General features: G+C 63.0%; 54 protein-coding genes and 1 riboswitch (2 of these 55 running past the window's edge). Of the genes, 25 read left to right on the forward strand and 29 right to left on the reverse strand.

What is annotated here, in order from left to right:
• The 7 genes in view from cobU to cobO are tightly spaced (each overlapping or abutting the next) and all read right to left on the reverse strand, a layout consistent with a single transcriptional unit that may run on beyond the window.
• Positions 1-205, reverse strand: partial view of a bifunctional adenosylcobinamide kinase/adenosylcobinamide-phosphate guanylyltransferase gene (gene cobU / locus CXQ80_RS17900; protein ID WP_101321729.1) — the 5' portion only. Its footprint begins 317 nt before the window's first position; only the first 205 of its 522 coding nucleotides appear in the window; its start codon is at positions 203-205; its stop codon lies beyond the left edge, outside the window.
• Positions 198-1,661: a cobyric acid synthase gene (locus CXQ80_RS17905; RefSeq protein ID WP_101321730.1), complete on the reverse strand. Its 1,464-nt coding sequence runs from the start codon at positions 1,659-1,661 to the stop codon at positions 198-200. The genes cobU and CXQ80_RS17905 overlap by 8 nt, the downstream gene beginning before the upstream one ends.
• Positions 1,658-2,650, reverse strand: coding sequence for a threonine-phosphate decarboxylase CobD (cobD, locus tag CXQ80_RS17910; protein ID WP_101321731.1), 993 nt, complete (start codon positions 2,648-2,650; stop codon positions 1,658-1,660). Before cobD ends, CXQ80_RS17905 begins: the two co-directional genes overlap by 4 nt.
• Positions 2,643-3,551, reverse strand: coding sequence for an adenosylcobinamide-phosphate synthase CbiB (gene cbiB / locus CXQ80_RS17915; protein WP_101321732.1), 909 nt, complete (start codon positions 3,549-3,551; stop codon positions 2,643-2,645). Before cbiB ends, cobD begins: the two co-directional genes overlap by 8 nt.
• Positions 3,548-4,198 (reverse strand): 5,6-dimethylbenzimidazole synthase, encoded by a 651-nt coding sequence (bluB, locus tag CXQ80_RS17920; RefSeq protein ID WP_101321733.1) that lies wholly within the window; start codon positions 4,196-4,198, stop codon positions 3,548-3,550. Before bluB ends, cbiB begins: the two co-directional genes overlap by 4 nt.
• Entirely contained in the window at positions 4,195-5,490 is a 1,296-nt protein-coding gene (locus CXQ80_RS17925) for a cobyrinate a,c-diamide synthase (RefSeq protein ID WP_101321734.1), read from the reverse strand. The genes bluB and CXQ80_RS17925 overlap by 4 nt, the downstream gene beginning before the upstream one ends.
• Positions 5,487-6,098: a cob(I)yrinic acid a,c-diamide adenosyltransferase gene (gene cobO / locus CXQ80_RS17930; protein WP_101321735.1), complete on the reverse strand. Its 612-nt coding sequence runs from the start codon at positions 6,096-6,098 to the stop codon at positions 5,487-5,489. The genes CXQ80_RS17925 and cobO overlap by 4 nt, the downstream gene beginning before the upstream one ends.
• Before the next feature lie 118 nt (positions 6,099-6,216).
• A riboswitch (cobalamin riboswitch) is annotated at positions 6,217-6,370 on the reverse strand.
• Positions 6,371-6,520: 150 nt separating this feature from the next.
• Here cobO and CXQ80_RS17935 point away from each other — a divergent pair.
• Positions 6,521-7,099, forward strand: coding sequence for a hypothetical protein (locus CXQ80_RS17935; RefSeq protein WP_101321736.1), 579 nt, complete (start codon positions 6,521-6,523; stop codon positions 7,097-7,099).
• A gap of 81 nt (positions 7,100-7,180) precedes the next feature.
• Positions 7,181-8,500: a sorbosone dehydrogenase family protein gene (locus CXQ80_RS17940; RefSeq protein ID WP_101321737.1), complete on the forward strand. Its 1,320-nt coding sequence runs from the start codon at positions 7,181-7,183 to the stop codon at positions 8,498-8,500.
• A 235-nt stretch (positions 8,501-8,735) separates the two neighbouring features.
• Here the strand turns inward: CXQ80_RS17940 and CXQ80_RS17945 are convergent, their stop codons facing one another.
• The 5 genes from CXQ80_RS17945 to CXQ80_RS17965 form a co-directional block, all read right to left on the reverse strand.
• The gene (locus tag CXQ80_RS17945; RefSeq protein ID WP_101321738.1) at positions 8,736-9,272 is read right to left on the reverse strand and encodes a C40 family peptidase; all 537 of its coding nucleotides are present in this window, start codon (positions 9,270-9,272) and stop codon (positions 8,736-8,738) included.
• A 134-nt stretch (positions 9,273-9,406) separates the two neighbouring features.
• On the reverse strand, positions 9,407-10,042 hold the full coding sequence (locus CXQ80_RS17950) for a C40 family peptidase (protein ID WP_101321739.1): 636 nt from the start codon (positions 10,040-10,042) through the stop codon (positions 9,407-9,409).
• Between the two features lie 127 nt (positions 10,043-10,169).
• Positions 10,170-10,874, reverse strand: a complete 705-nt coding sequence (gene hda, locus CXQ80_RS17955) for a DnaA regulatory inactivator Hda (protein WP_101321740.1) — start codon at positions 10,872-10,874, stop codon at positions 10,170-10,172.
• A gap of 156 nt (positions 10,875-11,030) precedes the next feature.
• Complete coding sequence (locus tag CXQ80_RS17960; RefSeq protein WP_101323092.1) at positions 11,031-12,104, reverse strand: AI-2E family transporter; 1,074 nt, start codon at positions 12,102-12,104, stop codon at positions 11,031-11,033.
• Positions 12,105-12,121: 17 nt separating this feature from the next.
• Positions 12,122-13,177 carry a DUF2066 domain-containing protein gene (locus CXQ80_RS17965; protein ID WP_101321741.1) on the reverse strand — a complete coding sequence of 352 codons (1,056 nt, stop codon included), beginning with the start codon at positions 13,175-13,177 and terminating at the stop codon, positions 12,122-12,124.
• Between the two features lie 336 nt (positions 13,178-13,513).
• Here CXQ80_RS17965 and purM point away from each other — a divergent pair, with 336 nt between their 5' ends.
• Genes purM through CXQ80_RS17980 form a run of 3 tightly spaced genes read left to right on the forward strand, consistent with a single transcriptional unit; the run spans position 13,514 to position 15,941 of the window.
• Complete coding sequence (gene purM, locus CXQ80_RS17970; protein WP_101321742.1) at positions 13,514-14,572, forward strand: phosphoribosylformylglycinamidine cyclo-ligase; 1,059 nt, start codon at positions 13,514-13,516, stop codon at positions 14,570-14,572.
• Positions 14,572-15,222: a phosphoribosylglycinamide formyltransferase gene (gene purN, locus CXQ80_RS17975; protein WP_101321743.1), complete on the forward strand. Its 651-nt coding sequence runs from the start codon at positions 14,572-14,574 to the stop codon at positions 15,220-15,222. Before purM ends, purN begins: the two co-directional genes overlap by 1 nt.
• 8 nt (positions 15,223-15,230) lie before the next feature.
• Positions 15,231-15,941 carry a DUF3108 domain-containing protein gene (locus CXQ80_RS17980; protein ID WP_101321744.1) on the forward strand — a complete coding sequence of 237 codons (711 nt, stop codon included), beginning with the start codon at positions 15,231-15,233 and terminating at the stop codon, positions 15,939-15,941.
• A gap of 428 nt (positions 15,942-16,369) precedes the next feature.
• Here CXQ80_RS17980 and CXQ80_RS17985 read toward each other — a convergent pair whose 3' ends face one another.
• Entirely contained in the window at positions 16,370-16,570 is a 201-nt protein-coding gene (locus CXQ80_RS17985; protein WP_101321745.1) for a hypothetical protein, read from the reverse strand.
• A gap of 450 nt (positions 16,571-17,020) precedes the next feature.
• Between CXQ80_RS17985 and CXQ80_RS17990 the strand changes: the two genes are divergently transcribed.
• Positions 17,021-17,200, forward strand: coding sequence for a hypothetical protein (locus tag CXQ80_RS17990; RefSeq protein ID WP_101321746.1), 180 nt, complete (start codon positions 17,021-17,023; stop codon positions 17,198-17,200).
• Positions 17,201-17,304: 104 nt separating this feature from the next.
• Here CXQ80_RS17990 and CXQ80_RS17995 read toward each other — a convergent pair whose 3' ends face one another.
• From CXQ80_RS17995 to CXQ80_RS18025, 7 genes are all read right to left on the reverse strand, one after another.
• Positions 17,305-17,844 carry a DUF2058 domain-containing protein gene (locus tag CXQ80_RS17995; RefSeq protein WP_101321747.1) on the reverse strand — a complete coding sequence of 180 codons (540 nt, stop codon included), beginning with the start codon at positions 17,842-17,844 and terminating at the stop codon, positions 17,305-17,307.
• 26 nt (positions 17,845-17,870) lie between these two features.
• Positions 17,871-18,704, reverse strand: coding sequence for a nucleoside triphosphate pyrophosphohydrolase (mazG, locus tag CXQ80_RS18000; RefSeq protein WP_101321748.1), 834 nt, complete (start codon positions 18,702-18,704; stop codon positions 17,871-17,873).
• Between the two features lie 131 nt (positions 18,705-18,835).
• Complete coding sequence (gene relA / locus CXQ80_RS18005; RefSeq protein ID WP_101321749.1) at positions 18,836-21,076, reverse strand: GTP diphosphokinase; 2,241 nt, start codon at positions 21,074-21,076, stop codon at positions 18,836-18,838.
• Between the two features lie 99 nt (positions 21,077-21,175).
• Positions 21,176-22,531, reverse strand: coding sequence for a 23S rRNA (uracil(1939)-C(5))-methyltransferase RlmD (gene rlmD / locus CXQ80_RS18010; RefSeq protein ID WP_101321750.1), 1,356 nt, complete (start codon positions 22,529-22,531; stop codon positions 21,176-21,178).
• Complete coding sequence (cysM, locus tag CXQ80_RS18015; RefSeq protein WP_101323093.1) at positions 22,531-23,430, reverse strand: cysteine synthase CysM; 900 nt, start codon at positions 23,428-23,430, stop codon at positions 22,531-22,533. The genes rlmD and cysM overlap by 1 nt, the downstream gene beginning before the upstream one ends.
• Positions 23,431-23,520: 90 nt before the next feature.
• A complete protein-coding gene (locus CXQ80_RS18020) occupies positions 23,521-24,903 on the reverse strand; it encodes a sensor histidine kinase (RefSeq protein ID WP_101321751.1) in 1,383 nt (460 codons plus the stop codon).
• Between the two features lie 3 nt (positions 24,904-24,906).
• On the reverse strand, positions 24,907-25,620 hold the full coding sequence (locus CXQ80_RS18025) for a response regulator transcription factor (RefSeq protein WP_101321752.1): 714 nt from the start codon (positions 25,618-25,620) through the stop codon (positions 24,907-24,909).
• A gap of 221 nt (positions 25,621-25,841) precedes the next feature.
• On the opposite strand from CXQ80_RS18025, the gene CXQ80_RS18030 reads away from it, so the two are divergent.
• The 4 genes from CXQ80_RS18030 to CXQ80_RS18045 all read left to right on the forward strand — a co-directional run bounded on the left by CXQ80_RS18030 (position 25,842) and on the right by CXQ80_RS18045 (position 30,543).
• Entirely contained in the window at positions 25,842-28,598 is a 2,757-nt protein-coding gene (locus CXQ80_RS18030) for a response regulator (RefSeq protein ID WP_101321753.1), read from the forward strand.
• Positions 28,599-28,683: 85 nt separating this feature from the next.
• Complete coding sequence (locus CXQ80_RS18035) at positions 28,684-29,673, forward strand: 2-hydroxyacid dehydrogenase (protein WP_101321754.1); 990 nt, start codon at positions 28,684-28,686, stop codon at positions 29,671-29,673.
• Between the two features lie 31 nt (positions 29,674-29,704).
• Complete coding sequence (locus CXQ80_RS18040) at positions 29,705-30,142, forward strand: hypothetical protein (RefSeq protein ID WP_101321755.1); 438 nt, start codon at positions 29,705-29,707, stop codon at positions 30,140-30,142.
• Positions 30,139-30,543 (forward strand): META domain-containing protein, encoded by a 405-nt coding sequence (locus CXQ80_RS18045; protein WP_101321756.1) that lies wholly within the window; start codon positions 30,139-30,141, stop codon positions 30,541-30,543. The genes CXQ80_RS18040 and CXQ80_RS18045 overlap by 4 nt, the downstream gene beginning before the upstream one ends.
• 45 nt (positions 30,544-30,588) lie before the next feature.
• On the opposite strand, the gene CXQ80_RS18050 is transcribed toward CXQ80_RS18045, so the two are convergent.
• Positions 30,589-31,056, reverse strand: a complete 468-nt coding sequence (locus CXQ80_RS18050) for a TlpA disulfide reductase family protein (protein ID WP_101321757.1) — start codon at positions 31,054-31,056, stop codon at positions 30,589-30,591.
• Positions 31,057-31,143: 87 nt separating this feature from the next.
• On the opposite strand from CXQ80_RS18050, the gene arsC reads away from it, so the two are divergent.
• The 3 genes from arsC to CXQ80_RS18065 are packed head-to-tail and all read left to right on the forward strand — an operon-like array spanning position 31,144 to position 32,502.
• The gene (gene arsC / locus CXQ80_RS18055) at positions 31,144-31,497 is read left to right on the forward strand and encodes an arsenate reductase (glutaredoxin) (protein ID WP_101321758.1); all 354 of its coding nucleotides are present in this window, start codon (positions 31,144-31,146) and stop codon (positions 31,495-31,497) included.
• Positions 31,494-32,099, forward strand: coding sequence for an NAD(P)H:quinone oxidoreductase (gene wrbA / locus CXQ80_RS18060; protein WP_101321759.1), 606 nt, complete (start codon positions 31,494-31,496; stop codon positions 32,097-32,099). Before arsC ends, wrbA begins: the two co-directional genes overlap by 4 nt.
• On the forward strand, positions 32,092-32,502 hold the full coding sequence (locus CXQ80_RS18065; protein WP_101323094.1) for a DUF2069 domain-containing protein: 411 nt from the start codon (positions 32,092-32,094) through the stop codon (positions 32,500-32,502). Before wrbA ends, CXQ80_RS18065 begins: the two co-directional genes overlap by 8 nt.
• Before the next feature lie 175 nt (positions 32,503-32,677).
• Here CXQ80_RS18065 and CXQ80_RS18070 read toward each other — a convergent pair whose 3' ends face one another.
• Both CXQ80_RS18070 and ttcA read right to left on the reverse strand, forming a co-directional pair.
• The gene (locus CXQ80_RS18070; RefSeq protein ID WP_101321760.1) at positions 32,678-33,349 is read right to left on the reverse strand and encodes a DNA-3-methyladenine glycosylase I; all 672 of its coding nucleotides are present in this window, start codon (positions 33,347-33,349) and stop codon (positions 32,678-32,680) included.
• A 3-nt stretch (positions 33,350-33,352) separates the two neighbouring features.
• Complete coding sequence (gene ttcA, locus CXQ80_RS18075) at positions 33,353-34,177, reverse strand: tRNA 2-thiocytidine(32) synthetase TtcA (protein WP_101321761.1); 825 nt, start codon at positions 34,175-34,177, stop codon at positions 33,353-33,355.
• Positions 34,178-34,462: 285 nt separating this feature from the next.
• Between ttcA and CXQ80_RS18080 the strand changes: the two genes are divergently transcribed.
• A complete protein-coding gene (locus CXQ80_RS18080; RefSeq protein WP_101321762.1) occupies positions 34,463-35,062 on the forward strand; it encodes a Yip1 family protein in 600 nt (199 codons plus the stop codon).
• Positions 35,063-35,192: 130 nt separating this feature from the next.
• Positions 35,193-35,687 carry a SprT family zinc-dependent metalloprotease gene (locus CXQ80_RS18085; RefSeq protein WP_101321763.1) on the forward strand — a complete coding sequence of 165 codons (495 nt, stop codon included), beginning with the start codon at positions 35,193-35,195 and terminating at the stop codon, positions 35,685-35,687.
• A gap of 173 nt (positions 35,688-35,860) precedes the next feature.
• Here CXQ80_RS18085 and CXQ80_RS18090 read toward each other — a convergent pair whose 3' ends face one another.
• The 4 genes from CXQ80_RS18090 to CXQ80_RS18105 form a co-directional block, all read right to left on the reverse strand.
• On the reverse strand, positions 35,861-37,186 hold the full coding sequence (locus tag CXQ80_RS18090; RefSeq protein WP_101321764.1) for a dicarboxylate/amino acid:cation symporter: 1,326 nt from the start codon (positions 37,184-37,186) through the stop codon (positions 35,861-35,863).
• 291 nt (positions 37,187-37,477) lie between these two features.
• Positions 37,478-38,824: an ATP-binding protein gene (locus CXQ80_RS18095; RefSeq protein WP_101321765.1), complete on the reverse strand. Its 1,347-nt coding sequence runs from the start codon at positions 38,822-38,824 to the stop codon at positions 37,478-37,480.
• Positions 38,821-39,498: a response regulator gene (locus tag CXQ80_RS18100; RefSeq protein WP_101321766.1), complete on the reverse strand. Its 678-nt coding sequence runs from the start codon at positions 39,496-39,498 to the stop codon at positions 38,821-38,823. The genes CXQ80_RS18095 and CXQ80_RS18100 overlap by 4 nt, the downstream gene beginning before the upstream one ends.
• Before the next feature lie 121 nt (positions 39,499-39,619).
• On the reverse strand, positions 39,620-40,225 hold the full coding sequence (locus tag CXQ80_RS18105; RefSeq protein ID WP_101321767.1) for an outer membrane protein: 606 nt from the start codon (positions 40,223-40,225) through the stop codon (positions 39,620-39,622).
• Between the two features lie 134 nt (positions 40,226-40,359).
• Between CXQ80_RS18105 and CXQ80_RS18110 the strand changes: the two genes are divergently transcribed.
• Positions 40,360-41,151 carry a dienelactone hydrolase family protein gene (locus CXQ80_RS18110; protein WP_101321768.1) on the forward strand — a complete coding sequence of 264 codons (792 nt, stop codon included), beginning with the start codon at positions 40,360-40,362 and terminating at the stop codon, positions 41,149-41,151.
• A gap of 40 nt (positions 41,152-41,191) precedes the next feature.
• Complete coding sequence (locus tag CXQ80_RS18115) at positions 41,192-41,893, forward strand: 4'-phosphopantetheinyl transferase (RefSeq protein ID WP_101321769.1); 702 nt, start codon at positions 41,192-41,194, stop codon at positions 41,891-41,893.
• Here CXQ80_RS18115 and CXQ80_RS18120 read toward each other — a convergent pair.
• Together CXQ80_RS18120 and CXQ80_RS18125 are read right to left on the reverse strand one after the other, a co-directional pair.
• Positions 41,890-43,500, reverse strand: coding sequence for an ATP-binding protein (locus CXQ80_RS18120; RefSeq protein WP_101321770.1), 1,611 nt, complete (start codon positions 43,498-43,500; stop codon positions 41,890-41,892). The two genes, CXQ80_RS18115 and CXQ80_RS18120, sit on opposite strands and share 4 nt — an antisense overlap.
• Positions 43,497-44,201, reverse strand: coding sequence for a response regulator transcription factor (locus CXQ80_RS18125; protein ID WP_101321771.1), 705 nt, complete (start codon positions 44,199-44,201; stop codon positions 43,497-43,499). Before CXQ80_RS18125 ends, CXQ80_RS18120 begins: the two co-directional genes overlap by 4 nt.
• A 731-nt stretch (positions 44,202-44,932) precedes the next feature.
• Between CXQ80_RS18125 and CXQ80_RS18135 the strand changes: the two genes are divergently transcribed.
• The 8 genes from CXQ80_RS18135 to CXQ80_RS18170 form a co-directional block, all read left to right on the forward strand.
• Positions 44,933-47,812, forward strand: a complete 2,880-nt coding sequence (locus CXQ80_RS18135; protein ID WP_101321772.1) for a ribonucleoside-diphosphate reductase subunit alpha — start codon at positions 44,933-44,935, stop codon at positions 47,810-47,812.
• A 577-nt stretch (positions 47,813-48,389) separates the two neighbouring features.
• On the forward strand, positions 48,390-49,640 hold the full coding sequence (locus tag CXQ80_RS18140) for a ribonucleotide-diphosphate reductase subunit beta (RefSeq protein WP_101321773.1): 1,251 nt from the start codon (positions 48,390-48,392) through the stop codon (positions 49,638-49,640).
• Positions 49,641-50,087: 447 nt separating this feature from the next.
• Positions 50,088-51,326, forward strand: coding sequence for an OprD family porin (locus tag CXQ80_RS18145; RefSeq protein ID WP_101321774.1), 1,239 nt, complete (start codon positions 50,088-50,090; stop codon positions 51,324-51,326).
• A 183-nt stretch (positions 51,327-51,509) separates the two neighbouring features.
• The gene (locus CXQ80_RS18150) at positions 51,510-52,316 is read left to right on the forward strand and encodes an NAD(P)-dependent oxidoreductase (protein WP_101321775.1); all 807 of its coding nucleotides are present in this window, start codon (positions 51,510-51,512) and stop codon (positions 52,314-52,316) included.
• Positions 52,317-52,344: 28 nt separating this feature from the next.
• Complete coding sequence (locus CXQ80_RS18155; protein WP_101321776.1) at positions 52,345-53,229, forward strand: SMP-30/gluconolactonase/LRE family protein; 885 nt, start codon at positions 52,345-52,347, stop codon at positions 53,227-53,229.
• Between the two features lie 57 nt (positions 53,230-53,286).
• Positions 53,287-54,258, forward strand: a complete 972-nt coding sequence (locus tag CXQ80_RS18160; protein ID WP_101321777.1) for a TRAP transporter substrate-binding protein — start codon at positions 53,287-53,289, stop codon at positions 54,256-54,258.
• A gap of 62 nt (positions 54,259-54,320) precedes the next feature.
• On the forward strand, positions 54,321-54,848 hold the full coding sequence (locus tag CXQ80_RS18165) for a TRAP transporter small permease (protein ID WP_101321778.1): 528 nt from the start codon (positions 54,321-54,323) through the stop codon (positions 54,846-54,848).
• On the forward strand, positions 54,849-55,903 hold the 5' portion of the coding sequence (locus CXQ80_RS18170; RefSeq protein WP_101321779.1) for a TRAP transporter large permease. It continues 226 nt past the right edge of the window; 1,055 of the gene's 1,281 nt are visible here — the first part of the coding sequence; it begins with the start codon at positions 54,849-54,851; its stop codon lies off the right edge, out of view. It abuts the gene before it with no gap.

A 55,903-nucleotide genomic window follows, 5' to 3' on the forward strand; every position in this document is an offset into this window, starting at 1 on the left:
GCACAGCGGCGAGCTGCACGGGCTCTTCGATCAGGCCCCAATGTGCTGGACGGCGCTGGCGATGCAACTGCACGCGCTCGTTCATTTCGCCATCGAGAGGCTGGCTGGTGGCGATGTAAGTCACCGGCAGTCCGCAGCTGCCTGCCAGTTGCTCGGCCAGGCGGCTCTTGCCCGAGCGGGCACCACCCAGAATCAGACTATGCATGGCCGGCGACTCCACACAGTAGGCGCAATTGGTCAGTGTCCAGGTGCTTTTCGATCAGGTCAGCCAGGCGCTCGATATCGCGCTCGCGCAGTGCTTCATAGTCGATGCTCTGCACGGCTTCCAGGCCCGCCCAGCGCAGCAGCGCCGCGCAGGACTGGCTGCCTTCGAACAGGCCGTGCAGATAGGTCGCGAGGATCTGCCCATCAGCGCTGATCGCGCCGTCGCAGCGGCCGTCGGCCAAGACCACCGCAGGCCGCTCCAGCGCCGCGCCCTGGGTGACGCCAGCGTGGATCTCGTAGCCGGCCACCGGTGACTGCTCCAGCAGCAGGCTGCCGGCAACATTGCGCAGTTGTTTGTCGGCTGCAAGTTCGGTGACGTAGTCGAGCAGGCCCAGACCCGGGCTGGTGCCTGCGGGGCCCTCCAGCCCAAGCGGATCGCGCACTTCATGGCCGAGCATCTGCAAACCGCCACAAATGCCGATCAGCTTGCCGCCGTAGCGCAGGTGACGCTCGATGGCCGTGGCCCAGCCACGCTCGCGCAATTGCGCGAGGTCGGCGCGCACGCTCTTGGAGCCGGGCAGGATGATCAGGTCGGCCGGCGGGATCGGCTGGCCGGGCCCGATGAACTGCAGATCGACCTGCGGATGCAGGCGCAGCGGGTCGAAATCGGTGTGGTTGCTGATCCGCGGCAGCACCGGCACGATCACCTTGAGCACCCGCTCGGCCTTGGCCGGCTGGCGCGCATCGATGGCGTCCTCGGCCTCCAGGTGCAGATCGGTAACGTACGGCAGCACGCCCAGCACCGGTTTGCCGGTGCGCTGCTCGAGCCAGTCGAGGCCCGGCTGGAGCAAAGCGATGTCGCCACGAAAACGATTGATGACAAAACCCTTGACCCGCGCCTGCTCGCTGGCCGAGAGCAGCTCGAGGGTGCCGACCAGATGGGCGAACACGCCACCACGATTGATATCAGCCACCAGAATCACCGGGCAGTCGACCGCCTCGGCAAAGCCCATGTTGGCAATGTCGCCAGCACGCAGGTTGATCTCGGCCGGCGAGCCGGCGCCTTCGACCATCACCACCGGATATGCCGCTTGCAGGCGTTGGTGCGAGGCCAGCACGGCCTGCATGGCGATGGCCTTATAGTCGTGATAGGCGACCGCATTCATGCTGGTCACGGCGCGGCCATGGATGATCACCTGGGCACCGGTGTCACTGTTGGGCTTGAGCAGCACCGGGTTCATGTCGGTATGCGGTGCCAGCCGGCATGCTTGCGCCTGCACAGCCTGGGCGCGACCGATTTCGCCGCCGTCGGCGGTGACGGCACTGTTGAGCGCCATGTTCTGCGGTTTGAACGGCACCACGGCAACGCCCTGGCGCAGCAGCCAACGGCACAAGGCAGTCACCAGGGTGCTCTTGCCGGCGTCGGAGGTGGTGCCTTGCACCATGAGCGTGGTCATGCCGATTCCTTTTGATAGTCAGCCAGCGCCTGGGCCAGGCGCTGCTCTTCTGCCGCGCAGGCGGGCAGGCCGAAGCGCAGCGCTGCGGGGTGCTCGAACAGGCGCACGAGGATGCCGCGGCGGGCGAGAAATGCATGCAGATGACGGGCTTGTTCAAAACGCAGGTACTGGAACAGCTCGCAGCCGCCGGTCGGCGCCAGGCCTGCGTCGTCCAGCAAAGCCGCCAGGCGCTGGCTGGCCTGCGCGCAGCGGACGGTCTGGGCCAATTGCGCAGCGCTGTCGTTGAGGCAGGCCTGACCCAGCACGCGCGTCGGCCCCGGCACGGTCCACGGCCCGAGCAGTTCGGCCAGGCGGGCCAACAGGCTTGGTTCGGCCATGGCAAACCCCAGCCGCACACCGGCCAGGCCAAAGAATTTGCCGAACGAACGCAGCACGATCAGCCCCGCTCGCTCGGCGCAGTCGACCACGCTTTGGGCTGGGCTGGTATCGATGAACGCCTCATCGATCACCAGCCAAGCACCACGCCGAGCCAGCCGTGCATGCCAGGCAAGCAACTGCTCGCGCGTGAACAGCCGGCCGCTGGGGTTGTTAGGGTTGACCACAACAAGCACGTCGAGGCTATCCAGCACCTGCTCGACATCATCCTCGGCCAGCTCGATCAGTTGATGCCCGGCACGCTGCCAGGCGTAGGGATGTTCGGCATAGCACGGCGTCAGCACCCCTACCCGGCCCGCCGCGCGCAGGTGTGGCAAGGCTTGAATGGCGGCCTGCGAGCCTGCCACAGGCAGCAGCTGCGTGGCGCCGTAGTAGTGACGCGCAGCTTGCTCCAGACCATCTTCGCTCTCCGGCAAGCGCGCCCAGGCAGCCTGCGCAATCGCCGGGATTGCAAAGGGCCATGGGGCAATACCGCTGGACAGGTCCAGCCACTGCTCGCGGGCAATCCCGTATTCACGCACTGCGCGTTGCAGGCGGCCGCCATGTTCAAGCATTCAGATACGCTCCCAGACAGATCAGCAGCAGCCACAACCAGACGCCGCGTTGCACCAGGCTCCAGCCGCGCTCGATGGCGTCGGCATCGGCCGGTGGCCCCTCGCCCAACTGCGGCCGCTCGTGCAGCTCGCCGTGATAAACCGCAGGCCCACCCAGCTCGACGCCGAGCGCACCGGCACCGCTGGCCATCACCGGGCCTGCGTTGGGGCTGTCCCACAGTGGCGCCTGACGCCGCCAGCAGGTCAGCGCCAGGCGGGTCTTGCCGAGCAGCGCGTAAGTCAGGGCGACCAGCCTTGCAGGAATGTAGTTGAGGACGTCGTCGATGCGCGCCGCCGCCCAGCCGAAGCGCTCGAAGCGTTCGTTGCGATAGCCCCACATGGCATCGAGCGTATTGCTCAGCCGGTACAGCACCACCCCGGGCGCACCGGCGATGATGAACCAGAACAAAGCAGCAAACACTGCATCGCTGCCGTTCTCCAGGACTGATTCGCTGGCAGCGCGGGCGACGGCCGTTTCGTCCAGTTCAGCGGTCTCGCGGCTGACCAGGTAGCCGACCCGACGCCGGGCTTCGGCCAGATCACCGCGGCGCAGTGCGTCAGCCACCGGCATTACATGCTCACCGAGGCTACGCAGCCCCAACGCACAGTACAGCGCCAGCACATCGACCAGCCAGCCGATCAGCGGCAGCCAGGACAGCAACAGTGCCAGCAAGGTCAACGGCACCACGGCCAGAAACCAGGCGCTGACGCCATGGCTGCGCCAGCCGCGACCACCCGCATTCAGGCGCTGCTCCAGGCGTGCGGCAAAATTGCCGAAAGCAACCAGCGGGTGGCGCCGTTTCGGCTCACCCAGCAGCGCGTCGAGGGCAACACCGGCGACGGTCAGCAAGGCCACGCTCATGCGCGTTCTCCCCATTGGTTTTCGTAGAGCATGGCGCTCAGTGGCTGTTGTTCGGCCCAGTTTTCCAGGGCCAGCATCGGTGCTGGGTAAAACGCCTCGACCGGGCCCAGGCAGAGCACCGCCACCGGCTTGGCATCGGCTGGCATGGCCAGCAGCTCGGCCAGTGCCTGCGGGTCGAACAACGATACCCAGCCCATGCCCAGGCCTTCGGCGCGCGCGGCCAGCCAGAGGTTCTGGATTGCGCAGGCGAGCGAGGCCAGGTCCATTTCCGGCAAGGTGCGGCGGCCGAAAATGTGCGCTTCGCGCTTGTCCATCAGCGCTGCCACCCAGAGCTCGGCGCAGTCGTTGATGCCTTCGACCTTGAGCTGCATGAATTCGTCGGAGCGTTCGCCAAGGGCTTCGGCGGTGCGCACCCGCTCCTGCTCGACCAGTGTCTGGATGCGTCCGCGCAAGTCGCGCTGGCTGATGCGGATAAACCGCCACGGTTGCATCAGGCCAACACTGGGGGCCTGATGCGCGGCCGTCAGCAGGCGTGTAAGCACCTGCGGCGCTACTTCGCCACCGGCAAAGTGGCGCATGTCGCGGCGCTCGCCGATCGCTCGGTACACCGCAGCGCGTTCGGCATCGGAGAAGGCATGCTCGCTCATGGTCGCAACAGCGCCGCCGCCGCGTGGGGGTCAGAGGGGAAATAGAAGTGCACGTATGAGGCCGTCAGCCGGCCCAGGCGGTACACCGCCTCGTTGCCGCGGCCGCCGTTGGGGCTGAGGCCACGGGCGATTGGCTCCAGCTCGCTGGTGGTCAACGAGTGGTGATAGGTGTGCCCGCGCAGAGTGCCTTCGGGCAGTTCCACCGCTTGCAGGGCCAGTGCTGCCAGGCGCTTCTGCATCACCGCCTCGCCAGTCAACAAACCAACCAGCGCGGCGCGCTCACCGGTAACATCGGTCAGGTTTTCAAGCAGGTAGAGCATGCCGCCGCACTCGGCCAAAAGCGGCTTGCCTGCACTGTGATGAGCGCGAATCGCGTCCAGCATCGGCGTATTGGCGGCCAGCGCATGGTGGTGCAATTCGGGGTAGCCGCCTGGCAGATAGAGGCTGTCGACCTGCGGCAGCTCGCTGTCGTGCAGCGGCGAGAAAAATGCCAGCTGAGCGCCCATGGCCCGCAGCAGGTCAAGGTTGGCGCCATAGATGAAGGCAAACGCTTCGTCCTGCGCTACGCCAATGCGCACCCCGGCCAGCGAGGGCAACGATGCTGGCAATGCTGGGCCATCGAAGCTCACCGCTGGCGGCAGCGCGGCATCGCAGCTGCCAGCCAGGGCCTCGGCGGCGGCGTCGAGGCGCTGGTCAAGGTCGTTCAGTTCGCTGGCTTGCACCAGGCCCAGGTGGCGACTGGGCAGCTCGATGCCGCGCTCGCGCGACAGCCCGCCGTACCAGCGCAGGCCTTCGGTCAGGCTGCCTTCAAGTAGTTGCGCGTGGCGCAGGCTGCCAACCCGGTTGGCCAGCACCCCGGCGAACGGCAGATCGGCCTGGTAGCGTGCCAGGCCTAGGGCCAGCGCACCAAAGGTCTGGGCCATGGCGGTGCCGTCGATCACCGCCAGCACCGGCACGCCGAAATGGCGCGCCAGATCAGCGCTGGACGGAGTGCCATCGAACAAGCCCATAACCCCTTCGATGAGGATCAGGTCGGCCTCGGCGGCAGCTTCCCAGAGCAGTCGCCGGCTCTCTTGCGCGCCGATCATCCACAGATCGAGCTGGTACACCGGCGCGCCGCTGGCCCGCTCCAGAATCATTGGGTCGAGAAAGTCCGGACCGCACTTGAACACCCGCACCTTGCGCCCGAGGTTGCGGTGCAGGCGTGCCAGGGCTGCGGTCACGGTGGTCTTGCCCTGCCCGGAAGCGGGCGCTGCGATCAGCACCGCCGGGCACTGGCGCGGGTCACTCATAGTTCCACGCCCTTCTGCGCGCGGATACCGGCCTGGAAGGCATGCTTGAGCATGCCCATCTCGGTGACGGTGTCGGCCAGTTCGACCATTTCCGGTTTGGCGCCGCGGCCGGTGACGATCACGTGCTGCATTGGCGGACGAGCCTGAATGTCACTGAGCACCTGGTCCAGGTCGAGATAACCATGCTTGAGGGCGATGTTCAGCTCATCCAGCACAACGAAATGAATCGACGGGTCCTGCAGCATTTGCCGCGATACCGCCCAGGCGGCTTCTGCCGCGGCGATGTCGCGCTGGCGGTCCTGGGTTTCCCAGGTAAAGCCCTCGCCCATCACGTGGTAGCGCACCTGCTCGGGGAAACGGCGGAAGAACAGCTCCTCGCCGGTGCTGTTGCGACCCTTGATGAACTGCACCACACCGCACTGCATGTCATGGCCCAGCGCGCGGGCGAGCATGCCGAAAGCCGAGCTGCTTTTGCCCTTGCCATTACCGGTCAGCACCAGCAGCAGGCCGCATTGATTGGGAGAGTTGGCGATGCGCTCGTCGATGATCGCCTTTTTGCGCTGCATGCGCGCCAGGTGGCGTTCGTCGCGTTCGGGGTTGTCGCTCATAAGGTTCTCCGCAAGTGCCTGCGCGCGCACCGGGCGGCGACAGATCGAAAGGCAGGCAAACGGAGAACGCGCAGGCGCCGTGGCGCAAACCACAGTGAACTGTGCATCACCCTCCGTGATGCCGTTGGCAGTAACAGGCCGGTCTCCGGGCTCGTGAGCGCTACGTACGCGGCTCACCTACCGTTGCGGGGGCAGCGCCGGACTGGTACCGGCTTCCCAGTTTCACCCCGCCAGACCGCAGTCCGCAGGGCACCTGAAACACGCCGCGAAGGTTAGAGGGTTGCACCGGGAGCGTCAATGAAACAAGGCCGGTTTGGCCTGGATCAATGGCCGATTCGACAGTACAGCGCAGACTGCTAGCATTGATATCATATCGCCATCACTGTAGCTGACCGCGATAATCACAATAAGGAGTGCGCAGCATGCAAGGTCTGATCATCAACAACCCGCGCCTGGAGTTTTTGCGTCCTGCCCTGGAGCGCTGGGTCGACTGCATCGATCGCTTCGCCGAACTCAACCATGCCAGCGACGCACCTTACTGGCATGGCTCAGCGGCCAACGTCGGCCTGCTGGCTGCGGCTGCCTGGCAAGCCGAGCTGGTCGCCCTGACCCAGTTTGCCAGCAGCAAGCAACGCGAAGAAAGCGAGCGCGAAGGCCGTTGTGACCTGGCCATCAGCACCGCCGAGGAGTCGATCCATCTGCACGCCAGCCAGCGCTGGCCGCGCATCGCCCGGCTCGACCTGACCGCCGCCCTGCAAGAAACCACCAGCGCCGCCAAGCCGATTGCCTATGCCAGCCAGCTCAAAGCCGGGGCGCTGTTCGTCAGCCCGTGGAAAGCCGGCCAGCACGCCAGCCCGGAAGAACTCCAGGACCTGGTCGATGACCTGCAAAAGCACACCACCTGCGCCGTGGCCTGGTACTTCCCGTACGCCTATCGCAAGCTGCACAACGAGCACGGCCAGTATTTCCCAGGTGTTGCATTGCTGTTCAAGCAAGCGTGAAGCAGCCCTGCGCCGCGCCGGGTTGAACCTCGCCCGGCGCCTATGGTTCTGTATGCCATAGCCCTTGTCGAGAGCCCGCCCATGGACAGAATGCGCAGTGCCGTTGTGCTCGCCTTGCTCGCAGGCCTCGGCGGCTGCGGCGAGACCGCCAGCCTCAGAGTCAACGATGGCATCGGCCCCACACCGCAGTTACCGGCGCCAAACAAAACCCTGTTGCCAACCGTCAACGTCGCGCCGGCGGTCGGCTGGCCGCAGGGTGGCAAACCGGTTGCAGCGGCCGGCACTCAGGTTGCGCTATTTGCCGACCATCTCGACCATCCGCGCTGGCTGTATGTGCTGCCCAATGGCGACGTGCTGGTCGCCGAAACCAACGCACCGGCCAAGCCGGACGACGGCAAAGGCCTGCGCGGCTGGTTCATGAAACGAGCCATGTCCAAGGCCGGTGCCGGCGTCCCCACCGCCAACCGCATCACCCTGCTGCGCGACCGCGACCATGACGGCGTCGCCGAAACCCGCAGCCGCTTTATCGAAGGGCTCAACTCGCCCTTCGGCATGGTGCTGGTAGGCAAGGACCTGTACATCGCCGACACCGACAAGCTGCTGCGCTTCGATTACGTGACCGATGCGTTGCAGATCGACGGCCGCGGGCAGAAGGTCACCGACCTGCCGGGTGGCACCCTCAATCACCACTGGACCAAGAACGTGATCGCCAGCCCCGACGGGCGCAAGCTGTACGTCACGGTAGGCTCCAACAGCAACGTGGCAGAGAACGGCATGCAGCAAGAGCAAGGCCGCGCGGCGATCTGGGAAGTGGACCGCGCAACCGGCAGCCACCGCATCTTCGCCTCCGGGCTGCGCAACCCGAATGGATTGGCCTGGCAGCCGCAATCGGGGGCGCTATGGACGGCGGTCAATGAGCGCGACGAGATCGGCAGCGACCTGGTCCCGGACTACATCACCTCGGTCAAGGATGGCGGTTTCTACGGCTGGCCGTACAGCTACTACGGGCAGCACGTGGACGTGCGGGTGCAACCACAAGACCCGGCCAAAGTCGCCCAGGCGCTGGTACCGGATTACGCCGTGGGGCCACATACCGCTTCGCTTGGCCTGGCGTTTATCGAGCCAGGTTTGTTGCCCGCACCGTTTGGCCGTGGCGCGCTGATTGGTCAACACGGCTCGTGGAACCGCAAGCCACACAGTGGTTACAAAGTGATCTTTGTGCCGTTCGATGCGGACGGCAAGCCAGCAGGCCAGGCGCTGGACCTACTGAGCGGTTTCTTGAGTGAACAAGGTGAGGCAATGGGCCGACCGGTTGGCGTGGTCAGCGATCAGCGCGAGGGCGTGCTGGTAGCGGATGATGTGGGCAATGTGATTTGGCGTGTGAGCGCAGCAAAGCAATGAGAGCGCTGAGCAGCCCCGGCTTTTGACTTTCGCTCTTGATCTGCGCCAGCGAAGCGAGGCGTGCTCTTGATCTGCTTTTGATCTTGATCCACCGGCGACTCAGGAGGCCGAGCGCAGGTCTTGCGAAGGGAGGTGCCGGCCATGGATGGCCGGCAAGCGCTGTGAAGCGCAGGGGCCGCTACGCAGCCCTTCGCGGCTAACGGCCGCTCCCACAGGGACCGCGTAGGTCGCTAATTCAGGGATTCTGCGCCAAATGCCCAGCCGGCAATACTCGCTTGGCCTGCAAATACGCCTTGGCCCAATAGCTATTACTCAGATAATCCAACCGCACAGTCCCGCCAGTCCGCGGCGCATGCACAAAGCGCCCTTCCCCGACATAGATCCCGGCATGGCTAACCTGCGAGCCGCCCCCGGTAGCAAAGAACACCAAATCCCCCGACTGCAGCGAATTGACATCAATGCTAGGCGCCCGCATCACAATCATCTCGCGAGTCGACCGCGGCAAGCTGATACCAGCAGCATCCCGGTACACATAGCCAATCAGCCCACTGCAATCAAACCCCGAATCCGGCGTATTGCCGCCCCAGCGATAAGGCGTGCCAACCAACCCGATAGCCCGGAACAACACATCCGCCGCAACCGGCGAAGAGCTGGGTTGTTGATTGAAGATGATTTGTGGCTGAACCACAGGTGCCGGTGCCGGAGCACGGCTGGAGCAGGCAGCGAGCATCGCCACCAGCGAAAGAAATGCGAAGCGCGCCACTGTCACCATGGCTGAAACTTCCTGTAAGAGGCCGATCGACCGCAGTCGAAAAGAGTTGAGAAATTAGATTAGACGCTTTCTGTAAATGCGCACGGCGGCGAGCTTTTTAAGCATCGCCGCCGTGCGAATATAGCAACTGGCTATCAGTTACGCGAGATCATCGTTGGCGCCATGGCCAGGGCGCGCTTGGCCTCGATAAAGGTCTTGCTCCAGTAACGATCCTGGAGATTATCGATACGCACACCACCGCTGCGACGGCTGCTCGAGTGGATGAACTGATTGTCACCCAGGTAGATGCCGGCATGGCTTACGCGACCGCGACCGTTAGTGCTGAAGAACAGCAGGTCGCCTGGCTTGAGCTTGTTGCGGGCTACTTTGGGTGCATCGACGTTGATCATCTCGCGGGTCGAGCGTGGCAGGTTCATGCCAGCCTCTTCGCGGAACAGATAACCGATGAAACCGCTGCAATCGAAACCGGACTTCTCCGAAGTGCCGCCAAAGCGATAGCGGGTGCCGATCAAGGCCATGCCGCGCTCCAGGATGCTGTCGGCAAGGACTGGCAACTGGTAAGGTTTGCTGCTGGAGAACGCCTCGAGGTCTTCGTCGGTAGCCATTGGCTCTTCGCCGAAGACCGAAGAAGCGGAAGGTTTGATCAGGTCAGCAGAATGTGCAGCAACCTGTGGGTGATCCTGGGGCTGGGAAACCGGGCTATGCGCCGCGCAGCCAAAAAGCAGGGTCACAAGTGCGAGTGGCACGAGGGGTGCGAAGTGCTTGAGCATGTGCACGACCGTGTCTTTAGTTCTAAAGGAGGCTGCGACTATGCCTTCTATCAGGGTCATTTGCAAATTTTATCGAAAAAAATGTGACTTTTCCGTTTTTACGCTGTAGCCCGCTGGTTTCAGGGCTTTACCAGCCCAGCGTTTCTTTCAGAAAAGGGATGGTCAGCTTGCGCTGAGCCTGCAGCGAGGCCTGATCAAGCCGCTCGAGCAGATCGAACAACGCACTCATGCTGCGCGCGCCGCGGGTGAGGATGAAATGGCCGACTTCGTCGGTCAGGTGCAAACCGCGGCGCGAGGCACGCAGTTGCAGGGCGCGCAGCTTGTCTTCATCGGACAGCCCGCGCATCTGGAAGATCAGCGCCAGGGTCAGGCGCGACTTGAGGTCGGCAAGCTTGATCGGCAATTCGCGCGGCGAACTGGATGCGGCCAGCAGCAAGCGTCGGCCGCTGTCGCGCAGGCGGTTGAACAGATGGAACATGGCCTCTTCCCAGTCGGCTTTACCAGCGATCACATGCAGATCGTCGATGCACACCAGCTCGTACTGTTCGAGGTGATCGAGCAGCTCGATACCGCGATCGAGCAACTGCGCCAGGGGCAGGTAAACCGCCAGCTCTCCGCGCTGCTGGAAACGCTGGGTGGCAGCCTGCAACAGGTGGGTGCGACCCACACCCTGCTTGCCCCATAGGTAGATGAGGCTCTCGGTCCAGCCGGCGTCGGCTTCGCACAAGCGCTCGACATAGCCCAGTGCTGCGGCATTGGCGCCCGGATAGTAGTTGATGAAGGTGGCGTCATCTCGCAGACGCACACCCAGGGGCAACTGGATCGGTTTCATGCTGGGCTGACGGTCACGAGGACCACGGGGCCTTGGAGGAAAGTCTGCAAAGTCTATACCTGCAGCGCGGGCGGCACAATCAGGCCCGGCGAGAGGGCAAGTAAAATCAAGGGCTTGCACCGAAGCGGGGCTGTACTCGCAGCCCCCTCCCCCGCGTTAAAGCTGAGGGTCTTCTTCGCCGCCGTACAGGTCCGACTCCTTGTACATCTCGTGGGCATGGCGCAGCAGCACCATGATCACCGCGGCTACCGGCAAGGCCAGCAGGACACCGGTGAAGCCAAACAGCTCACCGCCGGCGAGGATGGCAAAGATAACCGCCACCGGGTGCAGGCCAATCCGGTCGCCTACCAGCAGCGGAGTCAGGACCATGCCCTCAAGCGCTTGGCCGATCATGAACACAGCAACGATACCCAGCATCGGATAGAGATCACCGCCGAACTGGAACAGCCCGGCAATCAACGCCGCGCCAATGCCGATGATAAAGCCCATATAAGGCACGATCGCAGCAAGGCCGGCCAGCAGGCCGATCAACAAGCCAAGCTCGAGGCCGACCAGCATCAGGCCACTGGCATAGATCACCCCCAGCGCCAGCATCACCAGCAACTGCCCACGAACAAATGCACCAAGCACTTCGTGGCATTCACCTGCCAGCTCGACGATCTGTTCCTCGCGCTGACGCGGCAGCAGGCTGCGCACTTTGGCCATCATCAGGTCCCAGTCACGCAGCAGGTAAAAGCCCACTACCGGGATCAGCACCAGGTTCGCCAGCCATGCAAGAAGGGCCAGGCTCGACGCCGTGGCCTGACTCAGTACCGCACTGACAATGTCGGTGGTCTGGCCCATATGCTCGCTGATGGCGGCCTTGATCTTGTCGAACTTCCAGAAACCATCGGCCAGGCCCAGGCGGGTTTGCACCCACGGCAGTGCCACATGCTGCAGCCAGTCGAGCATCTGCGGCGTCAGCTCGTACAGGCGTACCAGCTGCTTGGCCAGCATCGGGATCAGCACTAGCAGCAAAGCCATGAAGATCAGCGTGAACAAGGCGAAAACCACCACTACGCCCCAGGTGCGAGACAGACCCGCCCGCTCCAGGCGGTCGACCAACGGGTCAGCCAGATACGCCAGAAGGATGCCGACCAGAAACGGCGACAAGATGTTGTGCAGGCTATACAGCAGTACCGCCACTACCAGGGCCACGCCCAGCCATACCCAGCGACGCTGATCAGTCATCATGTTCATGTTTTCTCTTACCAGGCAAAGCGCAAGCCATCGAAAGGTTTCGCTGCCGGAGCTTGCGCAGCCCCGGCTGGTTCATTTGTAACAGGGGCTGCAGGTGCGGCGGCGGCCGGTTCGGCTGGCAGTTCATGTAGTTTGGCCAGGCCCAGCTGGGCGCGCAGTTGCTCGCGGTTGCCGCTGACCTGATAGGTCAGCTTGTCGCCATCGGCCAGTTGCAGGCGCGGACCGTAGGGTTCGAGCACGCGGCTGAGCTCTGCATAACGTTTGAGGTTCATGCCTTGTACCTGCACCAGCAGCTCGCTGCTGGCACCCGGTCGAGTGACATAGCGCGGCGCCAGACGAGTACTCACCGCCAGCATCACCGCGTCGGCCAAGGCAGCCTGATCAGCGCCTTCGGCATCGCCTTGCTCACGTTGGTCACCCAGCCACAGCTGCCATTTGCCCTGCCACTTGCCGTCGGCTTCACGAGCGTGCACGGCCAACAGCGCATCGGCAGCGTAACGCTCGGAAGCTTCGCGCAGCGCGCTCGGATCCTTGCCTTCCAGCTGCTTGGCATTGGCGACCAGTTGCTCCTGCAGGTCGGCCAACGGCAAGCGCAGCGGCAGGCCGCGATGTTGCGCAGCGCGGCGTAGCGGCTCAGCGGCGCTCTGGCCATCGCCGACTAGGCTGCTGCCGTCGACGCTGTCGTTCAACCACCAGCTGAGGATCGACGGCCGATTGCTGCCCCACAAGGCCAGGCCAGCCTGACGCAAGGCACGCTCGGTACTGCCTGCGTCAAACTCGACCAGCACGCTCTCGGGCGGGCCGGCCTCGTTGCCAACTTGATTGATGATCTGTTGCGGGTCCTTGCGCAGCGCGGCCAGGGCTGGCGACTGCGGCGCCTTCGGATCGCCGGTCAGACGCAGGATCAACGTGTCGAGCGCACGTGCTGTGGCCTGGGAGCGGGCCTCGCTGCCCTGGCCGTCGACCGTTTCACGTACTTGATAAAGCCCGGCAACACTTTCGGCCTGGGCCGCACTGGCCAGCAAGGCGAGGCAACCGGCAGCCAGGTAATTGAGAAGACGCATGGAGGATTCCTGTCCAGATGAACGAGGGCGCGGAGCCTGTACCTGCTGGCTGTGACCGCAGCGCCTGTTGATCGCTCCGTCCGCCGGCAATTTTGTTCCCGCGCCATACCTATACCTTATACAGCGACCGGTCAGGCAACCAGTCGCGGCCCATGAAAGGATGTTTTTAAACATTTACCGCCCTGCCCGTCGGCCTGAGGATGGCCGCTGCCCGGCAACCCTGATAAAATCGCGCGCCTTCGCAGACCAGTGGCGAACAGGCAGCCGCCGCTGCAACAGCCGGCCTTGGCCGTCGCGGTCGTTTTTCCGTATCCCTACCTCTAAAGGCCTGGATCAATGAGCAAGCAACCCTCCCTGAGCTACAAAGACGCCGGTGTAGACATCGACGCCGGCGAAGCACTGGTCGAACGCATCAAGGGCGTGGCCAAGCGCACCGCACGCCCTGAGGTCATGGGTGGCCTGGGCGGCTTTGGCGCCCTCTGCGAGATCCCGGCCGGCTACAAACAGCCGGTGCTGGTCTCCGGCACCGACGGCGTCGGCACCAAGCTGCGCCTGGCACTGAACCTGAACCGCCACGACAGCATCGGCCAGGACCTGGTCGCCATGTGCGTCAACGACCTGATCGTCTGCGGCGCCGAGCCGCTGTTCTTCCTCGACTACTACGCCACCGGCAAGCTCAACGTTGACGTTGCAGCGACCGTGGTAACCGGTATTGGTGCAGGTTGCGAGCTGGCTGGCTGCTCGCTGGTCGGTGGTGAAACCGCCGAGATGCCTGGCATGTACGAAGGTGAAGACTACGATCTGGCCGGCTTCTGCGTCGGTGTGGTCGAAAAAGCCGAGATCATCGATGGCTCGAAAGTCGCCAGCGGTGACGCCTTGATCGCCCTGCCTTCGTCCGGCCCGCACTCCAACGGCTACTCGCTGATCCGCAAGATCCTCGAAGTCTCCGCGACCGACATCGAGAGCACCCAGCTCGACGGCAAGCCGCTGGCCGACCTGCTGATGGCGCCAACGCGCATCTACGTCAAGCCGCTGCTCAAGCTGATCAAGGACACTGGCGCCGTCAAGGCCATGGCCCACATCACCGGTGGTGGCCTGCTCGACAACATCCCGCGCGTCCTGCCGAAAAACGCCCAGGCGATCATCGACGTGGCCAGCTGGCAGCGTCCGGTAGTGTTCGATTTCCTCCAGGAAAAAGGCAACGTCGACGAGCACGAAATGCACCGCGTCCTGAACTGCGGCGTGGGCATGGTCATCTGCGTTGGCCAGGACCAGGTCGAAAACGCCCTCAACGTGTTGCGTGCAGCCGGTGAGCAGCCATGGGTGATCGGTCAGATCGCCGATGCCGCCGAAGGCGCACCTCAGGTCGACCTGCAGAACCTCAAGGCGCACTGATGCCGGGCAAGACCTGTAATGTTGTGGTGTTGCTGTCGGGTTCCGGCAGCAACCTGCAGGCGCTGCTCGACAGCTGTAAGCCAGACGGTCCGGTGCGCATCTGCGCAGTGATCTCCAACCGCGCCGATGCCTATGGCCTGGAACGGGCCAAAGCGGCCGGCATCGCGACTGCGGTGCTGGAGCATCAGGGTTTCACCGGTCGTGAGGCATTCGATACAGCGCTGATGGCGCTGATCGACGGCTTCACCCCGGACCTGGTGGTGCTCGCCGGTTTCATGCGCATCCTCAGCGGCGGTTTCGTGCGTCACTATCAAGGCCGCCTGCTGAATATCCACCCTTCGTTGCTGCCCAAGTACAAAGGCCTGCATACCCACCAGCGCGCCCTGGAAGCGGGTGATGGCGAGCACGGTTGCAGCGTGCACTTTGTCACCGAGGAACTCGATGGCGGGCCTCTGGTCGTACAGGCAGTGGTTGCGGTGGCAGCAGATGACACCGTGCAAAGCCTGGCAGCCCGGGTTCACCACCAGGAACACCAGATCTACCCGCTGGCGGTGCGCTGGTTCGCCGAAGGACGCTTGCGTCTGGGCGAGCACGGTGCGTTACTGGATGGCCAGCCGCTGGCGGCCAGCGGTCACTTGATTCGTCCCTAGGAGATTTTATGCGTCGCGCCCTGCTGATGGCTCTCGCCGTGCTTGCCCTGCCTCTTCAGGCAGCTGATCTGAAGCCCTTCTCGGCCAGCTACACCGCCGACTGGAAGCAGCTGCCCATGAGCGGCACCGCCGAGCGTAGCCTGGTGAAGAATGCCAACGGGACCTGGAGCCTGAACTTCAAGGCTTCGATGATGATTGCCAGCTTGACCGAGCAAAGCACCGTACGGGTGGACAAGGATGCGTTGTTGCCGCAGACCTACCACTTCGAACGCGGTGGCCTGGGTAAGGCGAAGAAAGTCGACCTCGACTTTGACTGGGCGAGCAAGAAGGTCACCGGTAGCGACCGTGGTGATGCGGTGAGTCTGCCGTTGAATCGTGGCGTGCTGGACAAGTCTTCGTATCAGCTGGCGCTGCAGCACGACGTAGCGGCGGGCAAGAAGAGCGTGTCGTATCAGGTGGTCGATGGCGATGAGATCGATACCTATGACTTCCGGGTTTTGGGCACTGAGAAGGTGACTACCAAGACTGGGCAGGTCGATGCGATCAAGGTCGAGCGCGTGCGTGATCCTAGCCAGAGCAAGCGGATTACCGAGCTTTGGTTCGCCAAGGATTGGGATTATCTGCTGGTGCAGTTGCGTCAGGTTGAGACTGATGGCAAGGAATACGTGATCGTGCTGCAGGATGGTACGGTTGATGGGCGGTCGGTGAAAGGCAATTGATTTTGTCTTGAGCTGAATCCGCTGTGAAAGGACCCCACTTTGATGTGGGGTTTTTTATGGGTTGAATATGAGTGCGTTTGCGCTGGACCTGGGGGCTTACCGAGAGTGTCCATCAGAACGATGGAGCTCATCGGTGAAAGACTCCTCAGCTGTAGTGCATCGGTTGTCGGCTTTCGCTGGCCTACGGGCAACGCGTGGTTTTTTCGCCGGCCGCTGGCCCGGGCGGATGGCCCAAAGATGGGCGTTCTCACGCAGGCGTTCCTGGATATGAGGCGGTCTGTCGGCCAAAGTGGTCAGCGGCGGGATGGGTTTTCCGGGTAGCCCTGCTTCGCGGATGATTTTTGGCCAGCGCGGTTTCCAGGACAACAGCAGGCTTAGCCAGTGGCTTAGGCCGAGGATGAGGATGGCGGGCGAGATAAGAACAAGGCCTAACTTGATGATCCGCGAAGAATGACGAAAGATTGCGGCAGGCGCTCGCGCAAGCCGGAGTTGCCGCCGACGGCGGCGTAGCGCAGTGGCAGAATGGTGAAGCTGCGGGTGCAGCTGACTGCAGGGCCTGCGGCTAACGGTAGGCTGAGGGCCTCGCAGGCAGCCTGATTAATAGCGAAGAGCTTGTCTATGCTGATCATGGTGGCGTCCTTTTCAGCGTCTGCAAGCGTCGCCGATAGGGTCGATGAGTTGCCGAAGGGGCGGGGGGCGGGCCGCGTTTTTTCACGGCTTTTGTTGCCTGCCAACCATACCGAGCTGACGCTTTTCAGGGACCTGGACGGTTTCTGATAAGGGTGTAGGAAAGTTCGCTACCCAAGGCAAAGGGCTGCCCAGCCGGACGCCTGATCCCGCCGCACAGGAACCAAAGCCAGCGCTGCCCACAGCAACAGTGAGCAGTTCAGAGATAGCCAAGGGCGCTGCGTAGCCGCTTCCGTCCGGCCCTGCGTCCGACAAGGCTGCTCAGAAAGCGCACGATCCTAGGTCGATGAAAAATCCTTCATGCCGAGTTTATTTACTTAGCCTGCTAATAAACCCTATAACTAAGTCCTGCGACACTCTGCCGCAGCCAACTCAAAGTGGAGTTTTCAACGATGACAGTCCAAGTAACCGAACGCGACGAATCGAAAATGTCCCATGAAGGCCTGGCCGCCGGTGTGCGGATCTGGGACGTCCACCAGCAAGGCGAACTGGTGGGCATGTTCCACCAGGAACACGAAGCCCAGCAATACCGCGCCGAACTCGAAACCCTTGAGAACCAGCGCCAGCAATAACCCCTGTATCGATCAACGCGCCTGGCAGTTTCCCCACCAGGCGCCGCATGAAAAAGGGCTGCCAAGCAGCCCTTTGTAACTAAATACACCACCCGTGACGGGCGTTACCACATCAAATCATCAGGAATCTTGTAAGCCGCATACGGATCATCCTCATCGGCCTCCTCGACATGCGTGTTGAGCAACAGAATCCGCCCAGGATCACGCTCCTGAATCTTCACCGCCGCCTCCCGCGGGATCACCTCGTAACCCCCACCCAACGCCACTACAGCCAACGAGCCATTGCTCAGTTTGCTGCGCATCAGCGCGTTCACCGCAATCCGCTTGACCTTCTTGTCGTCAACGAAGTTGTAGTAATCCTCGGTGGTCAACTTGGGCAGGCGGGTCGCCTCGATCAACTGTTTGACCTGCGCCGCCCGGGCCTTTTGCTCGGCCTTCTCCTGCTGCTGGCGATTCAGCTCCTGATCACGCTTGGCTTTTTCGGCCATGGCCTCTTTGGCCAGACGCTGCTGGGTGTCGTCCACCTCGACCTGGCCTTTTTGTTCCAGGCGCTTCTGTTTCTTTTCTGCTTTGTTGGTCTGCTGGACCTGCTTCTGGTTAACCAGACCGGCCTTGAGCAATTGGTCGCGAAGGGAAAGGCTCATGGATGTTCACTCACTTATGCAACAGCTCAGCCGCAGCTGGGCAGGTTCTTTTCTTGGCGTTTGGCTTCACCCCAAAGGGCGTCCAATTCATCAAGGTTACAGGATTCGATAGGCTTGCCGCTGTCGCGCAAGGCCTGTTCGATGAAGCGAAAACGCCGCTCGAACTTGCGATTGGCGCGACGCAGGGCGTTTTCCGGGTCTTGCTTGAGATGGCGGGCGAGGTTGACCGTGGCAAACAGCAGGTCACCGATCTCGTCTTCCAATGCATCGGCATCATTATCCGCCATGGCCTGCAGCACTTCATCCAGCTCTTCACGGACCTTGTCCAGCACCGGCAGCGGGTCGGGCCAGTCGAAACCGACCGTGGCCGTGCGCTTTTGCAGCTTGGCGGCGCGTGACAAGGCCGGCAAGGCTGCGGGAACGTCGTCAAGCAATGACAACTGCTCGGGCACGCTGTGTTCGGCGCGCTCCTGGGCCTTGATCTCTTCCCAGCGCGACTTGACCTGGGCTTCGCTCAGGCTCGGCGTGTCCAGCGGCGCGTACAGCTCGCCGGTGGGGAACACATGCGGGTGGCGGCGGATCAGCTTGCGGGTGATGCCGTCGACCACGCCGGCAAACTCGAAACGGCCTTCTTCGCGGGCCAGCTGGCTGTAGTAAACCACCTGGAACAGCAGGTCGCCGAGTTCACCTTGCAGGTGGGCGAAGTCGCCCCGCTCGATGGTGTCGGCCACCTCGTAGGCTTCTTCGATGGTGTGTTGGACGATGCTTGCGTAGTCCTGCTTCAAGTCCCATGGGCAGCCATGCTGCGGGTCACGCAGACGGGCCATGAGGTGCAGCAGGTCTTCAAGGGTGTAAGTCATGGCAGGTCCTTCGGTTGCGCTCTTTTCGCGGCGGTCCGGCGTCCCGGTAAACCCACTCCCAGGGGCCCTGATCGACCTGTGGGAGCGGGATCACCGGGACGCCGGACCGCCGCGAAAGAGTCCCCGCGGTTCTAAGGAGTACGGTTACGCCGCGTCTCGATGATGTTGGGCAACTGCGAAATCCGCCCGAGCAGACGCCCGAGGGCATCCAGACCGGGGATTTCGATGGTCAGCGACATCAAGGCGGTATTGTCTTCCTTGTTCGAGCGGGTGTTGACCGCCAGCACGTTGATCTTCTCGTTGAGCAGCACCTGCGACACATCACGCAGCAGGCCTGGGCGGTCGTAGGCGCGGATGATGATGTCGACCGGGTAGGTCAGCACCGGCACCGGGCCCCAACTGACCTGGATGATCCGCTCCGGCTCACGCCCGCTCAGTTGCAGCACCGAGGCGCAGTCCTGGCGGTGAATGGTCACACCGCGGCCCTGGGTGATATAGCCCACGATCGCCTCGCCGGGCAGCGGCTGGCAGCAGCCGGCCATCTGCGTCAACAGGTTGCCGACACCCTGGATCTGGATATCGGCACGCTTGCCGTTACGCACACCAGACGGCTTGCGCGGGGTCAGCTCGATCTGCTCGATCCGCTCCGGCTCAAGCAACTGCTGGGCTGCGTTGACCAGATGCGCCAGGCGCAAGTCGCCGGCACCCAGCGCAGCAAACAGGTCTTCGGCGGTTTTCACGTTGGCTTTTTCGGCCAACCGATCGAAATCGACCTGAGGCAGGCCAAGCCTGCTCAGTTCGCGCTCGATCAAGGTCTTGCCGGCGGCGACGTTCTGATCGCGCGCCTGCAGTTTGAACCAATGGACAATCTTCGCCCGTGCACGCGAGGTGGTGACGTAGCCAAGGTTCGAGTTCAGCCAGTCGCGGCTTGGGCTGCCGTGCTTGCTGGTGATGATCTCGACCTGCTCACCGGTCTGCAGGCTGTAGTTGAGCGGCACGATGCGGCCGTTGATCTTGGCGCCACGGCAGTTGTGGCCGATCTCGGTGTGCACGCGGTAGGCGAAGTCAAGCGGTGTCGAGCCCTTGGGCAGGTCGATAGCGTGGCCGTCGGGGGTAAAGATGTACACCCGGTCAGGCTCGATATCGACACGCAGCTGCTCGGCCAGGCCGCCGATGTCGCCCAGCTCTTCGTGCCACTCCAGCACCTGGCGCAGCCAAGAGATCTTTTCTTCGTAGTGGTTGGAACTGGCCTTGACGTCGGTGCCCTTGTAACGCCAATGCGCGCAGACGCCGAGCTCGGCTTCTTCGTGCATGCCGTGGGTGCGGATCTGCACCTCGAGCACCTTGCCCTCCGGGCCGATCACTGCGGTGTGCAGGGAGCGGTAGCCGTTTTCCTTGGGGTTGGCGATGTAGTCGTCGAATTCCTTGGGAATGTGCCGCCAGAGGGTGTGGACGATGCCCAGGGCGGTGTAGCAGTCGCGGATCTCCGGGACCAGCACGCGCACGGCGCGCACGTCGTAGATCTGGCTGAACTCCAGGCCTTTGCGCTGCATCTTGCGCCAGATCGAATAGATATGTTTCGCCCGGCCACTGATATCGGCGTTGACACCGGTGGCCAGCAACTCGTTCTGCAGCTGGTTCATCACATCGTTGATGAAGCGCTCGCGGTCCAGCCGGCGTTCGTGCAGGAGCTTGGCGATCTGTTTGTACTGGTCAGGCTCAAGATAGCGGAAGGACAGGTCCTCCAGCTCCCACTTGATATGCCCGATACCCAGCCGGTGCGCCAGTGGCGCATAGATGTCGAACACCTCGCGGGCCACGCGCAGGCGTTTTTCTTCATCGGCGGCTTTCACCGCACGAATCGCGCAGGTGCGCTCGGCCAGTTTGATCAGGGCGACGCGCACGTCGTCGACCATGGCCACGAGCATCTTGCGCAGGTTTTCGACCTGCGCCTGCGAGCCGAGCACCAGCGACTGGCGCGGGCTCAGGCTGGCACTGATGGCGGCCATGCGCAGCACGCCGTCGATCAGCTTCGACACTACCGGGCCAAAGCGTTGACCGACCTCGGCCAAGGTGACCTTGCCTTCACGTACTGCGCGGTAGATCACCGCCGCGACCAGCGAATCCTGGTCGAGTTTGAGATCGGCGAGGATCTCGGCGATCTCCAGGCCGGCCTGGAAACTGGACGTACCGTCCGCCCACGAATGCTTGGCCGGGTTGCCCTTCTTCTCGACTTCCTGGGCGAACTCGCAGGCTTCTTTCAGGTTCACCCGGTCCAGCGCCGAATCGACGCTCACCACATGATCCAGCCACGCTTCGAGATTGATACTGCCGTCGCTGTTGACCGGCTGGTGCACTCTCACCTGTACCATCTTTGCTTTACCTTTCCATACAGCGCAGCCCACGGCCGCACTGACAATCACCGTGCGCCTACCATTCCCTGGAAGCCGCACCAAGAGGGCCAGCGTTGGCTAGCCCACTTCGAATAACGCCATGGCTTCGACATGCGCCGTCTGAGGAAACATGTCGAGAATCCCGGCCCTTGTTAACCGGTACCCTTGGGCGACCAGCACCTGCGCGTCACGCGCCAGCGTCGCCGGGTTACACGAGACATACACCAGCCGCTTGGCCTTGAGGCGGGCGATGCCTTGCACCACCTCGTAAGCACCGTCGCGCGGTGGGTCCAAGAGTACCGCAGAAAAACCCTCGGCGGCCCATTCGGCACCTGCCAGAGGTTGAGATAAATCGGCCTGAAAAAACGCCGCGTTATGCACATTGTTGTCACGGGCATTGGCTGCCGCCCGCTCGACCATCGCCTGCACGCCTTCCACCGCCACCACTTCGCGGGCCTGCCTGGCCAACGGCAGGGCAAAGTTGCCCAGGCCGCAGAACAGGTCCAGCACACGCTCGTCAGGCTGCGGTGCGAGCCAGGCCAGGGCCTGCTCGATCATGGCCGTATTGACCTGGGCGTTGACCTGAACAAAATCGCCCGGGCGCCACGCTAGCTGCATCTGCCACGGCTGCAAAGTGAAACCGAGGGTCTGCCCGGCCTCGACCGGCGTAGGCTCGCCCTCTCCTTGCAACCATAGCTGGGCGCCCGCCTCTTTGCAGAAGGCCTGCAGCCGTGCCAGGTCGTCCTCTGGCAACGGCGCCACGTGGCGCAGCAAGACGGCCTCGGCGCTGCCGCTGAACAACTCGACATGGCCCAGCGCCTGCGGTTTGTTCAGGCTGCGCAACACCGTCGGCAAATGCCGCAGGATCGTTTGCAAGGGCTGTACCAGCACCGGGCATTCGTCGATGGCGATGATCGCCTGGCTGGCCTCGGCACGGAAACCGACTTCCAGCTGACGATTCTTGACGTCCCAGCGCACGGCAATCCGCGCGCGTCGGCGGTAGCCGAATTCAGGCCCGGACAACGGCGCTGCCCATTGCTCTGGCTGGATCCCGGCCACCCGCTGCAATTGCTCGGCGAGCATGCGCTGCTTGAGCGCCAGCTGCTCGGCGTGCGGCAGGTGCTGCAGGTTGCAACCGCCACACCGATCATAGTGCCGGCACGGCGCCGGGCACCGCTCGGGGCTGGCTTGCAGGACCCGCTCAAGGCGCGCATCGACGATCTTGCCACGGGCACCAAGCACCCGCGCTTCCACCGCCTCGCCGGCCAGGGCGCCGCTGACGAACCAGGTTCGCCCTTCATGAAAACTGATGCCGCGGCCATCACCGGCCAGGCGCTCGATGTCCAGGCGCTGCTTCTTGCCTACGGGAACTTGCGCAGCACGATCGCCGCCGGCCGGCTGGAAACGCAGGCCGCCTTTACTTTTCTTGGTCATCAGGTCGCGTCGAACAGGCCAGTGGAAAGATAGCGATCACCGCGGTCGCAGACGATCGCAACCATCACGGCGTTTTCCACCTGCTGCGACAGGCGCAACATGCCGGCCACCGCACCACCAGAGGACACACCGCAGAAAATGCCCTCTTCACGGGCAAGGCGGCGGGTGACGTGTTCAGCTTCAGCCTGGGACATGTCGATCACCTGATCAACTCGAGTGGCGTCGAATATCTTTGGCAGATATTCCTCAGGCCAGCGCCGGATGCCGGGAATCGACGAGCCGTCCATGGGCTGCAGACCAACGATCTGCACCGCCGGGTTCTGCTCCTTGAGGTACTGCGAGCAGCCCATGATGGTGCCGGTAGTGCCCATCGAACTGATGAAATGAGTGACGGTGCCCTGGGTCTGCTGCCAGATCTCCGGGCCGGTGCTGGTGTAGTGGGCCAACGGGTTGTCGCCGTTGGCGAACTGATCGAGGATCAACCCGCGGCCTTCGGCCTGAAGCTTTTCGGCCAGATCGCGGGCGCCCTCCATGCCCTCTTCCTTGCTCACCAGGATCAACTCGGCGCCATAGGCGGTCATCGCTGCCTTGCGTTCGGCAGTGGAGTTGTCGGGCATGATCAGGATCATCTTGTAGCCCTTGATCGCCGCAGCCATGGCCAGGGCGATGCCGGTGTTACCGGAGGTCGCTTCGATCAGGGTGTCGCCGGGCTTGATCTGGTTGCGCAGTTCGGCGCGGGTGATCATCGACAGTGCCGGGCGGTCCTTGACCGAGCCGGCCGGGTTGTTGCCTTCGAGCTTGAGCAACAAGGTATTGCTGGTCGCACCTGCGAGGCGCTGCAGGCGAACCAGAGGCGTATTGCCGACGCAATCGGCGATGGTTGGGTACTGCAGGGTCATGGTGTCTTTCGCAATCAAAACGACAGGGGCGCCTATCATACCGGCATTCCCTTGCCGGCCATATCACGCAATCTGTGGTCGATATAGCTGTCAGCTATATAGCAGCTGTGCCGGCGCCGATTCGCTCGCTTCAACGTGCGCTGGCAGGCGCATGCACAGGCGCAGGCCGCGTTTGCCGTTCTCGGCCCAAAGCGTCCCGCCCTGGCGTTGAATGGCGCCGCGGGCGATGCTCAGGCCGAGGCCAAAGCCGCCGTCGCCGGGGCGCGAACCGTCCAGCCGCGAAAACGGCGCGAAGATACGCTCCAGATCGTCCTCAGCCACACCGCCGCCCTGGTCTTCCAGCCAGATCCGCCAGTAACTGCCCTCACGCCGACCGCCGAGGGTGATCACGCCGTCGCCAGGCGAATGACGAATGGCATTACGCAACAGGTTTTCCACGGCCTGGGCCAAATGGTTGAGGTTGCCCTGCACCCAGCAGGTGGCCGGCAATTCACAGCGCAGACGTGCAGGCTGCCAGGCGCTTTCGTAGCAGGCGTCCTCGGCGAGCATGTCCCACAGCGCCTGCAGCTGGATCGGTTCGAGATTCATTGGCGCCCGCTCGGCGTCCTGCCAGGCCAGTTGCAGGGTGTCTTCGACCAGTTGCTGCATGCAATCGACCTCCCGCGTGACGCGCTCGCGCAGGCGCCCAAGGTCAGCCTCGCCATCGCCGGCTACCCGCAGGCGGCTCAGCGGCGTGCGCATTTCGTGGGACAGGTCGCGCAGCAGTTGTTGCTGCAAGGCCACTGTGCCTTGAAGGCGCTCGGCCATCTGGTCGAAGGCACGCGCCAGCTCACCGAGCTCGTCATGCCGGCCCATGGTAGTCGCGTCCAGCCGCGCCGAGAGCTGATCGGCGCGCCAGGCATTGGCCTGCTCGCGCAACTGGTTCAACGGCACAATCAGCATGCGGTACAGACCCACGCACAGCAGCAAGGTGAACAGGCCGGGAATCACCCCGTTGATCAGGATCCGCCACAGCCACAGGTACTGGCCCGGATTGAGCCGCGTGGGCAATTCGATGACCAGCATGGCCTGCGCGGCGGGGTCGGCGAACGGCAAGCGCAGCCACGGTTGATCGACACTGCGTCGGCTCATCGGCCAGTCGACCTGGCGCAGGCGGGTCAGGCGCTGGGTCTGCTCGGCCGTCAGCGGGGTACTGCTCAAGCTGTGCAGGTGGCTGTTGATGACGCCGACAAAGCCCTGCTCACGTGCGCGCATGCCTTGCAACCATTGATCGATGCCGGCCTGGCCGCCCTCGTGCCAGGCCTGCTCAGCCTCGACCGCGTAGGCCTGCAGCAGTTGCCGGGCGGGCTTGGAGAGAAATGCATTCTGGGTTTCCATGTAGCGACCCCAGCTGTAGCTCAGTCCGATCATCAACAGGCAAAAGCCCACCAGCAAAATCGCCAGGCGCCAGAACAACGAATGTCGATCGAGCATGGTTCAGCCCTCGCCGGCGCTGAGCACATAACCTTTGCCCCAAACGGTGACGATCTGCCGCTCGTGGTAACCGACCGCCTTGAGCTTGCGGCGGATCTGGCTGACGTGCATGTCCAGGCTGCGATCGTGGCGGGAGTAACCCCGCTGCAACACTTGCTGATACAGCAGCGGCTTGCTCAGCACCTCGTCCGGACTGCGGTAGAGGGTGTCCAGCAGGCGATATTCGCTGGGGGTCAGGCCGGCCCAGTTGGAGCCGAGGCAAACATCGCTGATAGCGTCATCAAAGCGCAGCTCGCCTGGCTCGACAGGTTGCGGTGCCTGGCGCCGGCGCTCCAGCTCAACCCGGCGCAGGATCGCCTCGATGCGCACCTGCAACTCGGCCATGCTGAAGGGCTTGGGCAGATAGTCATCGGCGCCGCGCTGAAAGCCGGTGATACGGTCCGCTTCAGCGCCCAGGGCCGACATCAGGATCACTGGCGTGGCGCTTTTGCGCCGCAGCTGCGCGAGTGCATCGAGGCCGTTCAGCCCCGGCAGGAGGATATCCATCAGGACCACATCGAACACCTGCCGGCCTGCTGTTTCCAGACCGTCAAGGCCGTTGCGGCACCAGGTCACCTGAAACCCACCGCGCTGCAATTCTTCGTGCAGGTAAGCGCCGAGGACCGGGTCGTCTTCGATGGCGAGAATGTTCGAGTGGTGAATGGCTACGGGATTCATTGGCTTCTGGCATTGATTCTCAATTACGCGATTATTGGCCAGTAACTCAAGGCTAGGCAACTGGATTACGACCAAACCATTAGCGCCTCCGGCTGCAAGCGCAGCCTGCCAGCCCGCCTGGGGCGCTGAAATGATCGCTTTACGCCCGCAGCCGGAGTAACGTTCGGCAACTATTCCGTCCCGCTCGGCGACGGCCATCAGGCACATCACAGGAGGCGAGTGTGCTCGATCGTTTGGGAATCAGAAGCCGGGTCATGCTGCTGGCGCTGCTGCCGGCTACCTTGATGGCACTGGTGCTGGGCATCTATTTCACCTGGCTGCAACAAAACGAGTTGCGTACCCAGTTGCTCCAGCGCGGCAAGATGATTGCCGAACAACTGGCGCCGCTGGCGGCGCCCGCCCTCGCCCGCCATGCCACTGACCAGCTGGAAAGGATTGCCGGCCAGGCGCTGGAGCAAAGCGACGTGCGCGCGGTGGTGTTCCTGACCCCACAGCGCACCCAGCTGGCCCATGCCGGGCCGAGCATGCTCAACCAGCCGCCCAGCGGCGGCAGCGGCACGCAATTGCTGCAACGCACTGGCAATGACGCCACCCGCTACCTGATGCCGGTGTTCGGCCATCACCGCGACCTGGCCGCTGACGCAGTGCCGGCCGAAGCCGAGCGCCTGCTCGGCTGGGTGGAAATCGAGCTGTCGCATGATGGCACCCTGCTGCGCGGTTACCGCAACCTGTTCACCAGCGTGCTGCTGATTCTCGCCTGCCTGACCGTGACCGCACTGGTCGCCCTGCGCATGAGCCGCACCATCAACGACCCGATCAGGCGGATCAAGGAGGCGGTCACTCAGCTCAAGGACGGCAACCTCGAAGCGCGCCTGCCGGCCATGGGCAGCCATGAGCTGGACGAGCTGGCGGCCGGCATCAACCGCATGGCCGAGACCCTGCACAGCGCCCATGAAGAACTGCAGCACAGCATCGATCAGGCCACCGAAGACGTGCGCCAGAATCTGGAAACCATCGAAATCCAGAACATCGAGCTGGACATGGCACGCAAGGAAGCGCTCGAGGCCAGCCGGATCAAGTCCGAGTTCCTCGCCAACATGAGCCACGAGATCCGCACCCCGCTCAACGGCATCCTCGGCTTTACCCATCTGCTGCAGAAGAGCGAACTGGCGCCGCGTCAGCTGGATTATCTCGGCACCATCGAACAGTCTGCCGACAACCTGCTGGGGATCATCAACGAGATCCTCGATTTCTCCAAGATCGAGGCCGGCAAGCTGGTGCTCGACAGCATCCCGTTCAACCTGCGCGACCTGATCCAGGACACCTTGACCATTCTCGCCCCAGCCGCCCACGCCAAACAGCTCGAGCTGCTCAGCCTGGTCTACCGGGATACGCCGCTGTCGCTGGTCGGTGACCCGCTGCGCTTGAAGCAGATCCTCACCAACCTGGTCAGCAACGCGATCAAGTTCACCCGCGAAGGCACTATCGTCGTGCGGGCGATGCTCGAAGACGAACAGGGTGACCATGTGCAGCTGCGCATCAGCGTGCAGGACAGCGGTATCGGCCTTACCCCGCAGGACGTGCGCACGCTGTTCCAGGCTTTCAGCCAGGCCGACAACTCCTTGTCGCGCCAGCCCGGCGGTACCGGCCTTGGGCTAGTCATCTCCAAGCGCCTGATCGAGCAGATGGGCGGCGAAATCGGCGTCGACAGCGCGCCCGGCGAGGGCTCGCAGTTCTGGATCAGTCTAAATCTGCCCAGGGCCCACGACGATGGCTCGGAACTGCCGCTACAAGCGCTGCTGGGTCGCCGTGCGGCCATCGTCGACGGCCATGAGCTGGCCCGCCAGGCGCTGGAGCACCAGCTGCAGGACTGCGGCTTGAGCGTCAGCGTGTTCGCCTCGTTCGAGCAACTGGTGCAAGGCGTGCAAGCCGCCCATCAGGCCGGGCAACCGTTTGAATTTGCTGTGCTCGGCGCCAACCTGAACAACCTCTCGCCCGAGCTGCTCGGCCAGTACAACCAGCAGCTGGAACGCCTGCAGTGCCTGTGCGTGGTGCTCTGCCCGACCACCGAGCAGGGCTTGTATCATCCCAGCTTGCCCAACCCGCACGGCCAGTTGCTGTCCAAGCCCACCTGCACGCGCAAGCTGCGCCGGCTGCTGCTTGAGCTGATCCAGCCGCGCCGGCAACTGAGCGAAGTGCGTATGCCGGGCAGCCAGCGCATGCCGAAGATCCTCTGCGTCGACGACAACCCAGCCAACCTGCTGCTGGTACAGACCCTGCTCGAGGGCCTCGGCGCCGAAGTGCTGGCGGTCGACAACGGCTATGCGGCGGTCGAGGCGGTGCAGGATGAAGCGTTCGATCTGGTGCTGATGGACGTGCAGATGCCGGGCATGGACGGCCGCGCTTGCACCGAGCAGATCCGCCAGTGGGAAAGCGGCCAGACCGGCAACCCGCTGCCCATCGTCGCCCTTACCGCGCATGCCATGGCCAACGAAAAACGTGCCCTGCTGCACAGCGGCATGGATGACTACCTGACCAAGCCGATCAGCGAGCGCCAGCTGGCCCAGGTGGTGATGAAATGGACCGGCCTCAACCTGGCCCCACCGCAGCAGGAGCAGCCGCTGGAGCGGTTGCCGGAAAGCAGCGAGCTGAAGGTGCTCGACCCCGAAGAAGGCTTGCGCCTGGCAGCCGGCAAGGCTGATCTGGCAGCAGACATGCTGCGCATGTTGCTCGATTCGCTGGAGGCTGATCGCGTAGCCATTCAGGTGGCGCGGGTGGCGGGTGATCGCGAGGCGATGATCGAGCGGGTGCACCGCCTCAATGGCGCCTCGCGCTACTGCGGCGTGCCGCAGTTGCGTGCGGCCTGCCAGCGCAGTGAAACCCTGCTCAAGCAGGACAGCCCGCAGGCCATGCAGGCGCTGGATGAACTCGACCAGGCTATCGAACGGTTAGCCGAGCAGGCTCAGCTGAGCGTGTGACCCGCGCCAGCTACGCTGGCCTGGGTCAATACGCTCCACACCAGGCTGGCTACACTGCCCTGCTCAGCCGCAAAGGACCTCTGCCATGCGCATTCTCTTGTTCAGCAGCCAGCACTACGACCAGGAAAGCTTCAGCCAGGTATGCCGCGACAGCGACCTGGACCTGCACTATCAGTCTGCCCGGCTGACCGTCGACACCGCGCCCTTGGCCGATGGCTACGAGGTGGTCTGCGCGTTCATCAACGACGAGCTGCACAGCGACGTGCTGGAGCGCCTGGCAGCCGGCGGCACGCGCCTGATCGCCCTGCGTTCGGCCGGCTACAACCATGTCGACCTGGCCGCAGCCGCGCGCCTGGGCCTGGCTGTGGTGCGGGTCCCGGCTTACTCACCGCACGCGGTGGCCGAGCACGCCGTAGCGCTGATCATGGCCCTCAACCGGCGCCTGCACCGGGCCTACAACCGCACCCGCGAAGGCGACTTCACCCTGCATGGCCTGACCGGCTTCGACCTGCACGGCAAGACCGTCGGGGTGATCGGTACCGGCCAGATCGGCCTGGCCTTCGCCCGGATCATGGCCGGCTTCGGCTGCCAGTTGCTGGCGTATGACCCCTACCCCAACCCGGACATGCTCGCCCTTGGCGCGCGTTATCTGGATCTGCCCGAGCTGCTGGCCCAGGCGCGCATCGTCAGCCTGCACTGCCCGCTGACCGAGCACACCCGGCACCTGATCAATGCCCAGAGCCTGGCGGCGCTGCACCCAGGCGCCATGCTGATCAATACCGGCCGCGGCGCGCTGGTCGACACTCCGGCCCTGATCGATGCGCTCAAGAGTGGCCAGCTGGGTTATCTGGGCCTGGACGTCTACGAAGAAGAAGCCCAGCTGTTTTTCGAGGACCGCTCCGACCAGCCGCTGCAGGATGACGTACTGGCGCGGCTGCTGACCTTCCCCAATGTGATCATCACCGCCCACCAGGCTTTCCTCACACATGAGGCGCTGCAGGCGATCGCCAAAACCACCCTGGACAACATGATCTGCTGGGCGGCAGGCAAGCCGCAGAATCTGCTCACAAGTTGATGCTAGGATACGCGGCATTTCTGGAGGACCCATGGTCGAGCACGATTTCCGCTACACCCTATTCAACCCGCAGCACACCCTGATCGAATGCCGCGCGCTGGTGCCGGGGCGCTACCAGGTGACCGGTAACGGTGGTTCGATCCAGAAGGACGATGTCCTGCTGGTGACGCTCAAGGGCAGCAAAGACCTGAGCATGCGCCTGACCGTCGAAAGCGTGCGCCACCTGATCAACCCGAGCGGCCAGTGGGTTGCCGTGGCCAGCGGCCCGGCGTTCAAGGAGCTGGCGATTCTCAACTGGCAGATCAAGTGCGACAGCTGTGAAGCCGTGCTCGACTTCGAATTCGCCGTGGACGCCAAGCTCGGCAGCAAAGGCCACAAGCCAGCCGCCAGCGAGCGCGTAGCGGCATTGGGCTGGGCCAGCAAGGGCGACAAGCATGTGTGCCCACGCTGCCAGGAGAGCGCCCAGTGAAAAACCTGCTGAGCGCGCTGTTGATCGCCGGCAGCTTGCTGGGCTGCGCCTCGCAGCCGTCAGCGCTGCGCCAGGACCAAGGCTATGTGCTGGAGTGGATCGGTGAGCGCCCGCTGATGGATTACAGCAACCTGACCCTGACCTTGGGTGAAGACGGCCGCGCTTATGGCAATGCCGGCTGCAACCACTGGTTTGCGCCGTACACCCTCAAGGGTGACGAGCTCAGCTTCGGCAAGGTCGGCAAGACCCGCAAGCTCTGCGCGCCCGCGCTGATGGAGCAGGAGCAGCGCTTCCTGCAGGCGCTGGAGACCGTGCAGCGCTGGGATGTGTCGGCAATCGAGCAGATCCGTTTCTGGCCCGCTGAAGGCAAGCCGCTGCGCTTCTGGCCTGAAGAAAGCTGAGTGTGCTGGCTTGGGCGGGACCGCGCTGGCGGTCCCGCCTGATCGTCAGGCGCCGCCTTTGAGTGCCTTGATCTTGGCCTGCAGCCCATCCAGGGTCTGCTCGCCGAGCAGCTGTTCACGCACCTTGCCCTTGTCGTCGATGATGTAGGTCACCGGCAAGGCTTCGCTGCGCGGCAGCTCGTAGCGCTCGGCCGGGTCCTGGGCGAGCACGGTGAAGTCGATGCCCAGGGTTTGCGAGGCTTGCTTGAGATCGTCGCCCTGCAACCCGTCGTAGTTGACCCCGATCACTTTGATGCCATCAGCCTGCCACTGCTTGGCGGCGGCATTCAGTTCGGGGATTTCGGTACGGCATGGGCCACACCACTCTGCCCAGTAATTGAGCACCAGCCACTGCCCCTCGATCTGCTCGGCCTTTACCGTATTGCCGTGCTGGTCCACGCCATAATCAGCACCGCAACCGCCGAGCAACAGGCTTGCAGTGATGGCCAGTGCCGCCGCCAAACGCTTTGCCATGGGTCAATCCTTCTCGAAGTATTTCAAACCTGTAATTCTGCCGCAGCGGTTAGAATAGCCGCCACACCCAGCTGGATGCGACCCGTCATGACTGATCTGACTCTCTATCATAACCCGCGCTGCTCGAAATCCCGCGGCGCCCTCGAGCTGCTCGAAGCACGCGGCCTTGCTCCACACATCGTGCGCTACCTGGAGACGCCACCGGATGCCGCTACCCTGACGGCGCTGCTGGGCAAGCTCGGCATCAGCGCGCGGCAACTGCTGCGCAGCGGTGAAGACGAATACAAAGCCCTTGAGCTGGCCAATCCGGCATTGACCGAAGCACAGCTGATCGCGGCAATGGTTGCCCACCCCAAACTGATCGAACGGCCGATTCTTGTGGCCGGTGACAAGGCTGTGATTGGCCGCCCACCGGAAAAAGTGCTGGAGATCCTGCCGTGAGCGAGCCCTATATCCTGGTGCTGTATTACAGCCGGCACGGCTCCACCAGCGAGATGGCCCGGCACATTGCCCGCGGCGTCGAGATGGCTGGCCTGGAAGCGCGCCTGCGGACCGTGCCGGCGATTTCCACCGAGTGCGAAGCAGTCGCCCCCGATATCCCTGCCAGCGGTGCGCTGTACGCCAGCCTGGATGACCTGCGCCACTGCGCCGGGATTGCCCTCGGCAGCCCGACCCGCTTCGGCAACATGGCGGCGCCGCTGAAGTACTTCCTCGACGGCACCAGCAGCCTGTGGCTGGGTGGTGAACTGGTCGGCAAGCCGGCTGGAGTGTTCACTTCCACCGCCAGCCTGCACGGCGGTCAGGAAACTACCCTGCTGTCGATGATGCTGCCGCTGCTGCACCACGGCATGCTCATCACCGGCCTGCCCTACAGTGAGTCGGCGCTGCTGGAAACCCGCGGTGGTGGTACCCCGTACGGCGCCAGTCATCATGCCGGCGCCGACGGCAAGCGCGAGCTGGACAGCCACGAAATAGCCCTGTGCCGAGCACTCGGGCAACGCTTGGCGAGCACGGCCAAGGCCTTGGGTGGCGCGCGTGGCTAAGCGTGCCAAGCCACTGCCAGCGCTGGCCTGGCTGGCACCGCGGCTGCGCCTTACCCGCGCGCTGAGCCTGGCTTGCCTGGTCGGCCTGATCGCCCTGCTGCTGGTCAATAACCTGTGGTTTGCCAACCTGCATGGGGCGCGGGTCGAGGTGATCCTTGCGGTCGAATTGATCCCGCTGCTGCTGGTGCTGCCAAGCATGCTGATGGGCAGCGCACGGGCCCATGCGTGGACCTGCTTCGTGGTCAATATCTACTTCATCAAAGGCGTGCTGGCGGCGTTCGACCCAGCGCGGTCGCTGTTTGGCTGGATGGAAACCCTGGTGAGCCTGGGCCTGTTCGTCAGCGCACTGCTATACGTGCGCTGGAAGTTTCAGCACGAACGGCGCCTTGTCGGCGAATGCTGATCCGCTTTTTGTAGGAGCGGCCTTGCCGGGGCGCCGGACCGGTCGCGAAAGGCGTGCGCAGCGCGCCCGGCGATTTTGCGGTGCTGCACAAATCCTGGGGCCGCTACGCAGCCCTTTCGCGACCGGTCCGGCGCCCCGGCAAGGCCGCTCCTACAGGGACCGTGTAACGGCTGGCTCAATGGTTGACGGTGTGCGCCAGCATCACCGAGAGCTGACAAAGTGGCCGGCCGCTTTCGGCATGCCACTGATTGAACACCTCCTGCACCAACGCACGATCACGCTGGCTGGTCGGCGCCTTGTCGATCACGCCTTGGGCGATCAGCGCGGCTGACATGTCGTCGGTGGGGATAAAGGTATCCTTGCCGACCATGCGCAGAAAGCGCGGTGCCGACAGGCCGCCGAGCTGATTGCCATGCTTGGCCAGGTACTTCCACAGGCCGACGATATCGGTCACCGGCCAGTCGGCGATAAAGCTGGCAAAGCTGCCGTGCTGTTTTTCGATGTCGAGGATCATCTGTGCGTTGCGTGGCACGCTTTTGAGCTTGCCCAAGTGGCGGATGATGCGCGTGTCCTGCATCAGCCGCTCAAGGTGCTCGGCGCCCATCAGCACCACCTTTTCCGGCTCGAAGCCAAAGAACACCTGCTCGAAGGCCGGCCACTTGGCATCTACCAGGCTGTGCTTGAGGCCTGCGCGAAATACCCGCAGCGCCAGCGTCGACAGGTAGCGGTCGTCGCTGATGTCACGCAACTGCGCCGGGGTGCGCGGTTGCGGCAGGAACGCCTCGAGGGCCTTGGCCGAGCCGAAGCGATTCAGGCAGAACTCATGCAGCCACTGATAATCGCGCATGGGTCAGATGTTCACCACATCGAGGAAGCGCGGCGCCGCGGTTTCATCGATTTTCAGGCTGGTGAAATCGAACAGGTTGCGGTCGGCCAGTTGTGACGGCGCCACGTTCTGCATCGCGCGGAAGATGCTCTCGGTGCGGCCTGGGTGCTTGCGCTCCCAGTCGATGAGCATTTCCTTGACCACCTGACGTTGCAGGTTTTCCTGCGAGCCACACAGGTTGCACGGGATGATCGGGAATTCGCGCATGTCCGAGTAGGCCTGGATGTCCTTCTCGCTGCAGTAGGCCAGCGGCCGGATCACTACGTTGCGGCCATCATCGGCACGCAACTTGGGCGGCATGCCCTTGAGCGAGCCGTTGAAGAACATGTTCAGGAAGAAGGTTTCGACCATGTCGTCGCGGTGGTGACCAAGAGCCATCTTGGTCGCGCCGATTTCATCGGCAAAGGTGTACAGCGTGCCGCGGCGCAGGCGCGAGCACAGCGAGCAGGTGGTCTTGCCTTCCGGGATCAGTTCCTTGACCACCGAATAGGTGTCTTTCTCGACGATGTGGTACTCGACGCCCAGGGTCTTCAGGTAGGCCGGCAGAACATGCTCGGGGAAGCCTGGCTGCTTCTGGTCCATGTTCACCGCGACGATCTCGAACTGGATCGGCGCCACCTTCTGCAGGTGCAGCAGAACATCGAGCATGGTGTAGCTGTCCTTGCCGCCGGACAGGCAGACCATGACCTTGTCGCCATCTTCGATCATGTTGTAGTCGGTGATGGCTTCGCCGGCGAGACGACGCAGGCGTTTTTGCAGTTTGTTCTGGTTGACCGAGAGGGTGCCCATAGCGCTTGGAATCCGCGAGGTGTGACAAAAGCCGAGTATTTTACGCATAAAGCCGGCGCGGGCGAAGGCTTTCGCGACAATTAACCGCGCCAGGCCGACCAAAGACTGCAACGGAATCAACAACTGCGGCGACAGCGCGATTTGCTCTAAAAAGCGCCTATTGCGCAGGGATGTGCTTCCTATACTGCGACTTAAGGCCATATTACCGCTTGCTTCGGTGCCTGGCCGCGGGCCGCATGTGCTCCATCTGGGGTGCGTCAGGCAACGACCATAGGAGTGACCGGTATGATCCATCACGTTCTTGGGCTGTTTACCCATCCCGACCAAGAGTGGCAGGAGATTCGTGGCGAGGAAGAATCGATCAGCCACATGTACTTGACCCATACCCTGATTCTGGCGGCCATCCCCGTCGTTTCAGCGTTTATCGGCACCACCCAGGTCGGCTGGGTGATCGGTGACCGACCGGCGGTCATGCTGACCGTTGAAAGCGCGTTCTGGATGAGCGTGATGTCGTACCTGGCGATGCTGATCGGGGTCGCGGTAATGGGCGCTTTCATCCACTGGATGGCGCGCACCTATGACGCCACGCCATCGATGGCACGCTGCATCGCGTTTGCCACCTACACCGCTACGCCATTGTTCGTCGCCGGGCTGGCGGCGCTTTACCCACACCTGTGGCTGGGCATGGTGATCGGCACGGCGGCCATCAGTTACACGGTGTTCCTGCTGTATGTGGGCTTGCCGACGTTCATGAACATCCCGGCGGATGAAGGCTTTCTGTTCTCAAGCTCCGTGCTGGCGGTAGGCCTGGTGGTGCTGGTGGCGATCATGGCGGCCACGGTGGTCATCTGGGGCCTGGGCGTGGGGCCTGTGTATACCAACTAGATCCAAACCAACACTGGGGCATCAAGTCACCGGCCGCCGCAAGGCGGCCTTTGACTGTGTGCTGACCGATGGCTCGGCAGCCTCTGGGGGGTTGCGGCATAATGCGCGGCTGAGGAGAACCTAGATCGCCATGCCCGAGTTGCTCGAATCCCGCGTTGAAGCCTGCTATCAGCAAGCCGAAGCGTTCTTCAAACGGAGCTTCATCCGCCCACAGGTGAGCTTCAAGCTGCGCGGCCAGAAGGCCGGCGTTGCCCATCTGCATGAAAACCTGCTGCGCTTCAATCTGCAGTTGTACCGGGAAAACCACGAGGATTTTCTGCGCCAGACTGTGGCCCATGAAGTGGCGCATCTGGTCGCGCATCAGTTGTTCGGCGACAGTATCCAGGCCCATGGCGAAGAGTGGCAGTTGATCATGCGCGGGGTCTACGAGCTGCCGCCCAATCGCTGCCACAACTATGCGGTGCAACGGCGTACGGCGACGCGCTATATCTATCAGTGCCCGTGCCCGGAGAGTGACTTTGCCTTTACGGCGGTGCGGCACAAGCTGGTGCGCCAAGGGCGGCGGTATCTGTGCAAGCGCTGTCGGCAGGTGCTGGCGTATAGCGGGCAGACGCGGCTGGAGTGAAGCCGGAAGGGTTTTGCGGAGATTGGACGAACTTGGGGCCGCTTCGCAGCCCTTTCGCGACACAAGGCCGCTCCTACAGTTGACCACGCAAGCCAGTCATGCGCAGTCGTCTGTAGGAGCGGCCTTGTGTCGCGAAAGGGCCGCAGAGCGGCCCCAGGTTATTGCCTGATGACTTAAGAGCGCGCTGGGCCTTCAGCTACACCGAGGTCGTCGGTTGGACGAGTGTCGGTCAGCGGCGAGCCGCCCGAAGCCAGTTCAGCGTGCAGCTTGTCTTCGTCCAGCTCCTTGACCCACTTGGCAACCACGATGGTCGCTACACCGTTACCAATCAGGTTGGTCAGGGCGCGGGCTTCGGACATGAAGCGGTCGATACCAAGGATCAGCGCCAGGCCGGCGACCGGCAGGTGGCCGACAGCAGACAAGGTCGCGGCGAGGACGATGAAGCCCGAACCGGTGACGCCAGCAGCACCTTTGGAGGCAACCAGCAGCACCAGCAGCAAGGTGATCTGGTGGCTGATGTCCATCTGCGTGTCAGTCGCCTGGGCGATGAACACGGCAGCCATGGTCAGGTAGATCGAAGTACCGTCAAGGTTGAACGAGTAGCCAGTCGGGATTACCAGACCTACTACCGACTTCTTCGCGCCCAGACGCTCCATCTTGGCCAGCATGCGTGGCAGGGCCGATTCCGAGGACGAGGTGCCAAGAACGATCATCAGCTCTTCACGGATGTAGCGGATCAGCTTGAGTACGCTGAAGCCATGCGCGCGGCAGATACCACCGAGGACGATCAGGATGAACGCCAGGCAGGTGATGTAGAAGCAGGCCATCAGGTAGCCCAGCTGCACCAGCGAGCCGACGCCGTACTGGCCGATGGTGAAAGCCATGGCACCGAAGGCACCGATCGGGGCCAGCTTCATGATCATGTTGATGATGTTGAACATGACGTGAGCGAAGCGATCGATCATGTCCAGCAATGGCCGGCCGTAGCTACCCAGACGGTGCAGGGCGAAGCCGAAGATCACCGAGAACATCAGCACCTGGAGGATGTCGCCGTTGGCGAAGGCACCGACCACGGTGTTCGGGATGATGTTGAGCAGGAAGCCGATAGTGGTCTGCTGCGCGCCGGCGGCGGCATAGGCAGCGACACTGCTGGCGTTCAAGGTGTTGACGTCAATGTGCATGCCAGCGCCTGGCTTGACCACGTTGACGACAACCAGGCCGATGATCAGCGCGATGGTCGAGACAATTTCAAAGTACAACAGCGCGTAGCCGCCGGTCTTGCCGACCGATTTCATGCTCTGCATGCCAGCGATGCCGCTGACGACGGTACAGAAGATGATCGGGGCGATGACCATTTTGATCAGTTTGACGAAGCCGTCACCCAGGGGTTTGAGCGCAACGCCGGTTTCAGGGTAGAAGTGACCGAGCAGAATACCGATGGTGATGGCAACCAACACCTGGATATACAGCGATTTGTACAGCGGCTGACGAGTCGTCATGGCTTATTTCCTCGAGTGTGCCGGTTTCCACCCTTCCCAGGGCGGGGGCACCTAAAGCGCTAACCCTCCTGCACCCGGAGGGATTTGTCGTTGTGTTCGAGCTGCCTTTGCAGGCCTCTGCCAAGTGAATAGCAAGGGCGATGCCAAAGTGCTCGAATGAGGTGCAAAGCCTGATCTAGACGGGGTGGAATGCCCAAGGACAGGGCAACCAGGTGGGCCTGAGCTGGCGGATTTCCGCCCGTTGGCGGGAAATGAACGGGCGGGTTGGCGGGAATCCGCCCGGGCGCGGGGTCAGCCGCGCGTGAACACAATCCTGAAGGCAGCACCGCCCAGCGGCGAATCGTCCAGGCTCAGCTGGGCGTCGTAGCTGTCGATGATGTCCTTGACCACGGCCAGGCCGATGCCCTGCCCCGGGTGCTGGCGGTCCAGCCGCTCGCCGCGCTGGAGGATGCGCTCGCGCTGATCGGTCGGCACGCCCGGGCCATCGTCTTCGATGCACAGGAGCAGGCTGTCCGGGGTTTCGCTCAAGCTCACCCGCACCTGACCCAAACATAGCCGGTAGGCGTTCTCCAGCAGGTTGCCCAGTAGCTCCAGCGCGGCGCCCTGCTCCATGGGTATTTCCGCCTGCGCAGGGACGACCAGGGTGATCGCCACGTGCTTGTCGCGGTAGACCTTGGCCAAGGTATTGCACAGGCTGTCGAGCAGCGGCGCGAGCTGGACACGGTCGCGAACCAGTCCGCTCTTGCGCAGGCTGGCGCGCTGCAACTGGTAGTCGATCTGCTGGCTCATGCGCTCGATCTGGCTCTGCAGCACTCGCGCCTGCTCGCGCTCGCCACTGCCGTGGCCCATGCTTTCGCCCACGCCCTGGAGCACCGCCAGCGGCGTTTTCAGGCTGTGCGCAAGATCGTCCAGCGAGTCACGATAGCGCTGACGCTGTTCGCGCTCACTGTGCAGCAGGCGGTTGAGCGAGCCGGTCAGGCGCAACAACTCGCGGGGATGTTCGCCGCTCAAGCCCTGGCGAGCACCGCTCTCGACCTGGTCCAGCTCCACACTCAGCCGACGCAGCGAGCGCAGCCCCCAGGTCAAGCCGGCCCAAAGCAGCACCAGCAAGGCCAGCAAGGCAGCGCCGAAGCCCAGGTAGAGTTTTTCCTGCAGGCCCTCGAGGGTGTCCTGATACTCGCGTACCGGTTGCAGGGCAACGATGCTGTAGGCGGCGCTCTTGCCGCCGAGCAGTTTTACTTCCACGTCGTAGACGAAGAACTCTTCACCGTTGTCCTGGCGAATGCGGGCAAACTCGTTGCCGCGGCCGTCATAACGCGGCTGGTAGTTGATGTCGCGGTCGGCGGTAGCCCGCGAACGCCAGACCAGCTTGCCGTCGCGGTCGAAGATGTAGCCGATCAACCCGGTGTAAGGCAGGTTGTAGCGCTCATCCGGGAGCTGATCAGGCATCTGCAGGCGGCCCTGCTCGATACGCGCGGCGGAGATCAGCGTGGTCGCATCGGACGCCAGACGCTGTTCGATCGACTCCTGCAGGGCCAGGCTGAAGGCCTTCTGCAGGGCCGGTAGCAGCGCCAGCATGAACAACAGCGCCAGCAGCGCCGCCGCCAGCATCAGGCGCACGCGCAGCGAACGGATCATCGGCAGCGCTCGGTGAACAGGTAGCCCAGGCCGCGCACGGTATCGATCGGTTTGAAGCCGTGCTCGCCCTCGAGCTTGCGGCGCAGCCGGCCGACCAGCACTTCGATGACATTCGGGTCGCGCTCTTCATCGCCTGGGTACAACTGTTCCATCAGGCGGTCCTTCGCCACCACCTGCTGGTGATGACGCATGAGATATTCAAGGATGCGGTATTCATACGCGGTCAGCGCCAGCGGCTGATCGTCGAGGCTGGCTTGCTTGCGATTGAGGTCGAGCACCAGTGGCCCGGCGGCAATGGTCGACTGGGTGAAGCCGCTGGAACGGCGCAGCAAGGCATTCAGGCGCGCTTCAAGCTCCTCGAACTGGAACGGCTTGACCACATAATCGTCGGCGCCGGCCGCCAGGCCTTCGACCTTGTCCTGCCAGTTGCCCCGTGCGGTGAGAATCAGGATCGGGAAGCTCTTGCCCTGGCTGCGCAGCTGGCGGATCAAGTCCAGGCCGCTCATGCCCGGCAGGCCGAGGTCAATGATGGCGAGGTCAAAGGCGAACTCCTCTGCCTGGTACAGGGCTTCTTCGCCGTTGCCGACCGCCTGGACCACATGGCCGGTTTCGCTCAGGCGTGTGTGCAGATGATGGCGCAGCAGCGCCTCGTCCTCGACCACCAGCAGTTTCATGCCTTTCTCCTTATAACCGTCACGACGCTGTCTTGCCTCTCTGGCGCAGGCACGGCGCAAGGCCGCTGGCGAGCCAGCAGCCTTGTGCGTTGCAAACGCCGATACAGAGTACCAGCACGCCTTAGAACTTGTAGTTTGCCGAGAGGTAGGTCTGGGCGCTGCTGGTCAGGCTCATGCTGCCGATTTTCGGCCCGCCGTGTTCGACCAGTTCGGTGCTGGCGTTGGTGCGCAGGTAGCGGTAGCCCAGTTCGACCGAGGCGTTGTCGGTGACTTCCTGAATAACGCCGGCTTGCAGGCCTGCAGCGTAGCCGTAATTGGTGTCGCGGCTGTAACCGGAGGATTCCTGGGTCAGCTTGGTCACGCCCAGGCTGGCGCCGCCAAATAGTTTGGTGGTGTCTCCCACGGGCAGGAACAGGTCGTAGCTACCGAGCAGGTTTTCCTGGCGCAGCTTGAGCCCGCTGTGGTCACCGGAGACGTTGTCGTAGGTCATGTAGTAGCGGCCTTCGTTGTTCATCTTGCCCAGACGCACACCCCAGGTGCCGTCCTTGGCGATCACGCCGTCGGTGTTGAGGTTGTCGGTGCTGCGCGAGAGCAGCCCGGACTTGCGTACTTTGTCGCTGGTCTGGCCGTAGGTCAGGCTGGCGAAGGTGTCGTCGGCGTTGGCCTGAACGCTGAAGCCGGCGGCACATACGGCCATTGCTGCAAGCAGGGTATTGACTGTTTTCATGGGTTCTTACTCCAGTTGGATGCGCTGTTTCGGTCTGGAAGCTAGAGTAAGCAAGGCGCCCTGAACCGCGGCTGAACCCTGCCTGAACCGCCGCTGAACAGCCTGCGCTTCCCTCGCCTAAAGGAGTTGCGACCATGCGTTATCTGTTTGCCCTGGCTTTGTTGAGCTGCGCCAGCCTTACTCAAGCGGCGGTACAGACCCGTCAGATCGATTATCAGGATGACGACGGCAAGCGCCTGGTTGGCTATTACGCCTATGACGATGCTATCGACGGCAAACGGCCGGGCGTCGTCGTAGTGCACGAGTGGTGGGGGCTCAATGACTATGCCAAGCGCCGCGCCCGTGACCTGGCAGCGCTGGGTTACAGCGCGCTGGCGATCGACATGTATGGCGATGGCAAGCACACCGAGCATCCGGCCGATGCGATGGCGTTCATGAAGGCGGCGCTGGAGAACCCGGAAGCAGCTGCCAAGCGCTTCGATGCGGGCCTTGAGCTGCTAAAGATTCAACCAAAAACCGACCCCGACAAGCTCGCTGCGATTGGCTACTGCTTTGGCGGCAAGGTCGTGCTCGACGCGGCCCGGCGTGGCGAGGAGCTGGCCGGTGTGGTGAGTTTCCACGGCGCCTTGGTCACGCAGACTCCGGCCAGCCCCGGCAGCGTCAAGGCCAAGGTGCTGGTCGAGCACGGCGCGGCAGACAGCATGGTCACCCCGGAGCAGGTCGCGGCCTTCAAGGAAGAGATGGACAAGGCCAAGGCCGACTATCAGTTTGTCAGCATCGCCGGCGCCAAGCATGGTTTCAGCAACCCCGATGCCGACCGTCTCAGTCATGGCGAGCATGGCGGGCCTGATATCGGCTATGACCAAGCGGCCGACAAAAGCTCATGGGCAGACATGCAGGCGTTTCTGGACAAGCTGTTCAAGTGACCGCTGCGCTGGCAATGGCCAGCTCTGGCACAATAGCGCCATGAACCGACTGCCGACCTGCTGCGCCCCCTTGCAACACCACTGGCCACTACCGCGCCCTATCCCCGGCGCGGTGCTGATCAGTTGTGCGTTCGACCCGACCAGGCTTGCTGCCGACGACTTCCAGCGCGCGGGCATCGAGCCCAGCGCCAGCCTCCAGCGCTCCGTAGCCAAGCGCCAGGCCGAGTACCTGGCCGGCCGAGTCTGCGCACGCGCCGCTCTGCAGCAACTGGACGGTCGTGACTATGTGCCCGCGACCCATGCCGACCGCTCACCGATCTGGCCGGCAGGTATCCGCGGCTCGATCACCCACGGCAAAGGCTGGGCCGCCGCCGTGGTGGCCGATGCTGCCAGCTGCCGAGGCATCGGCCTGGATCAGGAAACACTGCTGGATGAAGCCCGCGCCGAACGCCTCGCCGAAGAGATCCTCACCCCGGCCGAGCTGCAACGGCTCGACCGCAGCCAGCTGGCACTTAGCGTGACGCTGACCTTTTCGCTCAAGGAAAGCCTGTTCAAGACGCTCTATCCACTGACCCTGCAGCGCTTTTACTTCGAGCATGCAGAGCTGCTGGAGTGGTCTGCAGACGGCCTGGCGCGGCTGCGCTTGCTGACTGACCTGTCGCCTGAATGGCGCCACGGCGCCGAGCTGAAGGGCCAATTCTGCGTCAACCACGGGCAGCTGTTGAGCCTGGTCAGCGTCTAGTCTTCAGCTTCCTGCTGGCGCGGCCAGCTCAGGCTGAAGCACGCCCCACCCAAGCCTTCACTGCGCGCAACCACCGCCCGCCCGCCGTGCCAATAGATGATTCGACGCACGATCGACAAGCCCAGGCCGTGCCCACCCGAGGCCCGGGTGCGGCTGTCGTCCAGCCGGGTGAATGGGGTAAAGATGCGCTCCCAGACGCTTTCCGGCACGCCCGGGCCGTCATCCTCGACATCGATGCGGCAGCGCTGCTGACCAAGGTGATAGCTAACGCGCACTTCGCCCTCGGCGTGGCGCATGGCGTTGGCGACCAGGTTCTGCAGCGCACGGTGCAGATAGCGCGGTTCGGCTTCGACCCAGGCGCCGTGCTCATCGGCGCCCTGGCACAGGCCACGCAGCACATTTATCTGCGGGCGCAGCGGCGCCAGCTCGGTGATGACCCGCGCCAGCAAGGCATCCAGGTCGACGGCCTGAAACTGCAAGGCCGGCGCGCCTTGTTCGAGACGCGCGTAGGTGAGCATTTCGTCGACCAGCTTGTCGAGGTCCTGGATATCGCCGTCCATCCCCGCCAGGTGCTTGGCCCGCGCCTGATCGGTGCTGGCGGTTTCGAGCATCTCCAGGCCAAAGCGCAGCCGTGCCACTGGCGTGCGCAGCTCGTGTGACACCGCCCGGACCAGCTCGCGCTGCATGTTCAGCGAGCGCTGCAAGTGCTCGGCCATACCATTGAATGCCGCCGCCAGACGCCCCACCGAATCGGCGCCGCCGGCCGGTACGCGGGTATCGAGGCTGCCCTGGGCAATCTGCGTGGCGGCCGCTTCCAGGCCGGACACGCGCCGCTCCAGCTGACGTACCAGCAGGTACACCACCAGGCCGATCAGGCACAAACCGAGAAACGCGATCAGAATCAGCAATTGCGGCGGGTAGGGATTGAGCTGGTACAGCGGGCCGATTTCCAGTACCCAGGGTGAGCCGGGCACGCCGGAGAACACCCGCACCGAATCACCGTCCTTGCCCAGCGCCATCACCGTATCGCCCTCCTCGACCCGGTGGCGCTGGTCGTCATCCAGTGCCGCCCGCTCCAACCGTTGCAGGCCGATATCGAAACCGAAGCCTTTGCTCTGGCGCAGTTGCGCCAGGCGCTGCGGCTGTTCGCTGACCGGATAACGCACCAGCTCATCAGCCAGCAGGTACACCGTGGCCCGCGCCAGCTGCTCGCTGATCTGCTTGACCTCGGCCACCAGCAGCTGGTCTTCGCGACCGATCCGGCGCAATACCCGTGCGGCATGCGGGCCGGTCTTGTCGACCACCACCAGGTCGCGGTACAGCCGCGCGCGCTGGCCGCCGTCGAGGGTCAGCGCGGCCATTGGCCGGACATCCAGCGGCACGCCGAGCAGGCGCTCCCACATCAACAGCGAGCGCTGGCGCTCGACCGGGTTCTGCGGCGCGAGGTTGTCCGCCATCAGGCTGAACGTGCCTTGCGCCAGGCGCTCGCGGTGCTGCTCGGCGCGCACCAGGTTGACCAGGTGCAGGCTGACCACGCCGAGCACCGCCACCAGCACCAATACCGCCAGCATGCCGCCATAAATACGCAGGAAAATCGACTTCATCAGGCCGGCGCCGCCTCAGCCACGAACAGATAGCCCTTGCTGCGCAAGGTCTTGATCAGCCGCGGATGAATGGGATCGTCACCGATCTTGGGGCGAATCCTGGAGATACGCACATCAATCGAACGGTCCTGGCCGTCGTAGCCGACGCCGCGAAGGGCGGTAAATATCTGCTCGCGCGACAGCACCCGGCCGGCATGGCTGGCCAACAGCCAGAGCAGGTCGAATTCGGCGCCGGTGAGGTCGATCGGCTGCTCATCGAGCCAGGCCTCGCGCAGGCTGTTGTTGATCTGCAGCGGACCAAAGCGCAGCGCCTGCACTTTGCTGTCGGGGCTGTCGCTGCGCCGCAGCAAGGCATTGATACGTGCCAGCAGCAGGCGCGGCCGCACCGGCTTGCAGACATAGTCATCGGCACCCAGGTCCAGGCCCTGAACCTGATCGAGCTCATCGCTGCGCGCAGTCAGCATGAGAATCACGCCTTGGTACTGGCCACGTACCCGCCGACAGATGCTCAGGCCGTCTTCACCGGGCAGCATCAGGTCCAGCACCACCAGGTCCGGCTGGCTGTCGAGAATGCGCCGCACCGCGCGCGCGCCGTCTGCCTCGACCGCAACCTCGAAGCCATTGGCCTGCAGATACTCGGCGGTCAGTTCGGCGAGACGCTGATCGTCCTCGACGATGAGGATGCGGTTGCTGGGTTGGTCCATGCCTGGCCTCTGTTGTTATGGATGGGCTGCCGCTGGTCACCTGAATGTAGCCTTGTTCGCGGATACTACGTCGCACATCTGCGCCTGCCAATCGGCTCTGTCGGCACCGCTGGTCCGAGACAGGCCAGGACGAATTAGCGTGATGCGCCGCACAGCAGTAACATTCTGCAACGGGTCATTACGATGCGGAAAAAAAGTGAAAAGCCGTGAGGACAAGGCCTACAGCCGATACCCACGAATCACACACAATCTGTACACACGTTATCCACAGGCGGTCGCCTTGCAAACACCCTCAGACCGCATTATCTTGTATCCCCATCGCGGCGAACCACTAGATGTTGGGGTTGGGCCGAAATCGAGAACACAAGTCAGCGGCGAAATTCAAGCGTTTTTTCGACCTGAACTTATGGCAATACAAGCAGCCAAACCGCTCCTGCGTAGGCAAACCGAGGCAAGCCTTGCACAGGGCCTTGTTCGGGTACGGGTGTTGCAGGCATAGCCTGGCGACCCCGACAGCAACAGATTTTGCGTTGTAACGCAGAACCTTTGACTTCGGCCAGGGAGCGGCAAGCTATTGCCCCTTATTCCTGAGTCTGTCCCGAAGTCGGCACGCCCGAGCTGGCGGATCCACGTGCGCGTGGGCTCCCCGCTCGGGCAAGCCAACTGGCGGATGGAACGGTGGGCGTGGATGACACGCCCGAACACTATTGAAACTGTGGAGACACCCACCGATGCAAACCGACACAACTCGCGAGAACCCGCAGGCCCAAGCGCCGCAGGCCGCTGATTCGAACCAGGATCTGGCTGCCACTGCGCCTGGCCAACTGCGTGTGATCAAGCGTAACGGCACTGTCGTCGCCTACACCGACGACAAGATCACCGTGGCCATCACCAAGGCGTTCCTTGCAGTTGAGGGCGGCACTGCCGCCGCTTCGTCGCGCATCCACGACACCGTTGCGCGCCTGACCGAGCAGGTCACCGCAACCTTCAAGCGTCGCATGCCGTCGGGTGGCACCATCCACATCGAAGAAATCCAGGACCAGGTCGAACTGGCCCTGATGCGCGCCGGCGAGCAGAAAGTGGCTCGTGACTACGTGATCTACCGCGACCAGCGCGCCAAAGAGCGTGCTACCCGCGCCAACAACGATGCCGTGGTCGAGCCGCACCCGTCGATCCGCATCAGCCTGGCCGACGGCAGCAAGGCGCCGCTGGACATGGCCCGCCTCAACACCATCATCAGCGAAGCCTGCGAAGGCCTGGCTGAAGTCGACGGCGAGCTGATCCAGCGCGAAACCCTGAAGAACCTGTACGACGGCGTTGCCCTGAAGGACGTCAACACCGCCCTGGTGATGACCGCCCGTACTCTGGTCGAGCGTGAGCCGAACTACTCGTTCGTCACCGCCCGTCTGCTGATGGACACCCTGCGTGCCGAAGGCCTGAGCTTCCTCAACGTAGCCGACAGCGCCACCCACCACGAGATGGCCGAGCTGTACGCCAAGGCCCTGCCTGCCTACGTTGCCAAAGGCATCGAGTTCGAGCTGCTGAACCCGGCCCTGGCCGACTTCGACCTCGAGCGTCTGGGCCAGGCGATCAACCACGAGCGCGACCAGCAGTTCACCTACCTCGGCCTGCAGACCCTGTACGACCGCTACTTCATCCACAAGGATGGCGTGCGCTTCGAGCTGCCGCAGGTGTTCTTCATGCGCGTGGCCATGGGCCTGGCGCTGGAAGAGAAAGACAAGGAAGCCCGTGCGATCGAGTTCTACAACCTGTTGTCGTCGTTCGACTACATGGCCTCGACCCCGACTCTGTTCAACGCCGGTACCCTGCGTCCACAGCTGTCGAGCTGCTACCTGACCACCGTGCCGGATGACCTCTCGGGCATCTACCACGCGATCCACGACAACGCCATGCTGTCGAAATTTGCCGGCGGTCTGGGCAACGACTGGACGCCAGTGCGCGCGCTGGGCTCGTACATCAAGGGCACCAACGGCAAATCCCAGGGCGTCGTGCCGTTCCTCAAAGTGGTCAACGATACCGCCGTTGCGGTCAACCAGGGCGGCAAGCGCAAGGGCGCGGTCTGCGCCTACCTGGAAACCTGGCACCTGGACATCGAAGAATTCATCGAACTGCGCAAGAACACCGGTGATGATCGTCGTCGTACCCACGACATGAACACCGCCAACTGGATCCCGGACCTGTTCATGAAGCGTGTCTTCGACGACGGCCAGTGGACTCTGTTCTCGCCGAACGAAGTACCTGATCTGCACGATTTGACCGGCAAGGCCTTCGAAGAGCGTTACGAGTACTACGAAGCCATGACCGAGTACAACAAGATCAAGGTATTCAAGACCATTCAGGCCAAAGACCTGTGGCGCAAGATGCTGTCGATGCTGTTCGAGACCGGCCACCCATGGTTGACCTTCAAGGACCCATGCAACCTGCGCTCGCCGCAGCAACACGTCGGCGTGGTGCACAGCTCGAACCTGTGCACCGAGATCACCTTGAACACCAACAAGGACGAGATCGCAGTCTGCAACCTGGGCTCGATCAACCTGCCGAACCACATCGTTGACGGCAAGCTCGATACCGCCAAGCTGCAACGCACCGTCAACACTGCCGTGCGCATGCTCGATAACGTGATCGACATCAACTACTACTCGGTACCGCAGGCACGTAACTCGAACCTCAAGCACCGCCCGGTCGGCCTGGGCATCATGGGCTTCCAGGACGCACTGTACCTGCAGCACATCGCCTACGGCTCCGACGCTGCCGTCGAGTTCGCCGACAAGTCGATGGAAGCGGTCAGCTACTTCGCCATCCAGGCCTCGTGTGACCTGGCTGACGAGCGCGGCGCCTACGAGACCTTCCAGGGTTCGCTGTGGTCCAAAGGCATCCTGCCACTGGACTCGCAACAGATCCTGATCGAAGCCCGTGGCCAGAAGTACATCGACGTCGACCTCAACGAGAGCCTTGACTGGGCACCGGTACGTGCTCGCGTACAGAAAGGTATTCGTAACTCGAACATCATGGCCATCGCGCCAACCGCGACCATCGCCAACATCACTGGCGTATCGCAGTCGATCGAGCCGACCTACCAGAACCTGTACGTGAAATCGAACCTGTCCGGCGAGTTCACCGTGATCAACCCGTACCTGGTGCGCGACCTCAAGGCCCGCGGCCTGTGGGACTCGGTCATGATCAACGACCTGAAGTACTACGATGGTTCGGTGCAGCAGATCGAGCGTATCCCGCAAGAGCTGAAAGACCTCTACGCCACCGCGTTCGAAGTCGACACCAAGTGGATCGTCGATGCCGCCAGCCGTCGCCAGAAGTGGATCGACCAGGCGCAGTCGCTGAACCTGTATATCGCCGGCGCTTCGGGCAAGAAGCTCGACGTGACCTACCGCATGGCTTGGTACCGTGGTCTGAAAACCACCTACTACCTCCGTGCCCTGGCCGCGACCAGCACCGAGAAGTCGACCATCAACACCGGCAAGCTCAACGCCGTTTCCAGCGGCGGCGACAGCGCCCCGGTCCAGGCCGCAGGTCCAGCACCTGTGCCGAAGGCCTGCGCGATCGACGAGCCGGATTGCGAAGCTTGCCAATAAGGCCGGCGCAGCGCTGAGCTGACACCACCGCAGCCATTGCCCACACGGTAATGGCTGCGGTTTTTTTTGCCTGGACGGCAGCGCTTGAGTCAGGCTTGGAGAGGCCCTTGCGACACCCGCTCGCGCCCTGTCATCAGGCGCTTACAGGCAATCCTTCTATTTGACCCCGATCAAGATAAAACACCATATGCAGTGTGCGGCAAAATAAAGCAGCACAAGATGTAGGAACAAATCGTATTTAGCGCTAGACTCACATCCCGTAACAAGCAGCTGGAATCGAGTGAACACTGGCGTGCTCTGCGGGTCAAAAAATTACCATCCATAGCGGCCGAGGGGCCCCGATCCAGCCTCGTTTCCGGTATAATTCGCGCCCCCCGAAAGGGCGAGCTGACGACAAGATTTCCAGCGCCCTGGCCCCTCGTTCGAGGACAGGCCAGGCGCTGAGCCAGACACCTTTAAATGTGACGAGAGCACGCTCTCAGCGCCCGCCGTAACGCCTTGTGGGCATTGCGCTGTACAGGCATCACTTGAAAATCCAACCGGTTGCCGCGCGCAACCCTCTAGCAGGAGCCATGACATGCTGAGCTGGGACGAATTCGACAAAGAAGACGACGAACTTGCCGTAAAAAGCAGCACCCCGGCGCAGGCCAAAGCCGCCGCCACCCTCGACAAGCTCGACAGCGCCGGTGGCGCCGCCGCCCTTGAAGCGCGTGCTGCCACGGCTGCCGACTCGGACGCGGTCAAGCGTGCCAAGGCTGCCCTGGACGACCTCGACATCGCCGAAGGCCTGGCTGAACTGGAAGGCTCCGCGGCCCGCGTTGCGGTCGACGAGAAGCGCATGATCAACTGCCGTGCCGACCTCAACCAGCTGGTGCCGTTCAAGTACGACTGGGCCTGGCAGAAGTACCTCGACGGCTGCGCCAACCACTGGATGCCGCAAGAGGTCAACATGACCGCCGACATCGCCCTGTGGAAAGACCAGGACGGCCTGACCGAAGACGAACGCCGTATCGTCATGCGCAACCTCGGCTTCTTCTCCACTGCCGACTCGCTGGTTGCGAACAACCTGGCCCTGGCCGTGTACCGCCTGATCACCAACCCCGAGTGCCGCCAGTACATCCTGCGCCAGGCCTTCGAAGAGGCGATCCACACCCACGCCTACCAGTACTGCATCGAGTCGCTGGGCATGGATGAAGGCGAGATCTTCAACATGTACCACGAGATCCCGTCGGTCGCGAAGAAGGCTGCCTGGGGCTTGAAGTACACTCGCGCCATCTCCGACCCGGAATTCAACACCGGCACCCCAGAGACCGACAAAGAACTGCTGCGTAACCTGATCGCCTACTACTGCGTGCTGGAAGGCATCTTCTTCTACTGCGGCTTCACCCAGATCCTGTCGATGGGCCGTCGCAACAAGATGACCGGCGTTGCCGAGCAGTTCCAGTACATCCTGCGTGACGAGTCGATGCACCTGAACTTCGGTATCGACGTGATCAACCAGATCAAGATCGAGAACCCGCACCTGTGGGATGCGGCGATGAAGGAAGAAGCCACCCAGATGATCCTGCAAGGGACCCAGCTGGAGATCGAATACGCTCGCGACACCATGCCGCGCGGCGTGCTGGGCATGAACGCAGCGATGATGGAGGACTACCTCAAGTTCATCGCCAACCGTCGTTTGACTCAGATCGGCTTGAAGGAAGAGTACCCAGGCACCACCAACCCGTTCCCGTGGATGAGCGAGATCATGGACTTGAAGAAAGAGAAGAACTTCTTTGAGACGCGTGTGATCGAGTATCAGACCGGTGGGGCGTTGAGCTGGGATTGATCTTGGTGAAGCCCTGAAACGGGCTGTCAGCTGGATTATTGGGGCCGCTTTGCGGCCCCTTTGCTTAATCTGTCATACGATGTCTTTAGCAACCCCAAACACCCTGCACCAGAGCCCTCGGGCGCGTATCATCCCCTATCCCGCCGCTGAATCCCGCCTAACACCCCATTGACAAGCTTTTTCCCCGCCGTTAATAATCTGCAAAGTCGTACGACAACACACAACAAAAACAACAATTCAGTGAAGCCCCTATGACGATCTCAGCCCTCCTCCACGCTGTTCGCCTTCGCCGTCCTCTTCAGCCCAGCACTGCCCGCGGCAGCTAGCCTTCGCGCGCAGGCTCGAAACCGTTTGGCCTGACCGGCCTCGCCTACCCCCGCCACTGCCGCTGGCCGCTTGCACGCGCCTGGCATACGGAAAGCTTTACCCTCAGGGAGCACAACAATAATGAAAATCCGCCAACATCTTCCCCTCGCGCTGTTCAGCGCAACCGCCCTCGGTGCATTGCCGCAGGTGAGCTTTGCCGCAGGTTTCATGGAGGACGCCAAGGCCACGCTGGGCCTGCGCAACTTCTACATCAACCGCAACTTCGTCGACCCGGCCAACCCGCAGAGCAAGGCCGAGGAATGGACCCAGAGCTTTATCCTCGATGCGCGCTCGGGCTTCACCGAGGGGCCGATTGGCTTTGGTGTGGATGTGCTGGGGATGTGGTCGGTCAAGCTCGATGGCGGTGGCGGTACCTACGGCACCGGGCTGCTGCCGCGGCATGATGATGGCCGGCCGGCAGATGACTATGGCCGCCTTGCAGTGGCGGGCAAGGCGCGGATCTCCAAGACTGAGTTGAAGATCGGCGAGTGGATGCCGGTGCTGCCGATCCTGCGCTCGGACGACGGCCGTTCGCTGCCGCAGACGTTCCGCGGCGGTCAGGTGACGTCCAACGAGATCGCCGGGCTGACCCTGTACGGCGGTCAGTTCCGGGGCAACAGCCCGCGTAACGACGCGAGCATGGACGACATGATCTACGGCGGCGCTGCCTCGGACCGCTTCAACTTCGTTGGTGGTGAGTACAAGTTCAACCAGGACCGCACCTTGTTCGGGCTGTGGAACGCGGTACTCAAGGACGTCTATCAGCAGCAATACCTGCAGGTCAGCCACAGCCAGCCGGTCGGCAGCTGGACTCTGGGCGCCAACCTCGGTTACTTCCAGGGTGATGACGACGGCGCCAAGCGCGCGGGCGAGCTGGACAACAAGACCTACTCAGGGATGTTCTCGGCCAAGGTCGGCGGCAACACCTTCTATGTCGGCCTGCAGAAGGTCAGCGGCGATACCTGGATGCGGGTCAACGGCACCAGTGGCGGCACCCTGGCCAACGATAGCTACAACGCCAGCTTCGATAACGCCAACGAGCGTTCGTGGCAGGCGCGGCATGACTTCAACTTCACCACTGTCGGCGTCCCTGGGCTGACCCTGATGAACCGCTACATCAGTGGCCGCGAGGTGCACAGTGGAGCGGTTACCGATGGCAAGGAGTGGGTGCGTGAGTCGGAGCTGGCCTATGTGATCCAGAGCGGTACGTTCAAGGACTTGAGCATCAAGTGGCGCAACTCGACCATTCGCCGCGACTTCAGCAGCAACGAGTTCGACGAGAACCGTTTGATCTTCAACTATCCGTTGTCTCTGCTGTAACAGCGGTTATGGGGTGTCAGTGCTGGCCTCTTCGCGGGTGAACCCGCTCCCACAGGGGTCGCTGGGAGCCTGGGGCAGTGACAAAAACAGACATGGCAAGCATTGACAACCTTGCGAATCACTACCGATAATCCAGCACAGTCATACGACAACCTACAACAACTCAAAACAAACGAGCTTGCCATGACTATCACACCGTTCAAGCGCCTGCTGCTCACCGGAGCCGCAGGCGGCCTCGGCCAAGTGCTTCGCGAGCGCCTCAAGGGTTACGCCGACGTACTGCGCCTCTCCGACATCGCAGCAATGGCGCCCGCCACCAGTGCTCGGGAAGAAATTGTCGAATGCGACCTGGCCGATAAGGCCGCCGTGCACCAGTTGGTCGAAGGCGTCGATGCCATCTGCCACTTTGGCGGTGTTTCGGTCGAGCGGCCTTTCGAAGAAATCCTCGGCCCAAATATCTGCGGCGTGTTCCACCTCTACGAGGCGGCGCGCAAGCATGGGGTCAAGCGGATCATCTTCGCCAGCTCCAACCACACCATTGGCTTCTACCAGCAGGACCAGCAGATCGACGCCCACGCCCTGCGCCGCCCGGACGGCTACTACGGGTTGTCCAAGTGCTACGGCGAGGACGTTGCCAGCTTCTATTTCGATCGCTACGGCATCGAGACCGTCAGCATCCGCATCGGCTCGTCGTTCCCCGAGCCGCAGAACCGGCGGATGCTCAGCACCTGGCTGAGCTATGACGACCTGACCCAACTGATCGAGCGCGGCCTGTTCACCGAGAAAGTCGGCCACACCGTGGTCTACGGCGCCTCGGCCAACCGTGACGTGTGGTGGGACAACCGCCATGCCGCGCACCTGGGCTACCAGCCGAAGGACTCCTCCGAGGTGTTCCGCGCCAAGGTCGAAGCGCAACCAGCGCCAGCCGCCGATGACCCGGCGATGGTGTATCAAGGTGGCGCGTTTGTCGCTGCCGGGCCATTCGACTGATTCACCACGCGCAAGGAGGCTGTCTACCGTGAACTACGAACTGATCGTGGATGCGCGCAATGCCACCGGCGAAAGCCCGGTGTGGGATGTTGCCGAGCAGGCGCTGTACTGGGTCGATATCCCTGCCGGCCAGCTGCACCGCTGGACGGCCGCAGATGGCGCTCATCAAAGCTGGCAAGCGCCGCAGATGCTCGCCTGCATCGCCCGCTCGGCCAACGGCAGCTGGATTGCCGGGATGGAGGATGGCGTTTATGCGCTGACTGCCAATGCCCAGGGCAAGCTCGACAGCCGCCTGCTGAGCGCGGTTGAACATGGCGCCGAAGGCATGCGCTTCAATGATGGCCGCTGCGACCGCCAAGGCCGTTTCTGGGCCGGCAGCATGCTGATGAACATGCAGCAGGCGGCGCCGCTGGGTGCCCTGTATCGGTACGACGGCGAGGGCCGGCCGCTGCACCTGCAGCTGGACCAGATGATTGTGCCCAACGGCCTGGCGTTCAGCCCGGACGGTACGCGCATGTACCTGTCCGACTCCCACCCCGACGTGCAGCGCATCTGGCAGTTCGACTACGACATCGACACCGGCACCCCGCACAACCAGCGCCTGTTCGTTGATATGCGCGGCTTCCCGGGACGGCCTGACGGCGCTGCCGTGGATGCCGACGGCTGCTACTGGATCTGCGGCAACGATGCAGGCCAGGTGCACCGCTTCACTCCCGATGGACGACTGGACCGCTCACTCAATGTGCCGGTGAAAAAGCCGGCGATGTGCGCCTTTGGCGGGCGCAACCTGGACACCTTGTTCGTGACCTCGATCCGCCCCGGCGGCGACCTGCACGATCAGCCGCTAGCCGGTGGCGTGTTCGCCCTGGACGCGGGCGTGCAGGGCCTGCCAGAAACAGCCTGGCGCGGCTGAACCGAATCCCGCTGCACCCGTGCGATACCCAAATAATAACAACACTGGAGCGTCACCATGGTCTTCAAACGCAAGCTGCTTCTGGCCGTACTCCCGTTGGCGATCAGCCTCTCCGGCACCGCCTCGGCGCTGGATATCAAGTTCGCCGAGATCCATCCGGCCGGCTACCCGACCGTAGTTGCCGAGCAGAACATGGGTAAAAAACTCGAAGCCGCCAGCAATGGCGAGATCACCTTCAAGATGTTCGCCGGTGGCGTGCTCGGCTCGGAGAAGGAAGTCATCGAACAGGCGCAGATCGGCGCGGTGCAGATGACCCGGGTCAGCCTCGGTATCGTCGGCCCGGTGGTGCCGGATGTAAACGTGTTCAACATGCCGTTCGTGTTCCGCGATCACGAGCACATGCGCAAGATCATCGATGGCGAGATCGGCCAGGAGATCCTCGACAAGATCACCAATTCCGAATTCAACCTGGTCGCCCTGGCCTGGATGGATGGCGGCGCGCGCAGCATCTACACGAAAAAACCAGTGCGCAAGATCGAAGACCTCAAGGGCATGAAGATCCGTGTGCAGGGTAACCCGCTGTTCATCGACATGATGAACGCGATGGGCGGCAACGGCATTGCCATGGACACCGGCGAGATCTTCAGCGCCTTGCAGACCGGGGTGATCGACGGCGCGGAAAACAATCCGCCGACCCTGCTCGAGCACAACCATTACCAGAGCGCCAAGTACTTCACCCTGACCGGTCACCTGATCCTGCCTGAGCCAGTGGTAATGTCCAAGACCACCTGGGAAAAGCTCACCCCTGAGCAGCAGACCCTGGTGAAGAAAGTCGCCCGTGAAGCGCAGATGGAAGAGCGTGCGTTGTGGGACGCCAAGTCGGCCGCCAGTGAAGAGAAGCTCAAGGCTGCCGGGGTGGAGTTCATCGTGGTCGACAAGAAGCCGTTCTTCGACGCCACTGCGCCAGTGCGGGAAAAGTACGGCGCGCAATACGCCGATCTGATGAAGCGTATCGCCGAAGTCCAGTGACCTGCGGCTCCCTCCCCAGCTAGATGCGGCTGCACGGCTACGTGCAGCCTCGGTGGTGCTTTATGAAAACACTTGTGTTGCGTGTCAACGATACCTTGTACAGCGGTTGCATCTGGGTGGCGGGGCTGTCGATCCTGACCATGACGCTGATCATTCCTTGGGGCATTTTCGCCCGTTACGTGCTCGGCAGCGGCTCGAGCTGGCCGGAGCCGGTGGCGATCCTGCTGATGGTGGTGTTCGCCTTCATCGGCGCGGCCGCCAGCTATCGGGCCGGTGCGCACATGGCGGTGACCACGGTTACCGACCGCCTGCCACCGGCACGCCGCAAGGCTGCAGCACTGCTGGTGCAGGTGTTGATGCTGCTGGTCTGCGCGTTCATGACCTTCTATGGCATCAAGCTGTGCGTGACTACCTGGAACCAGTTTCTCGCCACCCTGCCGTCGATTCGTGTGGGCATGACCTACGCGCCGATCCCGGTCGGCGGGGCGATCACCCTGCTGTTCGTGCTGGAAAAACTCTTCTATGGCGATCAGAGCCATCGCCAGGTGATGCGCTTCGATGTCGTCGAAGAAAGCGAAGGAGCTGCATAAATGGATGCGTTCATTTTGTTGGGCAGCTTCATCGCCCTGATCCTGCTGGGCATGCCGGTGGCGTATGCGTTGGGCCTGGCCGCTCTGGTCGGGGCCTGGTGGATAGATATTCCACTGCAGGCAATGATGATTCAGGTTGCCAGCGGGGTTAACAAGTTCTCGCTGCTGGCGATTCCGTTCTTCGTGCTGGCCGGCGCAATCATGGCCGAGGGTGGCATGTCGCGGCGGCTGGTGGCGTTTGCCGGGGTGCTGGTGGGGTTTGTCCGTGGCGGCCTGTCGCTGGTCAATATCACCGCCTCGACCTTCTTTGGCGCGATCTCCGGTTCGTCGGTGGCCGACACCGCATCGGTCGGTTCGGTGCTGATCCCGGAGATGGAGCGCAAGGGCTATCCGCGTGAGTTTTCCACGGCGGTGACCATCAGTGGCTCGGTGCAGGCACTGCTGACTCCGCCCAGCCACAACTCGGTGCTGTACTCGCTGGCGGCCGGCGGCACGGTATCGATTGCCTCGCTGTTCATGGCCGGGGTCATGCCAGGGCTGTTGATGAGCGCGGTGTTGATGGGCCTGTGCCTGATCTTCGCCAAGCGCCGCAACTACCCCAAGGGTGAGGTGATCCCGCTGCGCCAGGCGCTGAAAATCGCCGGTGAAGCGCTGTGGGGCCTGATGGCGATGGTGATCATCCTCGGCGGCATTCTGTCCGGGGTGTTCACCGCGACCGAGTCGGCGGCGATTGCCGTGGTCTGGTCGTTCTTCGTGACCATGTTCATCTACCGCGATTACAAGTGGCGCGACCTGCCGAAGTTGATGCACCGCACGGTGCGGACCATCTCGATCGTGATGATCCTGATCGGCTTTGCCGCAAGCTTTGGCTACGTGATGACGCTGATGCAGATCCCGTCGAAGATCACCACGCTGTTCCTGACCCTGTCGGACAACCGTTACGTGATCCTCATGTGCATCAACTTCATGCTGCTGCTGTTGGGCACGGTGATGGACATGGCGCCGTTGATTCTGATCCTGACGCCGATCTTGCTGCCGGTGATCACTGGCATCGG

The organism is Pseudomonas sp. 02C 26, from assembly GCF_002843585.1.
Classification (GTDB): Bacteria; Pseudomonadota; Gammaproteobacteria; order Pseudomonadales; family Pseudomonadaceae; genus Aquipseudomonas; species Aquipseudomonas shirazensis.

Bases quoted from the DNA above. Each gene is read 5' to 3' on its own strand.
- CXQ80_RS17905 (WP_101321730.1), bottom strand. From the start codon at position 1,661: ATGACCACGCTCATGGTGCAAGGCACCACCTCCGACGCCGGCAAGAGC.
- cobD (WP_101321731.1), bottom strand. From the start codon at position 2,650: ATGCTTGAACATGGCGGCCGCCTGCAACGCGCAGTGCGTGAATACGGG.
- cbiB (WP_101321732.1), bottom strand. From the start codon at position 3,551: ATGAGCGTGGCCTTGCTGACCGTCGCCGGTGTTGCCCTCGACGCGCTG.
- bluB (WP_101321733.1), bottom strand. From the start codon at position 4,198: ATGAGCGAGCATGCCTTCTCCGATGCCGAACGCGCTGCGGTGTACCGA.
- CXQ80_RS17925 (WP_101321734.1), bottom strand. From the start codon at position 5,490: ATGAGTGACCCGCGCCAGTGCCCGGCGGTGCTGATCGCAGCGCCCGCT.
- cobO (WP_101321735.1), bottom strand. From the start codon at position 6,098: ATGAGCGACAACCCCGAACGCGACGAACGCCACCTGGCGCGCATGCAG.
- CXQ80_RS17935 (WP_101321736.1), top strand. From the start codon at position 6,521: ATGCAAGGTCTGATCATCAACAACCCGCGCCTGGAGTTTTTGCGTCCT.
- CXQ80_RS17940 (WP_101321737.1), top strand. From the start codon at position 7,181: ATGGACAGAATGCGCAGTGCCGTTGTGCTCGCCTTGCTCGCAGGCCTC.
- CXQ80_RS17945 (WP_101321738.1), bottom strand. From the start codon at position 9,272: ATGGTGACAGTGGCGCGCTTCGCATTTCTTTCGCTGGTGGCGATGCTC.
- CXQ80_RS17950 (WP_101321739.1), bottom strand. From the start codon at position 10,042: ATGCTCAAGCACTTCGCACCCCTCGTGCCACTCGCACTTGTGACCCTG.
- hda (WP_101321740.1), bottom strand. From the start codon at position 10,874: ATGAAACCGATCCAGTTGCCCCTGGGTGTGCGTCTGCGAGATGACGCC.
- CXQ80_RS17960 (WP_101323092.1), bottom strand. From the start codon at position 12,104: ATGACTGATCAGCGTCGCTGGGTATGGCTGGGCGTGGCCCTGGTAGTG.
- CXQ80_RS17965 (WP_101321741.1), bottom strand. From the start codon at position 13,177: ATGCGTCTTCTCAATTACCTGGCTGCCGGTTGCCTCGCCTTGCTGGCC.
- purM (WP_101321742.1), top strand. From the start codon at position 13,514: ATGAGCAAGCAACCCTCCCTGAGCTACAAAGACGCCGGTGTAGACATC.
- purN (WP_101321743.1), top strand. From the start codon at position 14,572: ATGCCGGGCAAGACCTGTAATGTTGTGGTGTTGCTGTCGGGTTCCGGC.
- CXQ80_RS17980 (WP_101321744.1), top strand. From the start codon at position 15,231: ATGCGTCGCGCCCTGCTGATGGCTCTCGCCGTGCTTGCCCTGCCTCTT.
- CXQ80_RS17985 (WP_101321745.1), bottom strand. From the start codon at position 16,570: ATGATCAGCATAGACAAGCTCTTCGCTATTAATCAGGCTGCCTGCGAG.
- CXQ80_RS17990 (WP_101321746.1), top strand. From the start codon at position 17,021: ATGACAGTCCAAGTAACCGAACGCGACGAATCGAAAATGTCCCATGAA.
- CXQ80_RS17995 (WP_101321747.1), bottom strand. From the start codon at position 17,844: ATGAGCCTTTCCCTTCGCGACCAATTGCTCAAGGCCGGTCTGGTTAAC.
- mazG (WP_101321748.1), bottom strand. From the start codon at position 18,704: ATGACTTACACCCTTGAAGACCTGCTGCACCTCATGGCCCGTCTGCGT.
- relA (WP_101321749.1), bottom strand. From the start codon at position 21,076: ATGGTACAGGTGAGAGTGCACCAGCCGGTCAACAGCGACGGCAGTATC.
- rlmD (WP_101321750.1), bottom strand. From the start codon at position 22,531: ATGACCAAGAAAAGTAAAGGCGGCCTGCGTTTCCAGCCGGCCGGCGGC.
- cysM (WP_101323093.1), bottom strand. From the start codon at position 23,430: ATGACCCTGCAGTACCCAACCATCGCCGATTGCGTCGGCAATACGCCT.
- CXQ80_RS18020 (WP_101321751.1), bottom strand. From the start codon at position 24,903: ATGCTCGATCGACATTCGTTGTTCTGGCGCCTGGCGATTTTGCTGGTG.
- CXQ80_RS18025 (WP_101321752.1), bottom strand. From the start codon at position 25,620: ATGAATCCCGTAGCCATTCACCACTCGAACATTCTCGCCATCGAAGAC.
- CXQ80_RS18035 (WP_101321754.1), top strand. From the start codon at position 28,684: ATGCGCATTCTCTTGTTCAGCAGCCAGCACTACGACCAGGAAAGCTTC.
- CXQ80_RS18040 (WP_101321755.1), top strand. From the start codon at position 29,705: ATGGTCGAGCACGATTTCCGCTACACCCTATTCAACCCGCAGCACACC.
- CXQ80_RS18050 (WP_101321757.1), bottom strand. From the start codon at position 31,056: ATGGCAAAGCGTTTGGCGGCGGCACTGGCCATCACTGCAAGCCTGTTG.
- arsC (WP_101321758.1), top strand. From the start codon at position 31,144: ATGACTGATCTGACTCTCTATCATAACCCGCGCTGCTCGAAATCCCGC.
- CXQ80_RS18070 (WP_101321760.1), bottom strand. From the start codon at position 33,349: ATGCGCGATTATCAGTGGCTGCATGAGTTCTGCCTGAATCGCTTCGGC.
- ttcA (WP_101321761.1), bottom strand. From the start codon at position 34,177: ATGGGCACCCTCTCGGTCAACCAGAACAAACTGCAAAAACGCCTGCGT.
- CXQ80_RS18080 (WP_101321762.1), top strand. From the start codon at position 34,463: ATGATCCATCACGTTCTTGGGCTGTTTACCCATCCCGACCAAGAGTGG.
- CXQ80_RS18085 (WP_101321763.1), top strand. From the start codon at position 35,193: ATGCCCGAGTTGCTCGAATCCCGCGTTGAAGCCTGCTATCAGCAAGCC.
- CXQ80_RS18090 (WP_101321764.1), bottom strand. From the start codon at position 37,186: ATGACGACTCGTCAGCCGCTGTACAAATCGCTGTATATCCAGGTGTTG.
- CXQ80_RS18095 (WP_101321765.1), bottom strand. From the start codon at position 38,824: ATGATCCGTTCGCTGCGCGTGCGCCTGATGCTGGCGGCGGCGCTGCTG.
- CXQ80_RS18100 (WP_101321766.1), bottom strand. From the start codon at position 39,498: ATGAAACTGCTGGTGGTCGAGGACGAGGCGCTGCTGCGCCATCATCTG.
- CXQ80_RS18105 (WP_101321767.1), bottom strand. From the start codon at position 40,225: ATGAAAACAGTCAATACCCTGCTTGCAGCAATGGCCGTATGTGCCGCC.
- CXQ80_RS18110 (WP_101321768.1), top strand. From the start codon at position 40,360: ATGCGTTATCTGTTTGCCCTGGCTTTGTTGAGCTGCGCCAGCCTTACT.
- CXQ80_RS18115 (WP_101321769.1), top strand. From the start codon at position 41,192: ATGAACCGACTGCCGACCTGCTGCGCCCCCTTGCAACACCACTGGCCA.
- CXQ80_RS18125 (WP_101321771.1), bottom strand. From the start codon at position 44,201: ATGGACCAACCCAGCAACCGCATCCTCATCGTCGAGGACGATCAGCGT.
- CXQ80_RS18135 (WP_101321772.1), top strand. From the start codon at position 44,933: ATGCAAACCGACACAACTCGCGAGAACCCGCAGGCCCAAGCGCCGCAG.
- CXQ80_RS18140 (WP_101321773.1), top strand. From the start codon at position 48,390: ATGCTGAGCTGGGACGAATTCGACAAAGAAGACGACGAACTTGCCGTA.
- CXQ80_RS18145 (WP_101321774.1), top strand. From the start codon at position 50,088: ATGAAAATCCGCCAACATCTTCCCCTCGCGCTGTTCAGCGCAACCGCC.
- CXQ80_RS18150 (WP_101321775.1), top strand. From the start codon at position 51,510: ATGACTATCACACCGTTCAAGCGCCTGCTGCTCACCGGAGCCGCAGGC.
- CXQ80_RS18160 (WP_101321777.1), top strand. From the start codon at position 53,287: ATGGTCTTCAAACGCAAGCTGCTTCTGGCCGTACTCCCGTTGGCGATC.
- CXQ80_RS18165 (WP_101321778.1), top strand. From the start codon at position 54,321: ATGAAAACACTTGTGTTGCGTGTCAACGATACCTTGTACAGCGGTTGC.